Source organism: Bradyrhizobium sp. ORS 86 (assembly GCF_045571475.1).
GTDB lineage: Bacteria > Pseudomonadota > Alphaproteobacteria > Rhizobiales > Xanthobacteraceae > Bradyrhizobium.
Window position 1 is genome coordinate 339,917 of the sequence record NZ_CP120699.1, and the last position, 55,573, is coordinate 395,489.

Below are 55,573 nucleotides of genomic sequence, written 5' to 3' on the forward strand. Positions count from 1 at the left end.
GCAGGCGCTGACCTTGATGCGGATCTCGCCGGGGCCCGGTAGCGGGTCGGGCCGCTCCTGAAAGACGAGAGGCGCACCGCGCGCCGCAAGCACCATCGCATACATGGCAACCCATCCGAAATCGTAGCGGACACAGGGTGAGCAGGCGATCGTCGCGAGCCTTGATCTCGGTCAAGGCAGAGGTTTGAGGCCACCTCTCAAGGACATGGTCCGTGAGTTGGGTTCAGTCAGGAGAGAATAAATGAGCAAGGCTACGGTTCCCGTTCCCATCGTGAACGAGCGCGGCTTCGGCGTTGCCGTTCCGGCAACGCGACCAGGGTGATTCCGAAGAAGGCGCGGAGCGCTGGCCAGTCACCGATCGGATCGATCGATGGCTCACACTCCGTCACCTGCGACGGGTCAGATCTGTCGTTCGACCAGCTTGAACTTGAGCTCGGCGATCGCTTCCGACGGGTTGAGGCCCTTCGGGCACGCCTTGGCGCAGTTCATGATGGTGTGGCAGCGATAGAGGCGGAACGGATCCTCGAGGTTGTCGAGCCGTTCGCCGGTCGCTTCATCGCGCGAGTCGGTGACCCAACGGGTCGCCTGCAAGAGCGCGGCCGGACCGAGGAAGCGTTCGCTGTTCCACCAGTAGCTCGGGCAGGAGGTCGAGCAGCAGGCGCACAGGATGCATTCGTAGAGCCCGTCGAGCTTCTCGCGGTCCTCGTGACTCTGCCTCCACTCCTTCTGCGGCGTCGGCGTGGTGGTCTTCAGCCACGGCTCGATCGAGGCATACTGGGCGTAGAAATTGGTGAGGTCGGGAACGAGGTCCTTGACCACAGGCTGATGCGGCAGCGGATTGACCTTCACCGCGCCGCCGGCGGCCACGTCGTGCATCGACTTGGTGCAGGCGAGCGTGTTCTGGCCGTCGATGTTCATCGCGCAGGAGCCGCAGACGCCTTCGCGGCAGGAGCGGCGGAAGGTCAGGGTCGGATCGATGTGGTTCTTGATCCAGATCAGGCCGTCCAGCACCATCGGGCCGCAATCATTGACGTCGACATAATAGGTGTCGACGCTCGGATTCTTGCCGTCGTCCGGATTCCAGCGATACACCTTGAATTCGCGCGTCTCGGTGGCGCCGGCCGGCTTGGGCCAGGTCTTGCCGCCGGAAATCTTCGAATTCTTCGGAAGTGCGAATTCAACCATGCTTGCTCGCCTTCGTTCTCAGTAGACCCGCGCCTTCGGCGGGATGTACTGCACGTCGTTGGTCATCGTGTAATCGTGCACCGGGCGATACTCGATCGAGGTCTTGCCGCTCGAATCCAGCCACGCCAGGGTGTGCTTCATCCAGGTCTTGTCGTCGCGCTCGGGGAAATCCTCGCGAGCATGCGCGCCGCGGCTCTCGGTGCGGTTCGCCGCAGAGTCCATCGTCACGACCGCCTGGACGATCAGATTGTCGAATTCAAGCGTCTCGACCAGGTCGGAGTTCCAAACCAGCGAGCGGTCGGACACCGAGATGTCGCCGATGCCGCCATAGACCTTGTGGATCAGGTTCTGGCCTTCCTGCAGCACTTCGCCGGTGCGGAACACCGCGCAATTGTTCTGCATCACGTGCTGCATGCTGTCGCGCAGCTTGGCGGTCGGCGTGGAGCCGGAGGCGTGGCGGAAGTGATCGAGCCGGCCGAGCGCGCGGTCGGCGGAATCCTTCGGCAACTCGGCCTGCTTGGCGTTGGCCGTCAGCTTCTCGGCGCAGCGCAGCGCAGCGGCGCGGCCGAACACCACGAGGTCGATCAGCGAGTTGGAGCCGAGGCGGTTGGCACCGTGCACCGACACGCAGGCGGCCTCGCCGATCGCCATCAGGCCCGGCACCACCGAATTGTCGTCGCCGTTGCGCTTGGTCAGGACTTCGGCGTGATAGTTCGTTGCGATGCCGCCCATGTTGTAATGCACGGTCGGCACGATCGGGATCGGCTCGCGGGTGACGTCGACATTGGCGAAGATCTTCGCCGACTCGGAAATACCCGGCAGCCGCTCTTGCAACACCTTGGGATCGAGATGGTCGAGGTGCAGGAAGATGTGATCCTTCTTCTTGCCGACGCCGCGGCCTTCGCGGATCTCGATCGTCATCGCGCGCGACACGACGTCGCGCGAGGCGAGGTCCTTCGCCGACGGCGCATAGCGTTCCATGAAGCGCTCGCCCTCGGAATTGACGAGATAGCCGCCTTCGCCGCGCGCGCCCTCGGTGACGAGGCAGCCCGAGCCGTAGATGCCGGTTGGGTGGAACTGGACGAACTCCATGTCCTGCAGCGGAAGGCCGGCACGCAGCACCATGCCGCCGCCGTCGCCGGTGCAGGTGTGCGCCGAGGTGCAGGAAGCATAGGCGCGGCCGTAGCCGCCGGTGGCCAGGATCGTGGTCTGGGCGCGGAAGCGATGCAGCGTGCCGTCATCGAGCTTGAGCGCGATCACGCCGCGGCAGACGCCCTGGTCATCCATGATCAGGTCGATGGCGAAGAATTCGATGAAGAACTCGGCCGAGTGGCGCAGCGACTGGCCATACATCGTGTGCAGCATGGCGTGACCGGTGCGATCGGCGGCGGCGCAGGTGCGCTGCGCCTGGCCCTTGCCGTAGTCGATGGTCATGCCGCCGAACGGACGCTGGTAGATCCGGCCGTCCTCGGTGCGCGAGAACGGAACGCCCCAATGCTCGAGTTCGTAGACCGCCTCGGGCGCGTTGCGCACCATGTATTCGATCGCGTCCTGATCGCCGAGCCAGTCCGACCCCTTCACGGTGTCGTACATGTGCCAGCGCCAGTCGTCCTGATGCATGTTGCCGAGCGAGGCCGAGATGCCGCCCTGCGCCGCAACCGTGTGCGACCGGGTCGGGAACACCTTGGTGATGCAGGCCGTGCGCAGGCCCGCCTCCGAGCAGCCGACCACGGCGCGCAGGCCCGCGCCGCCGGCGCCGACCACGACGACGTCGTAGGTGTGGTCCTGAATCGGGTAAGCCTTGCCGTTCGTGGCCGGGCCACTGTTGGTGGCCTTGCCGTTTCCTTCACCGGCCATGGATTACACTCCCGACGACAATTTGAGGATTGCGTAGATCGAGGCCATCGCGACCACGAAGCAGAAGAAGTTGTTCGCCATCACGCTCGCGATCTTCAGCTTCTCGTTATGCACGTAGTCTTCGATCACCACCTGCATGCCGATCTTCATGTGCCAGACGCTGGCGATAATGAAGAGCAGCAGGATGACTGCGATCGGCAGCGAGCCGAGGATCTGTGCCGCGCCGGCCTGGTTGCGGCCGAGCAGCATGATCACGACGATGATCACAGGGATGATGAGTAACGTCATGGCGACCGCGGTGACGCGTTGGCGCCAGAAGTCGCCGGTGCCGCTATGCGAGGAGCCGAGGTTGCGGACGCGCGCCAGTGGCGTGCGCATCGAGGACGGGCTGCTCATCGACCACCTCCGACAGCATAGGCAATGATCCAGATGAGGACGGTGAGCGAGATGCCGCCGACCAGGGCGCCCCAGGTCAGCGCCTCGCGTTCATTCGCCTTGAACCCGTAGCCGAGATCCCAGACGAAATGCCGGATGCCGCTCAGCAGGTGATGCATCAGCGCCCAAGTGTAGCCGAACACGATCAGCTTGCCGATGACGCTGCCGGTGAAGGCCTGGACGTTGGCGTAGGCGGTCGGACCGGAAGCTGCCGCAATCAGCCACCAGGCGAGCAGCAGCGTTCCGAAATAGAGCGCAATGCCGGTGGCGCGGTGGACGATGGACAGCGCCATCGTCAGGGTCCAGCGATAGCTTTGGATATGGGGCGAAAGGGGTCGTTCGATCCTGGCGGTCATCGGCGGGCTTTATGTTGTGTGGGACCGCGGCCGGCCCAACGGGGAACGCGGTAGATGAATTCTATTTACGGAGTCGAACCACGCCGCGCAACGGCCAAATAGCCTTCGGTCGAACCGAAGTTCATTTCTAGCTTTGCCGAATTCTGGTTGAAGCGCAGTGTGGTATACCACATGCAAGGCCAGCGAACCAAAAAATGAATCGATATATCGCAGCGTCGATCGGGGCCGCTAGCTGCGTGCCATCGGGGCTCGAAAGGCGTCGATCCTGCCCCATTGTTCCACCAGATAATCGACAAATGCCCTGATCTTAGGCGATGCGAGGCGCGATGGCTGGAACGTCAGATGCAGCGGCGTTGGCGCGGGTTCGTGATCGATGAGCAGCCGTTTAAGGCGGCCATTCGCGAGGTCCGTCTGCACCTGCCACGATGGCGCGCGGACGATGCCGGCGCCATCCCGGGCCGCACCGACCAGCGCATCGAGGCTATTCATCCAGAGCCGACCGGATATGCGGACTTTGCGGCCCGACTTCGTGCCATTGCCGAAGCGCCATGCGGCACTGCCGGGCGAATCGGAGAACACTAGGCAGTCATGCGTCGCAAGATCGTTCGGCGTCCGCGGCGCGCCGTGCCGGGCCAGGTAATCGGGTGATGCGCACACGATCATCTGGAGGTCGGTGAGCCGTCGCGTGACGAGCTGCGAATCGCGCAACCGGCCGATGCGAATGGCCAGATGGATGTCCTCCTCGACCATGTCGACGGCGCGGTCGATCAGCAGGAGGTCGACGGCAAGCGCCGGATAGCGGCGGAGAAACCCGACCAGCAGCGGCGATATCACGAGCCGTCCAATCAGGCTCGGAGAGCTGACGCGAATTCGCCCCGATGGCTGATGCGGGTCGCGCGACAACGCCGCTTCGATTTCCTTGACCTCGCCGAGAATGGATTTCGCGCGTTCGTAGAGGATTCGTCCATCGTCCGTCAGCGCAAGCCGGCGGGTGGTGCGCAACAGCAGACGGGTGCCGAAATGCTGCTCGAGGGCGCTGATCTGGCGACTCACCGAGGTCAGCGAACTCGGCAGTGCGCGCGCCGCCGCCGATAGGCTGCCGCTTTCGACCGCGCGGACAAATGCCGCCATCGCTGCAAGCTGGTCCAAGCTCGATCCTTCCGCATTTCGCAAGAGAGCCTGCTCAACGGCATGGATACTCCCAATTCCTAAAACGGGCTATGGGTGTCGGCGAATCGTGACGCCGCCGAACCTGGTGCTTCGGCGAGACCGCCAACGCTGCGTGAAGGGCAAGATGGCCGGCCTGGACCCCAAGGAATTGTTGGAGCTTGCGCTGCTGCTGATCACGGTGGGAGCGCTGTCCGGCTTTCTCGCCGGCGTGTTCGGCATCGGCGGCGGCGCGATCCTGGTGCCGGTGTTCTACGAGTGCTTCCGCCTCGCCGGCGTGCCGCTGGAGGTGCGGATGCCGCTCTGCATCGGCACGTCGCTTGCGATCATCATTCCGACCTCGCTGAGTTCGTTCCGCGCCCATTATCGCCGCGGCGCGGTCGATCTGGAGATCCTCAGGCGATGGTGGCTGCCGATCGTGCTCGGCGTCTTGGCCGGCAGCGTCACGGCGCGGTTTGCGCCGGAGCGGCTGTTCAAGATCGTGTTCGTGATGGTGGCATGGTCGGCAGCAGCGCGCCTGCTGCTCGCGCGCGAGACCTGGAAGCTCGGCGATGATGTGCCGAAGGGTTTTCTGATGCGGGTCTATGGCTTCCTGGTCGGTCTGTTGTCGACCCTGATGGGGATCGGCGGCGGCCTGTTCGCGAACCTCCTGATGACCTTCTACGGCCGGCCGATCCATCAGGCGGTCGCGACGTCGTCGGCGCTCGCCGTGTTGATCTCGATCCCCGGCGCGCTCGGCTATGTCTATGCCGGCTGGCCCGCCGCGGCACGCTTTCCAGATGTCGCCGCGCTGCAACTGCCGTTCGCGCTCGGTTACGTCTCGCTGATCGGCACGCTGCTGGTGATGCCGACCACGCTCGTCACCGCGCCGCTCGGCGTGAAGGTCGCGCACGCGCTGTCAAAGCGCGCGCTGGAGTTGGCGTTCGGGACGTATCTCTTTATCGTGGGCGGACGGTTCGTGGTCAGCCTGTTGAATGGTGCATAGTTTCGTAGCCCGGATGGAGCGAAAGCGTAATCCGGGATCAGTCTACCCGCCCGCAAGAGTCCCGGATTGCGCTTCGCTCCATCCGGGCTACGGCGCTTTATCGTGGGCGCACGGTTCCTGGTCAGTCTCGTCGGCGGGCAATGGTCCCAATCAATCTTTCAACCGGACTTCGCTGTTGCCCCAGTACCGCAGATCGCCGACGGCCTCGATGCGATCCAAATCAGAGAGCACCTGCAATCGCGCCGCGGTCGCTTCATGACTAATGGTCCAACCAAGCTCCTTGAAGCGCTTTTCTGCATCGGTCACAAACGCTGCGACTTTCCGCCAGCGGGACTTCAGAAGCGAGATGATAACGTCGTCGAGCCGATCTTCCGTTACACCCGACGGAAGCTTCACCTCGCTCCATGTCAATTCGCTGCAAAGTAGGGGCGGTTTCTCTTCCTCTTCGGGCGGCAGCAAGTCCGGATACTGTTCGCAAATCGGAAGGAGCAGCTTGCCTTCCAGGTCGCTAAGAACCTCTTGAAGCAAGTCGTCGTATCGGATGCGTTCCTGCTTGCCGAGCCCTGCAATGGCCATTTCGGCCTTGTACATAGCCTCGACGGCATCGAGGAGATGACCGCCGATCCGCTCGGCATACTCGCGCTTCATTGCCCCTCCCTCGTGAAACTTCCAGTTTCCTCACGCCTTCGCGTAAATATCCTTATACCGATCGCGCAGAATGTTCTTCTGCACCTTGCCCATAGCGTTGCGCGGCAATTCGTCGACGACGAACACCCGCTTGGGCATCTTGAACTTTGCGAGCCGTCCGTCGAGCGCCTTCAGCACCGAGGCTTCGCTGACGTCGGCGCCCTTGTTGCAGACCAATACGGCGGTGACGCCTTCGCCGAAATCGGCATGCGGCACGCCGATTACGGCCGATTCGACCACGCCCGGCATCGCGTCGATCTCGCTCTCAATCTCCTTCGGGTAGACGTTGAAGCCGCCTGAGATCACCAGGTCCTTGCCGCGGCCGAGGATGTGGACATAGCCCTTGTCGTCGATCTTGCCGAGGTCGCCGGTGATGAAGAAGCCGTCGTCGCGGAATTCAGCCTTGGTCTTCTCCGGCATCCGCCAGTAGCCCTTGAAGACGTTCCGGCCCTTGACCTCGATCATGCCGATCGTCTCCGGCGGCAGCACCTTGCCGGTCTCGGGTTCGGTGACCCGCACCGACACGCCGGGCAGCGCGAAGCCGACGGCGCCGGGCACGCGGTCGCCGTCATAGGGGTTGGAAGTGTTCATGTTGGTCTCGGTCATGCCGTAGCGCTCGAGCACGGCATGTCCGGTGCGCGCGGACCATTCGCGATGCGTGTCGGCGAGCAGCGGCGCTGAGCCCGAGATGAACAGCCGCATGTGCTTGGTCGCATCCTTGTTCAGGCCCGGGTTCTGCAGCAGGCGGGTGTAGAAGGTCGGCACGCCCATTAGCACGGTGGCGCGCGCCATCAGCTTCAGGATCAGATCCGGATCGAACTTCGGCAGGAAAATCATCGAGGCCCGCGCGAACAGCGTGACGTTGCTCGCCACGAACAGGCCATGGGTATGATAGATCGGCAGCGCGTGGATCAACACGTCCTTATCGGTGAAGCGCCAATAGTCGACGAGGGAATACGAGTTCGATGCCAGATTGTCGTGGGACAGCATCGCGCCCTTGGAGCGGCCGGTGGTGCCCGACGTGTAGAGGATCGCGGCGAGGTCGTCGTTGCCACGCTGCACCGTGGCAAAATCCTTGGCCGCCTTGTCGGCGGCCTCGGTCAGCGAGCCCTTGCCGCTCGCGTCGAGCGTCTCGACTTTGGCGCCGACCTGGCCCGCGATGGCCTTGATCCCCTCCAGCTTGGAGGGATCGCAAACCACCACCGTCGGCTCTGCGTCGGTGATGAAGTATTCGAGCTCGTTCAGCGTATAGGCGGTGTTGAGCGGCAGATAGACGCCGCCGGCACGAACGGTGGCGAGATAGAGCACGAGGCCCGAGACCGACTTCTCGGTCTGTGCCGCGACGCGATCTCCCGGCTTGACGCCACGGCTGACCAGCACGTTCGCGATCTGGCCGGCGCGGGCGATCAGGTCGCCATAGGAGATGCGGCTGCCGTCGAGTTGCTCGATCGCGAGCCGGTTGGGATCGTCGAGGCCGTCGAACAGGCGGGAAAACAGGTTGGCGTTGGCGGTCGTGTTCATGCAACATCCCCGAGGGGCGAAAGGGCCGGTAAGTGCAGGTTGGATTAGCAAAAACGCCCTTCGGAAAGCAACGGAGACAGTTTGCATGACAAAAAACGAGAAACGCGTGGCCTGGGTGACCGGCGGTGGCACGGGGATCGGTGAATCCGGGGCGGAGTTCCTGGCCGCGGACGGCTGGACGGTGGTGATCTCCGGCCGCCGCAAGGAGGAGCTGGATCGCGTCGTCGCCACCGTTACGAAGAACGGCGGCAAGGCGGAGGCCATCCCGCTTGACGTCAGCAAAAAGGCCGACGTCAACAAGGTGGCCGAGACAATCGTTGCCAAGCACGGCCGGATCGACCTCCTGGTCAACAGCGCCGGCATCAACGTGCCGAAGCGAAGCTGGGCTGACATGGAGCTGGAGGGCTGGGACAAGCTGGTCGAGATTAACCTCAACGGCGTGCTCTATTGCATGCATGCGGTGTTGCCGACGATGCGCAAGCAGAAGGACGGCTGTATCATCAACGTCGCCTCCTGGGCCGGCCGCCATGTCTCGAAGATGCCGGGACCGGCGTACACCACGACCAAGCACGCGGTGCTGGCGCTGACGCACTCCTTCAACATGGACGAATGCGTCAACGGTCTGCGCGCCTGCTGCCTGTCGCCGGGCGAGGTCGCCACGCCCATCCTCAAGTTGCGGCCGGTGGTGCCGAGCGAGGCCGAGCAGGCCAAGATGCTGCAGCCCGAGGATCTCGGCCGCACCATCGCCTTCGTCGCCAGCATGCCGCCGCGCGTCTGCATGAACGAGATCCTGATCAGCCCGACGCACAACCGCGGCTTCATCCAGACGCCGGCAAATAGGGATTAGGCCTAGCCGGATTAAGCCCGACCTGTCTTCTCCTTCCCCCTGAAAGGGGGAAGGCCGGGATGGGGGTCAGCCGCAGGCGACGCTTGCATGTGGAGAGAGCAGATCCCCACCTGCTTTGCTCTGGCGAGCAAAGCGACCTCCCCTTTGCAAGGGGAGGTTCAAGCTTGCGTACCCCGGATGGAGCGAAGTGCAATCCAGGGCAGCGTCTCCGCGGAAGGATTGTCCCGGATTTCGCTGCGCTGCATCCGAGCTTCCATCTTCTCCTTCCCCCTGAAAGGGGGAAGGTCGGGATGGGGGTCAGCCGCAAGCGACGCTGCGTGTGGGGAGAGCAGATCCCCACCCGCTTTGCTCTGGCGAGCAAAGCGACCTCCCCTTTGCAAGGGGAGGTTCAAGCTGCGTAGCCCGGATGGAGCGAAGCGCAATCCGGGGCAGCTTCTCCGTGGAAGGATTGTCCCGGATTTCGCTGCGCTTCGTCCGGGCTACAATCGGGTGGGTCCCACGATCGCGCCTGACATTAGTTTCACGCATCACGATAAATTATCCGCCGAAACCGCCCGCAAAACCTCCCGTAGCTCGGGCCAACGACGACGCACTCAATCCTGTCGTCGTTGAGCCCTTCATCCCGGCGCAGCGCGCCGGTCATATCACTATCGGGAGAGTTTCCATGTCCAAGCCTATTGCACTGTTCTCGGCCGCAGCGTTCGCCGCACTCACCCTCACCGCAACCGTCGTCACACCGGTCGGCGCCGCGGAGAAGACCGTGATGGTCGGTGGGGCCGCGATGTTCCCCTCGAAGAACATCATCCAGAACGCCGTCAACTCGAAGGATCACACCACGCTGGTCTCCGCGGTGAAGGCCGCGGGCCTGGTCGGCACGCTGGAAGGCAAGGGCCCGTTCACGGTGTTCGCGCCGACCAATGCCGCGTTCGGCAAGCTGCCGGCCGGAACCGTCGACAATCTCGTGAAGCCCGAGAACAAGACGACGCTGACCAGGATCCTCACCTACCACGTGGTCCCTGGCAAGCTCGAGGCATCAGATCTCGCCGATGGCAAGATGCTGAAAACCGTCGAGGGCGAGGAGCTCACGGTGAAGAAGCAGGGCGGCAAGGTCTGGATCGTCGATGCCAAAGGCGGCTCCGCCATGGTGACGATCTCCAACGTCAACCAGTCGAACGGTGTCATCCACGTGATCGATACCGTCCTGATGCCGGCGACGTAACACCTGATCGCCCTGTTTAATCCCGACACGACGCGTGAAACGGCGAGCCGGGTGACCAGCGCCCGGCTCGCATTTTTGTGACCGCACTGGACGGTGTCCATCAAACTGATAACGCGCGTTTCCGTAACGGAATGGCAGTTCCCGTCGTATAAGCGGATAATGATCTTGAATAGAGAACATCCGATGCCGAGTCTTGCCGTCAGCGGCCACCATGCAGACAGTGCGACGCCCGCGAAGGTCATTCAGCCGGCGTGGGTGCGTGTGCTGCACTGGATCAATGCGCTCGCCATGATCATGATGATCATGTCGGGCTGGCAGATCTACAACGCCTCGCCCCTGTTCAACTTCACCTTTCCCCCGAGCATTACGCTGGGCGGCTGGCTCGCCGGCGGGTTGCTGTGGCACTTCGCTGCGATGTGGCTGTTGATGGTCAACGGCCTGGTCTATCTGATCCTCGGCTTCATCACCGGCCGGTTCCGTCGCAAGCTGTTGCCGATCACGCCGGGCGGCGTGATCTCCGACACCAAGGCGGCGCTCACCTTCAAGCTGTCGCATGACGATCTCAGCAAATACAATTACGTGCAGAAATTGCTCTATGCCGGCATCATCATTGTCGGCGTGGTCATCGTGCTGTCCGGGCTGTCGATGTGGAAGCCGGTGCAGTTGTACTGGCTGTCGGCGTTGTTCGGCGGCTACGACATCGCGCGCTACGTTCACTTCACCTGCATGGCGCTGATCGTCGCCTTCCTGGTGATCCATGTCGCGCTCGCGGTGCTGGTGCCGAAGAGCCTGCGCGCGATGATCAGCGGGCGTTGAGGAGGTTGTCATGGGCCGCATGCGCAAGCTTCTGATCCCCGGCGTCGACAAGAGACTGCTGGTCCGCGACGCCGTGAAAACCATGCCGGATCCGACCCGGCGCCGCTTTATCACGACCGGCGCGAGCCTCGGTGCGCTGACGCTGCTGACCGGCTGCGATGTGGTCGATTCGTCCTCGGCGGAGGAACTGCTGAAGAAGGTGTCGAAGTTCAACGACGCCGTGCAGGCCTGGATGTTCAATCCGGAAGCGCTTGCGCCGACCTTCCCTGAGAGCATGATCACCAAGCCGTTCCCGTACAATGCTTATTACGATCTCGACGATGCGCCCGATATTGACGGCAAGGATTGGAAGCTCGAGGTGCGCGGGCTGGTCGACAACAAGAAGTCCTGGACGCTGGACGAGCTTTATCAATTGCCGCAGGTCAAGCAGGTCACCCGGCACATCTGCGTCGAGGGCTGGAGCGCGATCGGGAGCTGGACCGGCACGCCGCTGCGCGATTTCCTCAAGCTGGTCGGCGCCGACACGCGCGCGAAATATGTCTGGTTCCAGTGCGCCGACAAGGACGGCTACAACTCGCCGCTGGACATGCGCAGCGCACTGCATCCGCAGACCCAGATGACGTTCAAGTTCGCCGACCAGATCCTGCCGCGCGCCTATGGCTATCCGATGAAGATCCGGGTGCCGACCAAGCTCGGCTTCAAGAATCCGAAATACGTGGTCTCGATGGAAGTCACCAACGACTACAAGGGTGGCTACTGGGAAGACCAGGGGTATAACTCGTTCAGCGGGAATTGAGAGGGCGAGTAGCGAATGGTAGGGCGTTCCTATTCGCCACCCGCTACTCACTATTCGCCGATTTCGGCCCCACCTTGCGTTGAAACGCCGCCAGCAGCGCTCCCAGCGCCAGCATCGCCGCCGAGACGTTCAGCGCGAATGACAGGCTGCCGACCGCGTCGGTGATGGCGCCGACCACGATCGGGCCGAGCGTCTGGCCGATGCCGAAGGCGATGGTCATGGCCGCGATCGCCGTGGGCCAGGCTTCCGGCGGGTAGTTGAGGCGGACGAAGGCGGTGGTCGAGCCGACCACCGCAAAGAAGGCGACGCCGAACACCAGCGCCGAGATGGCGAGCAATAGCGGCGAATGCCCGAAGATCGGCAGACTGGCGCCCAGCGCGTTTACGCCGAGGATGATCATGGTCGCGAGCCCGCCGCGGTCGAGTGCCAGCACGCGTCGCCAAACCCATGGCGTCACGAACGCGCTGACGCCGATCAGGCTCCAGAACGCGCTCTGCGCCGCCGCGCCGCCGCCGCCGTCGCGGACATAGGCGATCATGAAGGTCATGTAGGCGATGTAGCCGGCACCGAACAGGAAGTAGCTGGTGAGATAGATCAGGACCGGGGCGATCGCGAACTTCGTCCGTGCGATGCCACCGGCGGTGGGGTCGGCGTGGAACGGCGCGAACCACAGCGGCAGGATCATGGCGATTGAAAGCAGCGTCATCGCCCACCATACGATCCACCACGAGCCCGCGCCGAAGCCCTGCAGCACGAAGGGGGCGATCAGGCCGGAGGCCAGGATGCCGATGCCCGGTCCGGCGTAGAACAGGCTGATCAGGAAATTGGCGCGGTGCGGCCGCGATTGCGCGATGGTCGCCGCAAGCGTGCCGCCGCCGACAAAGCCGATCGCGGCCGCGAGGCCGAGCAAGAGGCGGGCGAAGCTCAACACGACGAAATTGCCCGAGACGGCCGACAGCGCCAGCGACAGCACGCAAGCGAGCGTCGACCAGCGCACCGATGTCGCAAGGCCGAAGCGCTGAATCAGGCGGGAGGCGAGCAGCGCGCCGACCAGATAGCCGGCGGCGTTGATCGTGTTCATGAAGCCGGCAGCAGAATAGGACCACGCCAGCGAGTCGCGCATGTCGGGCAGCACCAGCGAATAGGCAAAGCGGCCGATGCCGAGGCCTATGGTCGGTGCCAGCGACAGAATAAGGATCAGCCGCGCGGGATGCGCGTAGGATGGGTTGGGGGCTCTCACAAATCACTCCGGCAGTGCCGGCATTGTGGCAGGCCGCGCCGATCCTGCCCAGCGCCGCGCGCCGCAACGGTGTCTTGCGAAAAGGGCAATCAGGCGATCAGCACGAGGGCCACGCCGATCACGGTCAGCGCGGTCCCGGCGACAATCCGCATCGTGATCTCGATGTGCTTGAGCAGCATCGCACTCAGCGCCACCGTGACCAGGGGATAGACGGCGGCGAGCGGCGCCACCAGCGTGATCGGGCCGTTGCGGACCGCCGCGAACAGGCTAAGGGCGCTGAGCCCGTTGCTGATCCCGGTCATCGCGAACCAGAACCGGCCCTCGCGCGGGGCCTGTACCATGAAGCTGCCCTTTCGAATCCGCTGCACCGTCAGCACCACGAGCGAGGACATGACGTAGCCGACGAGGCACGCCCACAGCGGGCTTGGCCAGATCGCGAGCCCGAGCTTGGCGATCGGCGGCACGATGCCACGCACCAGCGCACTGGTGAGCGGCAGCAGCAGCGCCCAGCTCCGCCAATGGCCGAGGTCGCGCGGCCGGGTCACGGTGATGATCGCAGCCCCCGCAACCGCGACGACGAGACCGACGAGCTGCTGCGGTTCCAGCGGCTCATGCAGCAGGGCCACAGCGGCGGTGACCGCGAACAGCGGTGCGAGATTGCCCAGCGTCGAGGTGATGACAGGTCCGAGCGCCCGGTTCGACGCGAAGGTCAGGAACGTCAGCGACGCCGGAAAGAACAGGCCGACCGCCATGAAGATCGGCAGTCCCCGCCAGACCACCGGCTCGCCGTGCAGGATCAGCGGCGACAGCAGCACGAACAGCAGGGTGAAAGAAGGCACGCTGATGGCGGCGCCCGACAGCGGCTCGACAGTGCGCAGGCCGAGTTGCGCCAACACGACCCCGGCGCCGAGGAAAAGGGCCGAGGCAAAGGCGTAGAGGATGGCTGCGGTCATGAGGTCCGTCTTGTTGGCTTCTTGGGGCGCGGGTTGCTTCGTTCGGGGAGGCATTTTGGGCCTGGACAGGGCGCCTTGCCAATCCGCGCCCGGCGTTTTAGCACTCGCGCCGAATGATGGCGGGCATGCCCGATTGAGTGAGGTAACACCATGGCGACCCATAAACTGCTGCTTCTCCCCGGCGACGGCATCGGCCCCGAAGTGATGGCCGAGGTGCAGCGCCTGATCGACTGGCTGAACGCGCAGGGGATCGCGAAGTTCGAGACCGAGCAGGGGCTGGTCGGCGGCTCGGCTTACGACGCTCACAAGGTGTCGATCTCCGAGGGCGATATGGCGAAGGCGCTGGCCGCCGATGCCGTGATCTTCGGCGCGGTCGGCGGTCCCAAGTGGGACAGCGTGCCCTATGAGGTGCGCCCGGAGGCCGGCCTGCTACGGCTGCGCAAGGACCTCGGCCTGTTCGCCAACCTGCGCCCGGCGGTGTGCTACCCGGCGCTGGCGGAGGCCTCGAGCCTGAAGCGCGACGTCGTCGAGGGCCTCGACATCATGATCGTGCGCGAGCTCACCGGCGGCGTCTATTTCGGCGAGCCGAAGACCATCACCGATCTCGGCAACGGCCAGAAGCGCGCGATCGATACCCAGGTCTACGACACCTACGAGATCGAGCGCATCGGCCGCGTCGCCTTCGACCTCGCGCGCAAGCGCCGCAACAAGGTGACGTCGATGGAAAAGCGCAACGTCATGAAATCGGGCGTGCTCTGGAACGAGGTCATGACTCAGGTGCATGCGCGCGAATACAAGGACGTCACGCTGGAACATCAGCTCGCCGATTCCGGCGGCATGAACCTGGTGAAGGCGCCGAAGCAGTTCGACGTCATCGTCACGGACAATCTGTTCGGCGACATGCTGTCCGACATCGCAGCAATGCTGACCGGCTCGCTCGGCATGCTGCCGTCGGCCTCGCTCGGCGAGATCGACGCCAAGACCAGGAAGCGCCGCTCGCTGTTCGAGCCGGTGCACGGCTCGGCGCCCGACATCGCAGGCAAGGGCCTCGCGAACCCGATCGCGATGATCTCCTCGTTCGGCATGGCGCTGCGCTATTCCTTCGACATGGGCGATCTCGCCGACAAGGTCGATGCGGCGATCGCGGCTGTCCTAGCCAGCGGATTGCGCACCGCCGACATCAAGTCGGAAGGCACCACGCCCGCCAGCACGACGCAGATGGGCCAAGCGATCCTGAAGGAGTTGCAGAAGTTGCACGCGTGACGGCTGTGCGGCCACAACGGCGGTGTCGTCCCGGCGAAAGCCCATAGGCGTTAAGTTAGGCTTGCGGTGCGGGATGGTTCGTGATTCCAGCATGGCATGAGATATGAAGCACTGGCGAATCGCGACTGGGCGGGGATCGTAACCCGGCTTGGAGGGGCCGCAGCGCTCGATCGGACCGCACGGGAGACGAAGGCTTTCGTGCGTCCGCGCGAGATACGCAATGCCGTGGACTTGCTGCGGTTGATCCTGGCGTATTGCCTTGGTGAACGGGGATTTCGATTGACGGCGGCATGGGCGACGTCGGTCGGTCTTGTCGATGTTTCGAGCGTGGCTCTGTTGTACCGCTTGCGCCAGTGCGGGGATTGGCTGGCGCTCCTGATCGGGCAGGCACTCGCTGCCGCAGCTCCGAGGGCCGGCCGAGGTCGCCTGATCCGCATCATCGATGCCACGACGGTGCCGAAGAAGGGGTTGAATGGCAGGAAGAAGAACGAGGTGTGGCGCATTCACAGCGCGTTCGATCTTCCGCAAGAGCGTTTTGGCCACTTCGAACTGACCGATCAACAGGACGGCGAGAGGCTCGACCGGATTCCGGCGGTTGCGGGCGAGATCCGTCTTGCCGATCGGGCCTATTTGCAGCCGGAGCGCATGGCAACATTGATCCAGGCCGGCGCAGACTTCGTCATTCGAGCGGGTTGGAAGAGCGCACGCTGGCTCGATGGTAAGGGCTGTGCATTCAATCTGATCGCCGAACTGCGCAAGGCGGCGGAACGAGGCCTCCTCGATTGTCCGATCTGGATCAAACCCAAGCGCGGCACGCCGCTCGCCATGCGTCTGGTCGCCGTCAAGAAGCCGCAACAGGCCGCTGCCGAGGCGCGGCGCAAGGCGCGCCGGACCGCACAGAAGGGCGGCCATCAGCTCTCCAATAAAACGCTGCAGGCCGCCGATTGGGTCATCCTGGTGACCTCACTTGCGCCAGATGACTTCACCACGGATGACATTCTCGCCCTCTACCGCCTGCGCTGGCGGATCGAGCTGGGCTTCAAGCGGCTGAAGAGCCTGGTTGGTTTGAAGGGGCCGCCGGGAACTAACGAGCGATCCGCCAGATCGCATATCCTTGCTCATCTGCTGATGATTCTATTGCTCGAGCCGCTCGTCGACGAACTCGAGGACTCTCCCCGCTTGGCGGAAGCCGCCTGACCAGTCCTGGCGCCTGGCGATTGCTCCGTCAGCTCATCGTCTCACTCTTGCAGGCCGTCATTCCGCAACCCGCAATGGCTCGTCTCCGCCAATCTCTCCCCATTCTCCAGCGCCATCTTCGCGAGCCGCCGAGGAAAACCCGACGCTATCAAACCATGGTCCGCTTACCTTAACGCCTATGGGCGAAAGCCGGGACCCATACTCCGCGGCTTCTCGATTTGAAATGGTCGCCCGACGAGCTCCATAACGACCAGCGGTGGTTATGGGTCCGGCTTTCGCCGGGACGACGCAAGACGAGAGATATCAGTACAGTGGGAAGTTCCGCGGATAGCCGCCGAGATCGGCCGGTGGGCTGAGCGGCTGGCGATCGATCGGGCGGTTGTTGTTCTCGCGCCCGAACGACGGATAGCCGACATCCGGCGGGAAGGCGTAGTCGCTGAACTTGCGATCGCCCGGCAGCACCTCGGTGCCGGCGTCGAGCCAGGAGCGGGTGGTCACGTAAACGCGGGTGCGGGGGCCCTGCTGATAGACGCGGTTCGGACCCTGCGGGCCGTAATAGTGGCGGCCGTCGCGGTCGTAGCGCTGCTGCTGGCGCTTGCTCGGGGCCTGGGCGTCGGCCGGGCTCACGCTGAACGCGGTTGCGGTGACGGCAGCCGCAGCAAGCAACACCACGAGCTTGTTCGCGGCAGGGAATTTCACGGTCATCGCATCCTCGTCATTACGGCCCGAGAGGGGCTGGCGCGTCGCCAAATCGATTGGAACACATTGTAGCCGCGGTGGCTGGGCCGTCACTAGGTCAATTGCGCCACACCGGCCGACATAATGCCGACGGTGCGGCAAAAGTTTCATCAAAACCAGTGCCTTGCCTCGGTACCGCCATCAAAGCGCGCCGCGCAACCTCGGGTTTTCGTTGCCCATGACCGAGTCGGACGACGGGGCCAGCGGGCCGGAGGTAACGCAGTCAGCGCGGCTCGGCTCGGCGACCCGCTGAAGCGCGGCCTCGGCGCAGCGGGAAATGTCCTTGCGGCCGCCCTCAGGATGCCGGAAGACTTCGTAAGTCTCTGTTTTATTATGTGGATTGAGCCGGTCCGTGGCACGGGCCGGGGTCGAATGGCCGGCCAGACCCCAGCTCGCGTCGGCCGGCCCCGTCGCCGTTGCGTCCGGCAGTTGTTGCCATAGATAGACCGCGAGCCCGCCGAGCAGCGCGAGCGTCACGACATAGGCAAACAGCCGGGACAGCGTGGCGTAGACCTCGTCGACGAAGCTCGTCAGCGCTGATGGAATTCCCGTATGATAGGGAGCAGCGGGGTCGGCCCGAAACAAACGCATCAAAACGCTCAAACGTGACGCAAACGTTGTCTTGATGGGGTTTCTCGCATAGAAGCGCTGCCTCTTCCCTTTCCGCTTGTCGCGTGGGAACGGGCATTTTTCGTCGGAGAGTGAACGATGGGTTACAAAGTCGCGGTGGTCGGTGCGACCGGTAATGTCGGGCGGGAAATGCTCAACATTCTCGACGAGCGCAAATTCCCTGCCGACGAGGTCGTCGCGTTGGCGTCACGCCGCAGCGTCGGCGTCGAGGTCTCCTATGGCGACCGCACCCTGAAGGTCAAAGCCCTCGAGCACTATGATTTCTCCGACGTCGATATCTGCCTGATGTCGGCCGGCGGCTCGGTCTCCAAGGAATGGTCGCCGAAGATCGGCGCCGCCGGTGCGGTCGTGATCGACAATTCCTCGGCCTGGCGCATGGACCCGGATGTGCCGCTGGTCGTGCCCGAAGTGAATGCGGATGCCGCGGCCGGCTTCACCAGGAAGCACATCATCGCCAATCCGAACTGCTCGACCGCGCAGCTCGTCGTGGCGCTGAAGCCGCTGCACGACAAGGCCACCATCACGCGCGTTGTGGTCTCGACCTATCAATCGGTGTCGGGCGCCGGCAAGGATGCGATGGACGAGCTGTTCTCGCAGACCAAGGCCGTCTACACCAACGACGAGCTGATCAATAATAAGTTCCCGAAGCGCATCGCCTTCAACGTCATCCCCCACATCGACGTCTTCATGGAAGACGGCTACACCAAGGAAGAGTGGAAGATGATGGCGGAGACCAAGAAGATCCTTGATCCCAAGATCAAGCTGACCGCGACCTGCGTGCGCGTGCCGGTGTTCGTCGGCCACTCCGAGGCGGTCAATGTCGAGTTCGCCAATCCGATCACGCCGGACGAGGCGCGCAACATCCTGCGCAATGCGCCGGGCTGCCTCGTGATCGACAAGCAGGAGCCGGGCGGCTACGTCACGCCCTATGAAGCCGCCGGCGAGGATGCGACCTATATCAGCCGCATCCGCGAGGATGCGACGGTCGAGAACGGCCTGTCGTTCTGGTGCGTGTCGGACAATCTGCGCAAGGGTGCGGCGCTCAACGCCGTGCAGATCGCGGAAGTCCTGATCAACCGCAAGCTGATCACCGCGAAGAAGAAGGCCGCGTAAGGCGGATCAGCAGGGGGCCGGAACCATGTCGGAACAATCGGCTCCCGCCCCATCAAGCCCGACGACGCCGCGCATCATGCGCGGCTTCGAATATGTGCTGTTCAACAGCCGCTGGCTGATGGCGCCGTTCTATGTTGGTCTGGTTGTGGCGCTGGCAGTGCTGCTTTTGAAATTCGCGCGTATGCTCTGGGAGTTCGTTCAGCATGCGTCGGGCTACAAATCGTCCGAAGTCATCCTCGATGCCTTGTCGCTGATCGACGTTACTCTGGTCGCCAATCTCGTCCTGATCGTGGTCTTCTCCGGCTACGAGAACTTCGTCTCGCGCATTGACACGTCGGGCAATCCGAACTGGCCGATCTGGATCACCAAGATCGATTTTGCCGGTCTGAAGCAGAAGCTGCTGGCGTCGATCGTCGCGATCTCCGCGATCCATGTGCTGGAAGCATTCCTGAATATCGATGCGGCTTTCGACGCGACGCGGATGACCTGGCTCGTCGCCGTGCATCTGGTATTCGTGATCTCCGCACTCCTGCTCGCGATCTCCGATCGCTGGAGCGGCGATCACTGAGATGGGATAGCGAACCGACGCCGGTTCGCTACTCGCCGGCCTTCAGGGCGTCGGCCACGCTGATGAACTCCTTCGCGACCCGGTCGAGCACGAACAGCGAGCCTTCGGCGACGCCGAAATAGGCGCCGTGGAGCTGCATCTCGCCGCTCTCCACCCGTTCCCGCACGAACGGGAAGGTCATCAGGTTCTCCAGCGAGCGGAACACGGCGGCCTTCTCGATGCGGGTGACGAAGTCCTGCATGCTCTCATGGTCGCGCTGCTCGACCACCTCGCCCGGCTTGATGAACATCTGCATCCATTTGCCGATGAAGTCGCCCGGCGTGAGCGGCTTGATCTTGTCGACGAAGGCACGGATGCCGCCGCACTGGGCGTGCCCGAGCACCACGACATGCTTCACCTTCAGCACACTCACAGCATATTCCAGCGCGGCCGAGACGCCGTGGGCATTGCTGTCGGGCTGATAGACTGGAACCAGGTTGGCGATGTTGCGGACCACGAACAGCTCGCCGGGCCCGGCATCGAAGATCACCTCCGGCGAGACGCGGGAATCGCAGCAGCCGATCACCATGGTTTCGGGAAACTGGCCGCGTTCCGATAGTTCGCGGTATCGCGACTGCTCAGTCGGCAACCGCTGGGTCGCGAAGGTTCGGTAGCCGTCGATCAACCGCGTCGGAAAGAGTTTCATGACCCCTGGCTAACCACATGCCGATGACGGGAACAAGACTTTCGGTGCGCCGCCTGAGATGATACGGCAGCGTTGAAGTATGGTTCCGAGCCAAGGCCAAAACATTGGATGTTGGCGAAGCCCAAGCCGTCAGGAGATGCCGATGACCCGCCCGCGCCGCAGCCTGTTGTTCATGCCCGGATCGAATGCACGCGCGCTGGAGAAGGCTCGCGCGCTGCCGGCGGACGGCATCATTCTCGATCTGGAGGATTCGGTCGCGCCGGACGCCAAGGCCGTGGCCCGTGAACAGATCGCCAAGGCGGTCGCCGCCAAGGGGTTCGGCAAGCGCGAGGTCTTGATCCGCATCAACGCGCTCGACACGCCCTGGTGGGTCGACGACATCGGCATGGCCGGCAAGGCGCAGCCGGATGGCATCCTGGTTCCCAAGATCTCCACTGTCGACGATCTCAATGCCGTCGCCGATCGCCTCAGCGACGTCAACGCCCCTGCCTCGATCCGGGTCTGGGCCATGATCGAGACCGCGCGCGCGGTGCTCGACGCCGACAAGCTCGCGGCGGCCTCGAAGGATTCCGAGGTCCGGCTCGCGGGCTTCGTGTTCGGACCCAATGACATCGCGCGCGAGACCCGAATCCGGATGAAGCCGGGACGAGCGGCCATGATCCCGATGATCACGCATTGCATCCTGGCGACCCGCGCCCATGGCCTGGAAATCCTCGACGGGCCCTATAGCGACATCGGCAATATCGACGGCTTCGCCGAGGAGTGCGCGCAGGGACGCGATCTCGGCTTCGATGGCAAGACGCTGATCCATCCGAGCCACATCGACGCCTGCAACGCCATCTTCACGCCGCCCGAGGCCGAGGTCGCCGAGGCGCGCAAGATCATCGCGGCTTTCGAAAAGCCGGAGAATGCATCGCGCGGAGCGATCCAGCTCGACGGCCGCATGGTGGAGCGGCTGCACGCCGAGATGGCCAAGCGCACCATCGCGATCGCGGACGCGATCGCCGCGATGGGACATTAGCGCGATCGGTGATTTCCTTCTCCCCTTGTGGGAGAAGGTGTCGCGGACGTAGTTCGCGACGGATGAGGGGTCTCTATCCACTCGCGAGATTTTCCCGTGCGGAGAGAACCCCTCACCCGCACTCGCTTCGCGAGCGCACCCTCTCCCACAAGGGGAGAGGGTAAAGAAGCGCCAGCGTTACGCGCGAAACTTCTCCGTTGCCCATGCATACAGGCTGCCGGGACGCGGCGCTTGCTTGGCGCGTCCCTTGCCCGAGATGTGCAGGCCGATGATCTCCGGGTCGTTCACGTACTTGGAGAAATCCACCGGATCGAAGAACAGCTTCGGCTCGGCATGCACGGCATAGAACGATCGCTTCGGCAGCGCATGTTGCAGTTCGTTCTCGCGCCGCGCCAGCGCGGTGAGCGCGGCCGGGCCGTAGAGCGCAATGCGAATATCGGACACGCGTTTCGATTTGCCGATCAGCCGGTGCATCGCAAAGGTCAGGCGATGGCGCAGCGCCAGCCAGTCCGGCGTGAGCTCGTCCTGCGCCATCAGCGCTTCGAACGCACGCACGATCGGATCATCAGGCGGAAAATACAGCACGGAATTGCCGATCTGCCGCGGCCGCTCCCAGGCAAAATACGGTTTGGCCGGGTCGATCGCGACCGGCCTCAGCAACAGCACGTCGGCGTCGAGCCAGAGCCCGGCGCGCTGCGCCATCAACCTCATGCGGAAGAAGTCGCTGAATTGCAGGATGGTCCAGTCGCGCCAGGAGCCGTCGGGCTGCGGCGGGCGCAGCTTCTCGGAGAATGAATGCGGCAGCACGGCCTCGGCTTCGGCGTTACCGATGCCGTCGGGCAGGCCGGGAATCGGATCGAAGCTGTAGACCGTGACCTTGTGGCCGGCCGCGAGCTGCGAACGCAGGCAGGTCTGGCGCAACGCATCCATCGGGCCGTGCCAGAAAGTGACGACGTCAGGCAACATGTGCGGCAGCCATGGGAAGTTTTGCGTTGCAGACAAACCGGCAAAGAAAAACCCCGGCGCCTGATGGCACCGGGGGCATGATGAAAGGACTGCGCCTCAAGCCCAGGCGCGCTCCTTGAGTTTGGACTCGTAGGCGTCGATCGAGCTCTTCTTCTCCATCGTCAGCCCGATGTCATCGAGGCCGTTGATCAGACAATGCTTGCGGAACGGATCGATCTCGAACTTCACCTTGCCGCCGTCGGGACCGCGGATCTCCTGGTTGGGGAGGTCGATGGTCAGCGTCGCGTTGGCGCCGCGCTCGGCATCGTCGAACAGCTTGTCGAGGTCTTCCTGCGACACCCGGATCGGCAGGATGCCGTTCTTGAAGCAGTTGTTGTAGAAGATGTCGCCGAACGAGGTCGAGATCACGCAGCGGATGCCGAAGTCGAGCAGCGCCCAGGGCGCGTGCTCGCGGCTCGAGCCGCAGCCGAAATTGTCGCCGGCGACCAGCACCTTGGCGTTGCGATAGGCCGGCTGGTTGAGGACGAAGTCAGGGTTCTCGCTGCCGTCGTCCTTGTAGCGCTGCTCGGAGAAAAGCCCCTTGCCGAGGCCGGTGCGCTTGATGGTCTTGAGGTACTGCTTCGGAATGATCATGTCGGTGTCGACATTGATGATCTTCAGCGGCGCCGCGACGCCTTCCAGCGTGGTGAACTTGTCCATCGATGCACTTCCCGGTCAAAAAATGAGGGATACGGGCAGGATGTGTATCGCGAATGTGACAGCGGTAAAAGGGCCAATTCTGCAGGGCTGGAGCCCTCGTTCCGATGAGATCGGGACGAGGCTCCAGCTTCTTGTTTGGACGCGTTTTCTTCACGCGCCCCGGTGTCCATCCCCGATCAAGTCCGGGACAGGCTTTCGCTCGAAAGCACTCTAGGTGTCCGCAAGGGCCTCAATCGCTTCCATATCGGCGTCCGACAGGCCGAAATGGTGGCCGATTTCATGGATCAACACGTGGCGGACGATATGGCCGAGGGTCTCGTCGTGCTCCGCCCAGTAGTCCAGGATCGGCCGGCGGTAGAGCCAGATCAGGTTGGGCAGCCGCGCCACGTCGCCGAGGCTCTGCTGCGGCAGGCCGACGCCCTGGAACAGACCGAGCAGGTCGAACTCGCTCTCGGCCTGCATCTCGTCGAGCACCTCGTCGGTCGGGAAATCGTCGACGCGGATGATCAGGCCCTCGCAGAGGGTCCGGAACGTCTGCGGCAGGCGCCCGAAGATCTCGTGCGCCATCGCCTCCATGTCGGCGAGCGAGGGGGCTTTGGCTGTGGTCCACATGACACTCCTTTAGCGCGAGTGTCGCCGGCGGCGCCAGCGCAGTTGACCTTGGCGGCCCAATGGGAGACCGTGCGGCCCAATAACGGGGTGGCGTGATGAAACGGATCGTGGCGACGGCGCTGTTGGCGACATCAGTCGGAGTTTGGCTTCCGGGCGCGGCGGCGCAGGCGCAGACCGCCGAGACGGGCATGCGCGTGGCCCAGGCCGCGCCGTCCGCGGCCGGCAGCACCGTCATTGTCGGGCGCCGCCGGCTGCGACGCGTACCGATCTACCGGCCCGAGCATTGGGAACCCGATGTCATCCCGCGCTACAATCCCGGTCCGAACGCCGTGCGCGAATGCACCGCGACCTATGTGCAGGAATATCGGCCGAGCGGCACCGTGATCACACCACGCATGAACTGCTTCTGGCGCCCCGGCTAGCGCGTCCCGACGCGAGGCCGGGGACGCTTCGCTTGCAGCGTGCGCGCCACGACGCGTCCTATAGAGTTTCGCACCTCAATCGGTCTGAACCCGACGTGCTCCGCCTGCGCGGGCGCTCGCACGTCGCACCGGTCGATCCGGTAATAACAATCATCACGAGGTCCCTCGCGCGCGGCTGCCATCGTCACCTGCGTGGCTTGCCGTCGCGGCAAGCGCTGCGCGCATCAACGATGTCGCTTGCGTCGGATGGTATCATGACGATCTCACGCGACAGAAAACGCTTCACACATCTGCGTTGATGTCGTTCATCGACATGAATATTCCCACGTATGGGGAACCAGATCGCTCGCGCGGAATTCATCAGCGTGACGCGATCATTCATCCCGCATTCACGTCATTCGCACTTTGTTTGTGGTCTGCGTCGCGACAACGGCAATCGATTCTATCAACGAAGCGTCGTTGCAAGACGTGACATTCAGGAATCGAGGAGACAACGACTCATGAAGGTGACGAACGTTCTGGGGCTTGCGGCCGTCGGTGCCGCGCTGGTTTTGGCGGCACCGAGCGAGCGAGCGCAAGCGCTCACACTGGCGACGCCGGGTGCGGCCGCAACGGTTCAGGACGACTCGAACCAGATGACCACACAAGTGCACTGGCGCGGGCGCGGATGGCATCGCGGCTGGTATCGTGGACATCATCGTGGCTGGTACCACCGTGGTTGGCACGGTCGCCACTGGCGCCGCTGATCGCGCGGCGTATCAGCGCAGTTGAGACACAGGCCCGTGAGCCGCGGGCCTGTTGTCGTTCTCAGCCATCAATCCGGCAGATTCGAGCGCGCGATATGACGATTGTCGAAATCTGCAGGAGTTGATGAGATGGATCGGGGTTGCCGTTGCCGCAGGCGCGCTCGCGCTTAGCGCGCCGACATCAGCAACTGCCGCCGCGTCAGCCGAGTCGCAGCCGGCCACGCAACAGCGAGGTGTGGGCAAGGCGACCGATATCAGCGCGCAGCGCCACCATCACCACTACCACCGTCACCACTATCACGGCTATCGGCCCTATTATGGCCGGCCGTACTATCGTCCCTATTACCGGCCGTACCCTTACTATTACGGGCGGCCCTACTATTACCGGCCCTATCCGTATGCCGCGCCGGCCCCGTTCACCTTCGGCTTTGGGTTCGGCCCGTTCTGGTGATGCCGGCGGCGCAGCCTCGCACGTAGCCGAAGAAACAAAGCAAACGGGCGCCGTACGGCGCCCGTTTTGTCGCGTGTGATGCTGCGTTGACTTAGTCCCAGTTCTTCAACTTCCAGGACTTGATCTTCCACGGCGTCAGATTTTCCATCCGCCACTGTGTCCAGCGCTCCGGCGGCCAGTGGCTGAGGCGCGAGGTCTCCTTCACCTCGGGCAACGGATCGATGACGCGTGGCGCAGCGCGGCGGCGCTTCTGCCGCGTCGCCTCGCTGATCATGTCGACGAATTCACGTTTCTCGGCCACGTCTGGCTCCTCGCGAAGCTGATCTTCGCCAGGAGCCAGTGTGCGTGCGGCTCGTTAACGAGCCGTTTCCGAAACGGCTCGAGCTTGAGCTACCGCCAGTCGCGGACGTCGACGAAGTGTCCGGCGATCGCGGCGGCGGCGGCCATCGCGGGCGACACCAGGTGGGTGCGGCCCTTGAAGCCCTGGCGGCCCTCGAAGTTGCGGTTCGAGGTCGAAGCGCAACGCTCTTCCGGCTTCAGCTTGTCCGGGTTCATCGCGAGGCACATCGAGCAGCCCGGCTCACGCCATTCGAAGCCGGCCGCAATGAAGATCTTGTCGAGGCCTTCGGCTTCCGCCTGCTCCTTCACGATGCCCGAGCCCGGCACGATCATCGCGTTGACGTTGGCGTTGACGGTCTTGCCCTCGGCGATTTTGGCCGCGGCGCGCAGGTCTTCGATCCGGCCGTTGGTGCAGGAGCCGATGAAGACGCGGTCGAGCTTGATGTCGGTGATCTTCGTCCCCGCCGTCAGGCCCATATATTTCAGCGCGCGGTGCTTGGAGATGCGCTTGGCTTCGTCCTCGATCTTGTCCGGATCGGGCACGAAGCCCGTCACCGAGATCACGTCCTCAGGGCTCGTGCCCCATGTAACGATCGGCGGCAGCTTTGCCGCGTCGAGCCGGATCTCGTGGTCGAAATGCGCGCCCTCGTCGGAGCGCAGCGTCTCCCAGTAGCGCATCGCGGCGTCCCAGGCCGCGCCCTGTGGCGCCTTCGGACGGCCGCGCAGGAAGTCGAACGCCTTCTGGTCGGGCGCGACCAGGCCGGCGCGCGCGCCGCCTTCGATCGACATGTTGCAGACGGTCATGCGGCCTTCCATCGAGAGTGCACGGATCGCCTCGCCGGCATATTCCAGCACGTAGCCGGTCCCGCCGGCGGTGCCGATCTCGCCGATGATCGCGAGGATGATGTCCTTGCCCGTGACGCCGTCGGGCAATTTGCCGTCGACGATCGCGCGCATGTTCTTGGCCTTCTTCTGGATCAGCGTCTGCGTCGCCAGCACATGCTCGACCTCGGAGGTGCCGATGCCGTGCGCAAGCGCGCCGAATGCGCCATGCGTCGAGGTGTGGCTGTCACCGCAGACGATGGTGGTGCCGGGCAGCGTGAAACCCTGCTCCGGGCCGATGACGTGGACGATGCCCTGACGCTTGTCGAACTCGTTGTAGTACTCGATGCCGAATTCCTTGGCGTTCTCGGCGAGCGCCTTGATCTGCTCGATGCTCTCGGGGTCGGGGTTGGGCTTGGTGCGGTCGGTGGTCGGCACGTTGTGGTCGACGACGGCCAGCGTCTTCTCGGGCGCATGCACCTTGCGGCCGGAGACGCGCAGGCCTTCGAACGCCTGCGGCGAGGTTACCTCGTGCACCAGATGGCGGTCGATGTAGATGAGGCAGGTGCCGTCCTCGGCCTCGTGGACCAGATGGTCGTTCCAGATCTTGTCGTACAGCGTGGTCGGTTTGGACATGAGCGTCAGCTCCAGGGAAACTCGGTGTGAAATTCGGTGGTGGCGGCTTGAGCGCGATGACGCGCGAGCGGGCGAAAGCGTCCGGCAGCATTATGCTGCGGGCGTAAGCTCCGACGTTGCCGACGTCGCAAAGCGTCCGAAGAACCGGCCGGGCAGCCGCGAGCGATCGTCGATCACGACGCGCTGGCAGGGCTGGCAGGCTTGATCCGGAACCATTCTAAATTTCTAACACAGGGCAAAGCCCTGCGACAATCAATCGATGCGCGGGGCGCCTTTGTCGTCATTGCCGGGCTTGGCCCGGCAATCCAACAGATAGGTATGCCGCAACAAAAAAGCGCGGGGTGAACCCGCGCTTTTGGTCGTCCCGTTTGGGTCGATTACTCGTTGACGGCCGCCTGGCGGTCCTGCTTCTCGACGATGCGGGCCGACTTGCCGCGCAGGCTGCGCAGGTAATAGAGCTTGGCGCGCCGCACCTTGCCGCGACGAACCACCTTGATCGAGTCGATCATCGGCGACATCACCGGGAAAACGCGCTCGACGCCCTCACCGTAGGAGATCTTGCGCACGGTGAAGCTCTCGTTGAGGCCGTGGCCGGAGCGGCCGATGCAAACGCCCTCATAGGCCTGCACACGGGTGCGCTCGCCTTCGACCACCTTCACGTTGACGATGACGGTGTCGCCGGGGCCGAATTCCGGGATTTCCTTGGTGGCGGCGAGCTTGTCGAACTGCTCTTTTTCGAGCTGCTGAATAAGGTTCATTGAAATCTCCATCGGCGGCGCGCCCAGCCTTTGGCGGGCTGCGCAAACGTCCATCTATCCTGCGCGGGTGCGGATTTGGGCGCTCCTATAAGGCAAAGGACAGGGTTTGTCACCCGTCTGTCGTGTTTTTTGTCCGGCTCTTGGTGGCTTTTCTGGCCCAGAGATCGGGCCGCCGGGCCTGGGTCAGCGCCTCGGATTGGGCCAGGCGCCAGGCCGCGATCTTGGCGTGGTCGCCGGAAATGAGGATTTCCGGGATCGGCCGGCCCTCAAACTCCTGCGGACGGGTATATTGGGGGTATTCCAGTAGTCCTTCGGAGAAGCTTTCATCGGTTCCGGAGGCCTGCTTGCCCATCACCCCCGGCAGCAGCCGGACACAGGCGTCGATCAGGGCCATCGCGGCGATTTCGCCGCCCGACAGCACGTAATCGCCGATCGACACCTCCTCCAGCGCCCGTGCCTCGATCACGCGCTGGTCGATGCCCTCGAAGCGGCCGCAGACGATCAGCGGGCCGGGCCCTGCCGCAAGCTCAATAACCTGAGCTTGGGTCAATGGCCGACCGCGCGGGCTCATCAGCAGCCGCGGCCGGTGCGATGCGACAGCGGCCGCATCGATCGCGGCGGCCAGCACGTCGGCGCGCAACACCATGCCGGGGCCGCCGCCGGCCGGGGTGTCGTCGACGCTGCGGTGCTTGTCGGTGGCCGACGCCCGGATGTCGCGTGCCTCCAGCGACCAGAGTCCGCCGGCCAGCGCCCGCCCAGCCAGGCTCACGCCCAGCGGCCCCGGAAACATGTCCGGGAACAGGGTCAGCACGGTCGCCCGCCAGGGTGTCGGCTCGGATGTCATGGCCTCTGGTTACGGCACCACGGCCGTGAGGTCGAGGCTCTGCATCATCGCGGCGGCATCCACCGCGCGGCGGAAGTCGGCGAGCCTGAAGGTCGCAACGTTGATCTTGCGCAGATCCAGCAGGCCCTCGGCGGCGAGACCGGCAAGCTGGCCCGGCGCGGTGCGGTCGTACATGAACTGCCCGACCACTTCCCAGTCGTTGGCGAGCATCTCGCGGAAGGAGATTTCGAGCGGCACCTCAGCGCTGCCCATCAGCACCATCCGGCCGCCACGGCGCAGCGCGCGCAGGCTCGACACTGTGGTCGATGTGCTCTTGGCGGCGCCGAGCAGATCGAGCCCGACATCTGCGGTGCCGCCGGCGGCGCGGCGGATGATCGGCAGGTCGGCTGCCGCGTCGCCGCTGACGACGGCGGGAATGACGCGCGGTCCGAAGGCATCGCGCAATTGCTCGAGCGAGGCCTGCTTGCGTCCGACCGCCACGACGCGGCCCGCGCCCATCGCGACCGCGAGCATCACCGCGCCCGAGCCGAAATAGCCGGTGGCGCCGTTGATGATGATGGTGTGGCCGCCGCGCAGGCCGGAGCGCTGCAAGCCGCCGAACGGCACGATCAGCTTGGCAAGCCCGATCAGCTCCGGTGCCGGCTTGTCGTCGAGATTGGCGAGCGGCGTCACGCAGGCGGCCGGCCAGTGCGCCGTTTCCGCGAACACGCCGTCGCGCCAGCGCGCCTGCAACGCCAGCGCCTCCGGGGTCGTCACCGTCGCGGTGAGGCCGATCAGGATCTGCGGCGGATCGCGGTCCGGCACATCGCCACGCAGATGCGGGCTCAGGAAGACGCGGTCGCCGCTTTGCACATGCGTGACGTTCTCGCCGGTTGCGACGACGCGCCCGATCGCATTGGTGCCGGGCACGAACGGCATCGGCGGCAGGCTGTAGGGCAGGGCGCCCGACAGCAGCTTGTTGGTGTAGGACAGCACCATGCCGGCTTCGATGCTGACGACGACGCCATCAGGCGCGGGCTTCGGTGTCGGAACATCCTCGAAGCGGAGATCGTTGTGTGCGTGCAGCCGCCAGGCCTTGTGCGTGCTTGTCATTGGAATGCTCCGTGAGACCATTGCTTAGGTAGCCCGGATGGAGCGAAGCGCAATCCGGGAATCACATCTGCAATGAGGATTGGTCCCGGATTTCGCTGCGCTCCATCCGCGCTACGGCTCGCTCGCCAGGGCAAAGCGGGAGGGAATCGGCTCCGTCAGCTTGCAGCGTCGCTTGCGGTTGACCCCATCCCGACCTTCCTCCTTTCAGGAGAACACCAACAATCGCCCGGGCTTTGGAGCGTTACGCGTCACGCCGTCGCTGGACCGTCGGCGAGATGTCGCGCCAGCACGATCGCAAGCGGGCAGATCGCAAGCGCGGTGACGGCGGTCGCCGCGGTCGCGAGCGATGGACCGAGCGCATCGCCGAGCACGCCATAGAGCACCGGCGCGACCGCGCCCGATCCGATCGTTCCGGTATAGAAGACAGCGAAGGCGCGCTCGGTCCGATGCGGCGGCGTGAGCTCGGGCACCGTGCCATAGAGCACCGACGACGTGCCGTTGAGCATCACGCCGAGCAGCGGCAGCAGCACGATGGCGGGCACCAGCGGCAACGCCAGCACCGCAACGATCAGCGCAGCCGTGCCGCCTTCGGTGATGAGCACGGTGCGCAACGTGCCGACCCGTTCGCCGAGCCAGCCGCAGGTGAACTTGCCGGCCGCGCCGCCGATGAAGACGAGCGCGAGCGCGAAGCCGTTGGTCGGCAGCGACGCCCCCTTGTCGCGCAACAGGAACGGCAGGAAGGTGAGGAAGCCCATGCGAACGGCGGTGTCGAGGATCCCGATCGCAAGCAGCCAGGGAAATCCGCCGCCACCGGCTCCTTCACGGTGCGAAGCCGCGACCGTCTTGCCCGCGGCGCCGCGGCCGACGGCCGGCATCCACACGACGATGCAGGCCGCGACGAGCAGGCCTGCCAGGGCCAGCAGCAGCAACGTGTGCCGCCAGGTCATGATCACCAGCAGGATCGAGGTCAGCGCCGGGATCGCCGCCTTGCCGAGATCGCCGGTGAAATTGTAGATGCCGAGCGGCCCGCGCGCGGCCTTGCCATAGGCGCGCGACACTGCGGCCGACGCGATCGGATGCTGCGTGCTCGAACCCGCGCCGGAGAGCGCGAGCGCCAGGCCGAGCCCGACGATGCCGCCGGAGAATCCGGCAAAGAGATAGCCGAGTGCCGAGAGCGCCGTGCCCGCGATCAGGATGATCTTGCCGTCGACTCGCTCGGCGATGCGCCCAACCGGAATCTGCAGCCCGGCCATGGCGCCGGCATAGAGCCCGCGCAGCAAGGCGAGCAGCCCGTAGCTCAAGGCAAATTCGGTCTGCCAGACCGGCAGCAGCACGTAGATCACGTCGGTGTAGCCGTCGTGCAGGGCGTGGTTCAGGCCAGTCACGGTCAGCGTGCGCGTTGCCCGGGCGCGGTCGGAGCGAGGGAGCTCTGTCGCGGTGGTCACGGACTCCGTCATGATCGCAGTTCCGTCGCATCAAACGCAGAAAATCTAACGAGCAGGCTGTTATGCATCGGATCGGTCGGTTGAAAAACGAAGCTTGGCAAGCGCCTTGGTGTTACTATGCGCCTGCGATACTGCCTGTCACAAATCAGTAATAATCGGATCATGCGTTAGAAAATCTGGTTTCTGGATCATGTTCGTGCCACGTCGCAGCCTGCCGCCGCTCAACGCGGTCCGCGCCTTTGAAGCCGCCGCGCGCCTCGGCAGCTTCAAGGAAGCGGCCGCCGAACTCAGCGTGACCCACGGTGCGGTGAGCCAGCAGATCCGCCTGCTCGAGGAGTGGCTGGGCGCGCCGGCGTTGTTTCGGCGATCGGTCCGGCGCGTGGTGCTGACGCCGGCCGGTGCGGCGCTGCTGGCGGAGTTCGGTCCCGCGCTCGACCGGATCTCGGCCGCCGTCCAGCAGCATCGGGAGCGGCGCGGCGATGCTCCGACGGCCGTGCTCAGCGTCAACGCGCTCGCGACTTTCAGCCTGCGCTGGCTGTTGCCGCGCATGAGCCGGTTTCGTGCCGAGCATCCCGATATCGAGGTGCGCCTCACGACATCGAACGATCCGGTCGATGCGTTGCCCGAAACCTTCGACGTGGTGATCCGCGGCGGCCCGGACACCTTCCACGGCTTTTCATCGCGCGTCCTGCTGTCGGAGCGGCGGTTGCCGGTGTGCAGCCCGTCACTGCTGGCGCAGGTGCCGCTGACCGAGATCGGAGACCTGTCGCGGCACACATTGCTGCATGTCACGTCGATGCCGCGGCTGTGGCGCGACTGGCTGACGGAAGCCGGCATGTCTGCGCTGGAGCCGGCGGCGTCGCTGACCTTCGATCACTTCTATCTGACCATTCAGGCCGCGCTCGATGGCCTCGGCGTCGCGATGGGGCCGACCGCGCTGATCGCGGATGATCTCGCAGCCGGCCGCCTGGTGACGCCGTTTCCGGCCATCAGCCTGCCGGCCCGCAGCTACTTCGCCTATTTTCCGGCTGGCCGCAGCAATGATCCGCACAGCGCGGTGTTCTGCGACTGGCTTGAGCAGCAGGGCCGGATGACCGCCTGAAGTTCGGCTGAGTTGGAAGCGGTCAGGCCGCCGACGGATCGTCGCCGTCGATTTCCTGCGGCAGCTCGATCACGACGCGGCCGCCGGCGAGATCGACTGATGGCACCACGGCATTGGTGAAGGGCAGCAGCATCGTCGCGCCCTGCGGCGGGGCGATCTCGATGATGTCGCCGGCGCCGAAATTATGGATCGCGATCACCTTGCCGAGCGGTTGCTCGGCCGTCGTCACCGCGGCAAGCCCGATCAGGTCGGTGTGGTAGTATTCGCCGTCGTCGGTCTCGGGCAGCCGGTCGCGCGGGACATACAGCTCGAGGCCGTTGAGCCGCTCAGCCTCGTCACGTGTAGCGACGCCCTTCAGCGTCACCACCAGATGATCCTTGGCTTCACGCACATGCGTGACCTCGAACTGGCGCGTGCCGTCCTTGGTCAGCAGCGGGCCGTAATCTCTCACAGCCAGCGGGTCTTCGGTGAAGGTCCATAGCCGGACGGCGCCGCGCACGCCATGCGCAGCGCCGATGCGGGCGACACAGACCGGTGCAGCCACCGTATCAGCCGTTCAGCTTAGGCCTTGGCGGCGGCTTCGGCCTGCGCCTTGCGTTCCTTGCGCGGCACGGCCTTCTCGGGGTTGTTGCGCGCGGCGCGCTTCTTGACGCCGGCGGCATCGAGGAAGCGGCTGACGCGATCCGACGGCTGCGCGCCCTTGGCGAGCCAGGTCTTCACCTTGTCCATGTCGAGCTTCAGGCGCGCTTCGCTGTCCTTCGGCAGCAGCGGATTGAAGTGGCCGAGACGCTCGATGAAGCGGCCGTCGCGCGGAAAGCGCGAGTCGGCGACGACGACGTGATAGACCGGACGCTTCTTGGTGCCTGCGCGAGCCAGGCGGATAACAACGGACATTCAGTTCTCCTTCAAAATACGATGTGTTCGTTTGATTGGCATTCCGCGTCGCGCAGGCCGCATGCGAACCGTCGCGACGAATTCCTCATTTCTTCTTGCCCGGGAAGCCGCCGAGGCCGGGCAGCGTCGGCTTGCCGCTGAGGCCGGTCAGTCCCGGCAGGTTCGGCAGGCCGCCGCGCAGGCCGACGGGCATATCCTTCGGCAGGTTCGGCAGACCACCGGCGCCGCCCTGCATCTTCTCGGCGAGCGCCTTCATCTCGTCGGGCGAGGGCGGCTTCATGCCGCCGCCAAAGCCCATCGCCTGCGCGATGCCGGCGAGCGGGCCGCGCTTGCCGCTTCCCATGGCCTTCATCATGTCGGCCATGTTCCGGTGCATCTTCAGGAGCTTGTTGACGTGCTCGACGCTCTGGCCGGCGCCCGCCGCGATACGCTTCTTGCGGCTCGCTTTCAGGATGTCCGGGTTCTTGCGCTCCTGCCGCGTCATCGAATCGATGATTGCGACCTGGCGCTTGATGATCCTGTCGTCGATGCCGGCGGCGGCGATCTGGTTCTTCATCTTGGCGATGCCGGGCATCATGCCCATCAGGCCGCCGATGCCGCCCATATTCGCCATCTGCTGCAATTGCTCGCGCATGTCGTTGAGGTCGAACTGCCCCTTGCGCATGCGCTCGGCGGTGCGCGCGGCCTTTTCGGCGTCGATGTTGGCGGCGGCCTTCTCGACCAGCGAGACGACGTCGCCCATGCCGAGGATGCGGCCGGCGATCCGGCTCGGATGGAAGTCCTCCAGCGCATCGGTCTTTTCGCCGGTGCCGATCAGCTTGATCGGCTTGCCGGTGACCGCGCGCATCGACAGAGCGGCGCCGCCGCGGCCGTCGCCATCGACGCGGGTCAGCACGATGCCGGTGAGGCCGACGCGCTGGTCGAACGAGCGCGCGAGGTTGACCGCGTCCTGGCCGGTCAGGGCGTCCGCGACCAGCAGCACTTCGTGCGGGTTGGCGGCGGTTTTGATCTCGGCCGCCTCCTTCATCATCTCTTCGTCGAGCGTGGTGCGGCCGGCGGTGTCGAGCAGCACGACGTCGTAGCCGCCGAGCTTGCCGGCTTCGAGCGCGCGCCGCGCGATCTGCGGCGGCATCTGGCCGGCGACGATCGGCAGCGTCGGGATGTCGAGATCGCGGCCGAGCACGGCGAGCTGCTCCATCGCCGCGGGACGATAGACGTCGAGCGAGGCCATCAGCACCTTGCGCTTGTCGCGCTGGACCATGCGGCGGGCGAGCTTCGCGGTGGTGGTGGTCTTGCCGGAGCCCTGCAGGCCGACCATCATGATCGGAACCGGCGGCACCGTGTTGAGGTCGATAGTCTGGCCATCGGAGCCGAGCGTGGCGACGAGCTCGTCATGGACGATCTTCACCACCATCTGGCCTGGCGTCACCGACTTGACGACGGTGGCGCCGATTGCCTGCTCGCGCACCCTCTCGGTGAAACTGCGGACCACTTCGAGCGCGACGTCGGCTTCGAGCAGCGCACGGCGCACCTCGCGCATCGCGGCATCGACGTCCTTTTCGGTCAGCGCACCGCGCCCCGTCAGACGATCGAGAATGCCGCCAAGCCTTTCCGACAGATTGTCGAACAATGCCGTTGTCCTTCGTTGCGCCCGTGAGCGCGCCTCATTCGCTTCCCGTCATACCCCGCGAAGGCGGGGTATCCAGTACGCCGCGGCATCCCGGTTCAATCCGATGCGCCCTGGAATACTGGATCACCCGCTTTCGCGGGTGATGACGACATAGTCTGCCTTGGCATCGTGCCAAGACGATGGTCCAAACACTTTCGCGCCCGAGGGCGCATCGCGCTGTCGGGCGTTGACCTCCGGCCTCCAGGGCCGGTCGGCGGGTCGAAAAGACGGATCTTTCCGAGAAAGTGGCGGCGTTAAACGCTGCCGGGGCCGGAAAGTCAAGCAAAGTTTGCTTGCGTTCGCGCGAATGAAAATCCTAAGTCTCTGAAAGAGTTGTGTTTCTCACATTCCAGTTCCGGAAGGCGCGTGGGTCACCCATATAGACGAGGCTGCTCGACCAGCCATTTCGGAATCCCGCTTGCGTCTCACCCGTCACCGCCTTCTCGCTATCCTGACCGGAGCCGCCGCGGCGATCGGCGTTCCATCCACCTGGATCTCATCCATGAAAAGCTACGACGGCCCCATCTCCGATCATTTCGACGGCCTGCGCTTCTTCGATCCCGACGGCGCGCCGCCGAAATCGCTCGCCGCGGTGATGCGCTGGCAATTCGGCGGCGGCCGGCAGCGCTTCGCCTGGCCGGATTGGGTCCCGAGCCCCTATGCCGACACGCCGCCGCCCCGCGTCGACGGTGGCATGGCGCGGCTCTGCTTCGTCGGTCATGCAAGCTGGCTGATCCAGGCCGGCGGCCTCAACGTCCTCATCGATCCCGTGTGGTCGATGCGCGCGTCGCCGTTCCCCTTCGCAGGTCCCAAGCGGCACAATGATCCCGGCATCGCCTTCGAGAAGCTGCCCAGGATCGATGTCGTGCTGGTGTCGCACGGTCATTACGACCATCTCGACGTTGCGACACTGTCGAGGCTCACCAAGACGTTCGGCCCGCGCGTGGTGACGCCGCTCGGCAACGACATCACGATGCGCGAGGCCGATGCCGCGATCAAAGCCGAAGCGTTCGACTGGCATCAGCGCGTCGAGCTCGGAGGCGGGCTTGCCGTGACGCTGGTGCCGACGCGGCACTGGTCGGCGCGCGGCCTGTTCGATCGCAACCGGGCGCTGTGGGCGAGCTTCGTGCTGGAGACGCCGGCCGGCAAGCTCTACATCGTCTGCGATTCCGGCTATGGCGACGGACGGCATTTTCGCCGCGTCGCCGAGGCGCACGGCCCGTTTCGGCTCGCGATCCTGCCGATCGGCGCCTACGAGCCGCGCTGGTTCATGCGCGACCAGCACATGAACCCGGAAGACGCCGTGAAGGCGCTCGCCGATTGCGGCGCGCAACAGGCGCTGGCGCACCATCACGGCACGTTCCAGTTGACCGATGAGGCGATCGACGCCCCGGTGACCGCGCTCGGCGAGGCGCTCGATGCCGCAAGCGTGCCGCGCGAAAAATTCGCAGTGTTGAAGCCGGGACAGGTGTTCGAGATTTGAAGCAGGAGATTTGAAGGTTGTCGTCCCGGCGAAGGCCGGGACGACAATTGCTACTTCTCCTTGATCGACCAGGAGACGCTCACATTGACCGTGAGTGTTTCCTCGCCCTGGGCAACCGGCGTCGGTGCCGCGAATCCCGCCGTGGCCATCTTGGTGCGGAAGACCGGTCCCGGCGCCGAGCCGACTTCCGCAATATTCAGCGGCGCGCCGAGTGTGACGCCCGCGGCCTTGGCGTAGATCTCAGCCTTGCGGCGGGCGTCGGCGATCGCCTTTTCGCGGGCGTCGTCGAGCAGCTTCGAGGCCTGCGACACCGAGAAATTCAGCCCGCCGATATCGTTGGCGCCGGCGCCGACCAGCACATCGATGATGCCTGCGACCTTGCTCACGTCGTGCAGCTTGATGGTGATGCGGTTGCTTGCGTGATAGCCGACGATGCTGGGCGGTGTGGTCGGGGACGGCGCCGGACGGTTGGCGAATTGCGGCTGCAGCGACAGCCGTGACGTCTGATAGTCCTTCTCCGCAATGCCGGCGTCTTTCAGCGCGGCCAGCACCTTCCCCATCGTGACGTTATTGGCCTCGGCGGCTTCGCGCGCGGTCTTGGCGTCGGTGGTGACCCCGGCGTCGAGCTGCGCCTGGTCCGGCGCGGCGGAGACGGTCGCCTCGCCGGTGACCGAAATCGCCGGCGGAAAGTCGTTGTCGGCCAGCGCGGGCGCAGCCAGCAGCGTGGTCGCGATCAGAGTGGTAGCGAAGGGGAGGCCGAGGGGGAGGCGGTGGGTCATCTGGTTCACTTCAAGGGTACGTAGACGTTGATCACGAGCTTGTCTTCAGCGGTCTTCAGGGGATCTGTCATGTATTCTTCGATGAAGGTGTCCTTGGCTTCGAGCTTCTTGTCGTCGAGGTGATTGGTGATCGCCTCGTAGGTGTTGTCCATGTTGTCGTAGGAGCCGCGATGGACGAACTTCAGCGACTTGCCCTCGGGTGAATTGCCCATGCTCATGTTCTTGCCCAGGTTCTTCACGTCCTGATCGACCGGAATCTCGGCGATGAAGGTGAAGCCGGTATCGTCGGTCGAGGTGTAGACGATCATCGGATTGCCCGATGCCTGGACGCTCTGCTTGTCGAGCAGCGCAGTGAGGGTCTTGAAGGCATCGATCAGGGTATCGAAGGCCGAATCCCAGTTGGCGGTGCCCTTGAGCATGACAACCTTTTTCGGCTCCAGCGTGATCGGCTCGCCGAAGGGGTCGGCGGTCTGCACCGGCGCAGCCGGTGGCGCCGCGGGGGTTTGCGAGGCCGTGGGGCTGTCAGCGGGTGATTTGGTCTCGGCCGGTGGAGGCACAGGCGTTGCGGAGGGTGTGGGAGCAGGCGTCGGGCTCGGGCTCGCTGCGGGAGCGGGTGAGGCGGCCGGCGACTGGGCGGACGCCGGGCTTACCAGAGCGATCGCGGCCAAAGGCAGCAGCGCGACCAGGGCCGCGCGGAAGGTGCTGATACGGTTCATTCGGTATTCTCCATCCCATCCCCAGACGGCCGCTTGAGCTGTCCCGGCGCACGGTCCGCAAGGTGCGATATTCCTAACACGCAAGTTCCGCTTTCGTCCCATGACAGATGCGTCATAGGACTATCGATGCTGGCCTTTCAGCCACCACTCGCCATATAAGCGGGCAGAAATTGGGAAAATGCATGAGCGCGCTCGCCAACCACGCATTCGCCAAGATGAACGGCATCGGCAACGAAATCGTCGTCGTCGACCTGCGCGATTCCAAAGCGCAGGTCTCGGCGGCGGAGGCGCGCGCGGTGGCATCGCCCGCGGGCGGCGTGCCCTATGACCAGCTCATGGTGCTGCAGCCGCCGCGGCTGCAGGGCACCGAGGCGTTCATTGCGATCTTCAACAATGACGGCTCGGAGGCCGGCGCCTGCGGCAACGGCATGCGCTGCGTGGTGCGGCGCGTGTTCGAGTCAACTGGCCAGACCACGGCGACCTTCGAGACCCGCGCCGGCCTGCTCAATTGCTGGCAGGGCCCCGCGCCCGATCTCTACACCGTGGACATGGGCGCGCCGAAGTTCGGCTGGCAGGACATTCCGCTGGCGGAGGAATTCCGCGACACCCGCTACATCGAATTGCAGGTCGGGCCGATCGACAATCCGTTGCTGCACTCGCCGTCGGTGGTCAGCATGGGCAATCCGCACGCGATCTTCTGGGTCGAGGACGTCAACGCCTTCGACCTCGAGCGGTTCGGGCCGCTACTGGAAAATCATCCGATCTTCCCGGAGCGCGCCAACATCACGCTCGCCCATATCGTCGATCGCGACCACATCACGATCCGCACCTGGGAGCGTGGCGCGGGCCTCACCAAGGCGTGCGGCTCGGCGGCCTGCGCGACGGCGGTCGCTGCGGCGCGGCTGAAGCGCGCCAACCGCGTTGTCGAGATCACCCTGCCGGGCGGCAAGCTCGGCATCGAATGGCGCGAGCGCGACGATCACGTGCTGATGACCGGCACCGCCGAGTTCGAATATGAGGGCCGCTTCGATCCGGCGCTGTTCGCCGGTACGGCCTGACCATCATGGGCGTCGACGTTGTCACTTTCGGCTGCCGGCTCAACGCGTTCGAGTCCGAAGTGATTCGCCGCGAGGCAGAGCAGGCGGGTCTTGCCGACGCCATCGTCATCAATAGCTGTGCCGTCACCAACGAGGCGGTGGCGCAGGCCCGGCAGTCGATCCGCAAACTGAAGCGCGAGCGGCCGGCGGCACGCATCGTTGTTACCGGCTGCGCGGCGCAGACCCAGGCCGAGATGTTCGCAGGCATGGCCGAGGTCGATCGCGTCGTCGGCAATGACGAGAAAATGCGCGGCGAGGTCTGGCGCGCGACCCGCGCAGCGTTCGATATCGGCGCAAGCGAGAAGGTCGCCGTTGCCGACATTATGGCGGTGACGGAGATGGCGCCGCATCTGCTCGACGGCTTCGAGCGCGGCTTGCCGCGGGTGTTCGTGCAGGTGCAGAACGGCTGCGACCATCGCTGCACCTTCTGCATCATTCCCTATGGCCGCGGCAATTCGCGCTCGGTGCCGATGGGTGCGGTGGTCGATCAGGTCCGCACGCTGGTCGCGCGCGGCCACGCCGAGATCGTGCTGACCGGCGTCGATCTCACGAGCTACGGCGCCGACCTGCCGGGCGCGCCGAAGCTCGGCCAGTTGACCAGGCAGATCCTGCGGCATGTGCCCGAGCTGAAGCGGCTGCGCATCTCCTCGATCGATTCGATCGAGGCCGACCGCGATCTGCTCGACGTCATCGCCGATGATGCGCGGCTGATGCCGCATCTGCACTTGTCGCTGCAATCCGGCGACGACCTGATCCTCAAGCGGATGAAACGCCGGCATTCGCGAAAGGACGCGATCGACTTCTGCGCGCAGGTGCGGCGGCTGCGGCCGGACATCGCCTTCGGCGCCGACATCATCGCGGGCTTCCCGACCGAGACCGAGGAGATGTTCTCGCGATCGCTCGACCTGATCGAGGAATGCGATCTCACCTTCCTGCACGTGTTTCCCTATTCGCGGCGTCCGGGGACGCCGGCCGCGCGGATGCCGCAGGTCGCAGGCGGTGCGATCAAGGAGCGTGCCAAGCGATTACGTGCGGCGGGCGAAGCCGCGCTACAGCGGCGGCTGGCATCGGAGGTCGGCGCCACGCGCGAGGTGCTGATCGAAAGCAGCAAGCAGGGCCGCACCGAGCACTTCCTGCCTGTCGCGATCGATGGCGATGTGCCGGGCGCAGTGCGGCGGCTCATCGTGACCGGTCACGACGGCGCGCGCCTCGTTGGGTCGTGCGGCGACGCCAGCCAGGGTGTGTGCGCACATAACATAGCGACGTCCGCCTTGCCTTCGAAAGGCGACGTCGAGCCGACGTGAATCCATGTCAGCCATGGGGCCACAGGCGGAGTACTCCATTTGAGCAGGAGGACTTTCGTTTCGCGATTCTGTAACGATCCGAGGACGGCCTGCGTTGGGACAGGGTGCCTGTCGGATAACTTCGCTTGCTCTGATACAGCGTTGCACATTAGATATCCGGATAATCGTTGCTGCCGTGAAACCATCTAGTTCAACGATGCAGCGCTTCGAGCAATCAATTCTGCCCTGATCTTGCGTGAGGCAAATCTCTATTCGCGATAAGGACATTGATCGTCGGCTTCGGGTCCGCGGCGCGTAATACTTGCGGCAGCAAATCGCGTCGGACCTGCCTCCGAAACGAGCCCAAGAAAGGCCTGTTGCGTTCGTCGCGATGGACCGCAGCGAGATATGAGCGATCGTCATCGATGTCCGGTCGATCATCAATCTCGCTCAACGAGCTTGCAAGGTTCGCGCGCCGGCTCGGATATTTGAGCGAGGGCAGAGTGCGTGTTTGATCAGTCCGGGTCATTGCGTTCGCGCTTTGTGGACGGGGGTAAACCAAACCCTGGCGTCATCGAACGAGGCCCATAGTCGCCGATGGCCCGCAGTCGGATAGATCACCATGCCGGAGAAACAGCCAAGCGCGGATATGGAGGCTGCTCTCAAGCACTGGCTCGAAACCGTTGACCTCGGCCAGTACAGCGAGCTCTTTGTGCAGCATCGTATCGGTTTGGACGTCCTGCCCGATCTGACCGAGCAGGATCTGGCCGAACTTGGACTTCCGCTCGGAGATCGCAAGCGCTTGCGGCGCGCGGTCGCTTCCTTGACCCGTTCCGCAAAAAGTTTGGCCGGCGGCAGGAACGTTGCAGAAGGGCTGGTGGCGCGTGCCGAGCGGCGGCAGCTAACCGTGATGTTCTGTGACATGGTCGGATCGACCCCGCTGTCCGAACAGTTCGATCCCGAAGACGTCCGCGACGTCATCGCGAGCTTCAGGGAAAAGTGCGTCAGCGTGGTCAAGCGGTACGAAGGCTTCGCGGCCCGCTACCTTGGGGACGGCATTCTGGTCTATTTCGGCTATCCGAACGCGCATGAGGATGACGCCGAGCGGTCGGTGCGCGCTGCGCTCGAAATCGTACGAAGCCTGTCATCGGCGAGAGCGGGTGACGCCCGCGGAGTCACCGGTCATGGACCCAGTGTGCGCATCGGGATTGCGACTGGCCTTGTTGTCGTCGGAGATTTGGTTGGACAGGACACCGAGGAGCGCGATTCCGCAGTCGGCGAGACGCCAAATCTGGCTGCCCGGTTGCAGACTCTGGCGCCTCCGGACGGCGTCGTCATTGCGTCTTCGACGCAATCCCTGCTGAGAGGAAAGTTCGATTACCAGGACCTCGGATTTCACGCGCTGAAGGGGATATCCGCGAAGGCTCGGGCCTGGCTCGTGGTTCGGCCCTCCCGCGCGGAAACGCGATTTGCCGCAGCCATGGGCTCCAGATTGACGCCGCTGGTCAACCGCGCCGATGAGGTGGCGTTGCTGCTCACGCGCTGGCAGCACGCGAAAGCGCGTGAGGGCCAGGTTGTGCTGCTGACGGGGGAGCCGGGAATTGGAAAGTCCCGGATCGTCCAGGAGCTGCGCGAGCGGATCGCAAGCGATCAGCATGGACAGGTTTCGTTCCAGTGCTCTCCCTATTACAGCAGCACCGCTTTCCATCCCTTCATCGCGCAGCTCAAATTCGCGCTCGGCCTTGACGGCGAGAGCGCGTCTGCGCTGTGGCTAAACAGCCTTGAGGCTGGTGTCGCCGCCTCGAATGATGACGCGGCAACGGTGGTGCCGATCCTTGCGGCATTGCTTTCAATTCCCATCGGGGACCGCTACGCGGCCCTGGATCTCTCGCCGCAACAGCAGAAGGATGCAACCGTTGCCACGCTCGTCAACCGTCTGCTTGCGCAAGCGCGCGAGCAACCGCTCCTGATCGATTTTGAGGACGCGCATTGGATCGACCCGACCTCGCGGGACGTGCTCGATCTCCTGGTGGAGAACGTTCGCAACACGCCGATCCTCGTCGTGATCACCTGTCGTCCGGAGTTTCAGCCGGGCTGGAAGGCTCACGCACACACTATCACGGCGAGACTCAAGCGGCTCGGCCGAGAGGTCCGCACGCGATTGGTCGAATGTGTGGCGGGAGACAAGGAGCTTCCCAGAGAGGTGGTTGAGGACATCGTTGTCAAAACCGATGGCGTGCCGCTCTTCCTTGAAGAGCTGACCAAGGCCGTTCTCGAATCCGACGTCCTGACTGAACAACATGGACGCTACGTCTTGTCCGGTCCGTGGCATCAGCTCGCTATTCCCGCGACACTGAACGATTCCCTGATGGCCCGGCTCGACCGGATGGGATCGTTCAAGAAAATCGCGCAGATCGGCGCTACCATCGGCCGCGAGTTCTCTTATGAGGCTCTTCGCGAAGTTGCCGACGCGCCGGCGGACCAGCTCGAAGCAGCCCTGAACCATCTGGAGGCGGCCGGATTGATCGTCCGCTTCGGCTTCCTGCCGGAGGCGCTGTACTCGTTCAAGCACGTGATGATCCAGAATGCGGCGCGTGAAAGCCTGTTGCACAGCGAAAGAAGGACGCTGCATGCCAAGATCGCGCGTGTGCTGGCCGAAAAATATCCGGAAAAGACCGAGCGCGAACCGGAGCTTCTCGCCTACCATCTGACCGAATCAGGCCAAAGCGAACCGGCTGCGAGTTTCTGGCTCAAGGCCGGCAAGCAGGCCGCGATGAAGGGCGCGACTCTGGAGGCGATCGGTCATTTGCGTCGTGGGCTTGCCGTTCTGCAAGCCTCACCCGGCATGCAGGGCCGAAACGAGTCCGAGCTCGAGCTTCGCATCGCCCTGGGCACCGCGCTGATCGCGGCGAAGGGATACGCCGTGCAGGAAGTCGAGGAGAACTATGTTCGCGCGCTCGAACTCGGCCGGCATCTTGACGACGCGGCGAAGGTCTTTGCGGCAACGCGCGGGCTTTGGGTGTGCCACTTTATCCGTGGCGATCTCGCACGGGCGCATGAGCTGAGCGCGGAGCTCCTGAAGTTCGCAAGGCGCGAGGCACTGAACCGACGATCGCCCGCGACGCAACAGACTGGATATCTGATCGAGGCGCATCGGGCGATCGCGATGACCATGCTGTACCGCGGGCGATTTGTCGCCGCCGAGCATCATCTTCAGCGCTTCAGGAGCCTGTACAGTCCGGAGCTGCACGGCGCCCTGACGGCGACGCATGGCATCCACCCCGGCGTCGTCTCGCTGTCGTATCTTGGGTATCTATCGTGGTTTCTGGGCCGTCCCGACGCGGCGCGCCAGTATAGCCAGCAGGCCATTTCGGAGGCCGAAGACCTTCGCCACCCCTTCACGCTGTCGTTTGCTCTGACCTTTGGCGCTTACGTTTGCCAGCATCTTCGCGATGTCGAAGCGACCCGCGATTACGCCAACAGGGCGCTGGTCCTCGCATCGGAACACGGCTTCCTGCATTGGAAGTATCAGACAACCATCCTGCGAGGATGGGCGATGACCGAGCTTGGGAATGTCGATGAGGGCTTGAAGCAGATGCGAATAGGTATCGACGGCTACGAGGGCATGAGCGCCTGGCTCGCCAGTTGCTGGTTCAGGAGCCTGATCGCAAAGGCTTATGCAAAGGCCGGCTTGCCGGATGCTGCCCGGCACGAACTCGACAGCGCATCGGCGATCGGGAGAAGAACGGGAGAGCATTTTTACGAGGCCGAGATCTATCGTCTGCAGGGCGAGATGGCGCTGGATGATGGCAAATCAGTCTCCGTCGAATCCGCAGAGCGATTGTTCCTCGCCTCGATCGAGCTGGCGCGCAGGCAAAACGCGCGGTCCTTTGAATTGCGATCAGCCGTCAGTCTGGCGCGCCTATGGCGCCGTTCCGGCAAACACGCGCGAGCGGCTGAGCTGCTGCTGCCCGTCGTCCGAACCTTCACGGAAGGTCTGCTTACGTCCGACCTCAAGGAGGCGTTCGAGCTGGCGAATGAACTGAGAGCGGAAATGCGCGGAGATCATGAGTGGAGCGGGCGTGTCTGAGGATGTCGAGGCGCCCCCGGGGCCAAGCGCAATCGCGTATCGTAGTTCTCGCCTGCGGTGAGTCCGGAATGACCGTACAACGTGCGACAAATTAACCCGACGGGCAAAATTCCGCTTCGCGTTTGACCCAACTCAGAAGTCTAATGCACCCGTCTCACCCGCCTGAGGGGCGCTTCGCGATCGTCACGAGTGCCGGGTCGAGATGCGGTGGACGCCGCTTGCGCAACTGACGAGTGCGCATGAGGCGGACGGCGAAGTCGTGCAGGCCTGACGCCCTAGTGGCAGGTGTCCTGTTGCAAGATGCAATTGCGTCTTGCAACGGCGGTGACAACCAAGCCCAGTCTCGCCGGGGCGAGCACGTATAAGCCGTAACCCATCGCGCAGGGAAAGCCGGGCTTGCTCCGGTTACACCTGTGGTCCTACCCCCGGTGCTACTTTTATTGCACCGGGCCCATGGGTGCGATCGGCACCCGGCTTTCCCTGCGCCCTCTCTTCAAGGAGAGAGCGGAATGAATGGCAAGACTCGGACAGATCATGTCGCGAGAACGCAACGCCATATCCCAACGACTGTCATCGCGCGCGAAAGCGGGCGATCCAGTATTCCAGAGGCAGCAGTGATTGATCCTACAGGCCGCAGTGTACTGCATCCCCCGCATGCGCGGGGGATGACGGCGGAGGGGTCGATGATGGCGGCCCCGTCATTGCACAGCTCGGAATCTCGGTCGGTCAGATGTCCGAGATCACTCGCCGTTCCAGCCGCAGGCCTTGAGCCGCTCGTGCATATGCGCCGGCGCCGGCGCGATCACCTGCACGGGCTCCTTGTTCCTGGAGATCGGGATGCCGATCTCGCGGGAATGCAGGTGCAGGATCGGCTCACCGAAGCGCGGGCCGTTGCCGTAGATATTGTCGCCGATGATCGGCCAGCCGGCAGCGGCGGAATGCACCCGAAGCTGATGGGTGCGGCCGGTGACCGGCTCCATCGCAAGCCAGGTGAGGCCGTCGCCGCGTCCCAGCACCTTCCAGTTGGTGACTGCCTTCTGTCCGTCGGGGTCCGGCTTCTGCCACCAGCCGCGCTCGGCGTTGAGCCTGCCGAGCGGCAAGTCGATGGTGCCCTCGTCTTCAGCCGGGCCGCCCTCGACCACGGTCCAATAAGTCTTCGAGATCTTGCCGTGCTTGAACAGCAATCCGAGCGAAGCGGTCGCCTTGCGGTGGCGTCCCAGCACCAGGCAGCCGGAGGTGTCCTTGTCGAGCCGGTGCGCGAGAACCGGTGGCCGCGGCAGTCCGAACCGCAGCGCGTCGAACGACGCCTCCAGATTGGGCCCGCCCTTTGGGCCGCGATGCACCGGCAGCCCGGCTGGCTTGTCGATGACCAGCATCAACCCGTCGCGGTGGAGCACCCGAGCCAGGATTTCTTCCGCGGTCAGATAGGGAACATCGATCAATTGGTCGAGACTTTCGTTTGCGAGGCGAAACGGCTAACACACCTGCACCATGAACGATACCACTGCGGGAACTCCAAAACTGAGCTGGTGGCAGCGGCTGAAGGGCGGCCTGAAGCGGACCTCCGGTGCGCTCGGGACGGCGGTCGCCGATCTCGTCGTCAAACGCAAGCTCGATCGCGCCATGCTCGATGATATCGAGGATGTGCTGCTGCGCGCCGATCTTGGCACCGAGGTCGCCGTGCGCATCGCCGATGCCGTCGGCAAGGGGCGCTACGACAAGGCGATCTCCGCTGACGAGGTGAAGGAGGTGGTCGCGACCGAGGTCGAGAAGGTGCTGGCGCCGGTGGCGAAGCCGCTCGAGATCGACCCCTCGAAGCAGCCGTTCGTCATCCTCGTCGTCGGCGTCAACGGCTCCGGCAAGACCACAACGATCGGCAAGCTCGCCGCGAAATTCTCCGCCGAGGGCCGCAAGGTGATGCTCGCCGCCGGCGACACCTTCCGTGCCGCGGCGATCGAGCAGCTCAAGGTCTGGGGTGAGCGCACCAAATCGCCGGTCATCGCCGGGGCGCAAGGCTCGGATTCCGCGAGCCTCGCCTTCAGCGCGCTGACCGCGGCAAAGGAGCAGCAGCGCGACGTGCTGCTGATCGATACCGCCGGCCGCTTGCAGAACAAGTCCGAACTGATGAACGAGCTTGAAAAGGTCGTGCGCGTCATCAGGAAGGTCGATGCGACGGCGCCGCACGCGGTGCTGCTGGTGCTCGACGCCACGGTGGGACAAAATGCACTGTCGCAGGTCGAGGCGTTTCATCGCACCGCAGGGGTCACGGGTCTCGTGATGACCAAGCTTGATGGCACCGCGCGGGGCGGCATCCTGGTCGCGCTGTCGGAGAAGCACAAGCTGCCGGTGCATTTCATCGGCGTCGGCGAAGGCGTCGAGGATCTCGCGCCGTTCACGGCGAACGATTTTGCCAAGGCGATCGCCGGAATTGAAACTTAGGTTTTCGTCATGCCCCGCGAAAGGCGGGGCATCCAGTACGCCGCGCCGCTCACTGGAATCGAGACCTCTCGGAGTACTGGATCACCCGCCATCGCGGGTGATGACGGCAACAAAGGTTACGTAATGGACAAGACTCAGCCGCACCCGCTGTTCAAGCTCGCCACCGAACTCGGGCCGCTGCTCGTGTTCTTCATCGCCAACGCAAAGTACCATCTGTTCGTCGCGACCGGCGCGTTCATGGTCGCGATCGTCGCGGCGATGATCGCGTCCTATGTGGTGACCAAGCATGTGCCGATCATGGCGCTGGTCACCGGGGTGATCGTGCTGGTGTTCGGCACGCTGACGTTGGTGCTGCACGACGAGACTTTCATCAAGGTCAAACCGACCATCATCTACGGCCTGTTCGCGGCGGTGCTCGGCGGCGGATTGCTGTTCGGCCGCTCGTTCATCGCCGTCATGTTCGATCAGATGTTCAACTTGACGCCGAAGGGTTGGCGCATCCTCACGCTGCGCTGGGCGTTGTTTTTCGCCGGCATGGCGATCCTGAACGAGATCGTCTGGCGCACGCAGACCACGGATTTCTGGGTGAACTTCAAGGTGTTCGGCGTGACGCCGCTGACCATGATCTTCGCCATCGCCCAGATGCCGCTGACCAAGCGCTACCACCTCGAGCCGGTCTCGCTGGAGGCCAGCGAAGCCGAAGCGGGCGACGTGCGGCAGGGCTAGCTGCCGGCTGCCAGCGCCTTCTCGATCTCGGCCTTGAGCACGGTGTTGACGTTATCAGGGGTCACCGGGCCGACCAGCTTGTAGACGATCTTGCCCTCGCGGCCGACCACGAACGTCTCGGGCACGCCGTAGACGCCCCATTCGATCGAGGCGCGGCCGTTGCCGTCGACGCCGACGATGCCGAACGGATTGCCGTAGCGGCCGAGGAAGCGCCGGGCGTTGTCGGGCGCGTCCTTGTAGTTGATGCCGATGATCTGGAATCGCTTGTCCTTGCCGAGGTCGGTCAGCAGTGGCGCCTCGTCGTGGCAGGGCACGCACCAGGATGCCCAGACGTTGACGACGCTGACCTTGCCCTTGAACACGGTGGGATCGAGACCCGGAACCGGCACGCCGTCCTTCACCAGGCCGTCGAGCGCGGGCAGCGCCGTCTGCGGCGCCGGGCGGCCGATCAATGCCGACGGAATCTTCGAGGGATCGTCGCCATAGAGCCGCAGCAGGAACAGGCCGGCAAGCCCGAGGAAGATGATCAGCGGCAGCGCCACCAGCCAGCGCCGGCCCTGCGGCGGGGAATCGGTGGCCTGCTCGCTCATCGGATCTCTCTCGCGCTGCGCCCGGAGCGCCGCGTCACGCCGCTGGCCTCAATCTGTTTGAGGCGGGCCTGCTGCCGGCGATAGTCGGTGACGATCCAGAGGATCAGCAATAGCACCACGGCCGCGACCAGCAGGTAGGACGTCACGATGAAGGGCGCGTAGGGTCCGAGCGACATCGTCAGGCCGCCCCGATTTCGTTCGACGCGGTTCCTTCGCGCGAGCCGCTGCCGGTTTCGCTGGTAAACGCGATGCGGCTGGCTTGCATCATCTGCAGGCTGCGCACGCGGCGGCGCAGGATCTCGTTGCGCATCGCCGCCAGGTGCAGCGTGACGAACAAGAACGTGAACGCCAGCGCCATCACCAGCAGCGGCCACAGGAACGCCTTGTCGAGCGTCGAGCCGCCCATGCGGAACACGGAGGCCGGCTGATGCAGCGTGTTCCACCAATCGACCGAGAACTTGATGATCGGGATGTTGATCGCGCCGACCAAGGTGAGGACCGCCGCCGCCCTTGCCGCACGCGAGGGATCCTCCACCGCGCGCCACAGCGCCATCAGGCCGAGATACATCAGGAACAGGATCAGCACCGAGGTCAGCCGCGCATCCCACTCCCAATAGGTGCCCCACATCGGCCGGCCCCACAGCGAACCGGTGACCAGCGCAAGGAAGGTGAAGGCGGCACCGATCGGCGCCGCGGCCTTCGCCGCGACATCGGCCAGCGGATGGCGCCACACCAGTGTGCCGAGCGCGGCGACACTCATGACGCCCCAAACGAACATCGACAGCCAGGCGTTCGGCACGTGGATGAACATGATCTTCACCGTGGCGCCCTGCTGGTAATCATCGGGCGCCATGGCCGATTGATAGAGGCCGATCGCGAGTAGGATCGCGGTCGCGCCCGCCAGCCATGGCAGGATGCGTGCGGTCAGCGCCAGGAACCTGGTCGGGTTGGCAAGGTCGATCAGCGTCATAGCACCCTGATAGTCGTCTGATGTGTCGCAGGCAATCGGCCGAAGTGCTCTCGTCAAGAATTGATCGGGCGCAATGTCAGTCCAGCCCGTGCCGCAGGCTCGCGGCAGCGGCAAACGGGCCGATCACGAAGCTGACGAGAGAGAGCGCGCAGAGGATCGAGAACGGCGTTCCGAACGGCACCGGGCCGGATATCGCGGCCTGCGATGCCGCAACGCCGAAGATCAGCACGGGGATCGACAGCGGCAGCACCAGCACCGCCAGCAACAGCCCGCCCCGATGCAGCGTCACGGCCAGTGCCGCGCCGATCATGCCGGTGAAGGTCAGCGCCGGCGTTCCCGCGAGCAGCGTCAGTGCGACCGCCAGCGTCGCGCTGCCGTCGAGATTGAGCAGCAGGCCGAGCGCAGGCGTCGCCACGATCAGCGGCAGGCCCGCCGCGAGCCAGTGCGCCAGCGCCTTGGCCGCGCAGGCGAGTTCCAATGGCGTCCGGCTCATCACGAGGAGGTCGAGCGAGCCGTCGTCATGGTCGGCCATGAACAGGCGGTCGAGGGTGAGCAGGCTTGCCAGCAACGCGCCAAGCCAAAGGATCGCGGGGCCGAGCCGCGACAGCAGCGCGAGATCCGGCCCCACCGCAAACGGCATCAGCACCGTGACGGCCAGGAAGAACAGCACGCCGATCAGCGCGCCGCCGCCGACGCCGACGCGCAGCGCGATCCTGATGTCGCGACGGATCAATGCAGCGAGCGCGGTCATGCCGCGCCTCCCATCCGCAGGTCGCGCGATTCGAGTCCGAGCGGTAGGTGGGTCGCGGCGATGATGAGTCCGCCGCCCGCGAGATGATCGCGCATCAATCCGACGAACAACTCCTGGCCGGCAGCATCCAGCGCTGATGTCGGCTCGTCGAGCAGCCACACCGGCCGTCGCACCGACAGCAGGCGCGCGATCGACAGCCGGCGGCGCTGGCCGGCGGAGAGATACGCCGCCGGCAGATGCGCGGCGTGGTCCAGCGCCACGGCGGCGAGGCACTGTTCGGCGTCCTCCGCCTTGCCACCGAGGAATTCGCGCCAGAACGACAGATTCTCAAGCACGCTGAGCGCCGGCTTCAGCGCATCGCGGTGGCCGAGATAGTGTGCCTGTTCGGGCAGGCTCAGTTCGACATCGCCGCCGTCCAATGCGATCGCGCCCTCGACGGGAACCAGCAGCCCCGCAATGACGCGCAGGAGCGACGTCTTCCCCGAGCCGTTCGGGCCCGTGACAGCGACGATCTCGCCGGAGGAGGCCGAAAAATCCAGACCGGAAAACACCTCACGGCCGCCGCGCACGCATGTCAGATTTCGCCCCGAGAGCCGCATGTTTCTCCTTGTCACAGCCCTCTGAAATCTTTGGCTACCGCGTGAGAATTTTTGGGTCGCGCAATGCTGTCGCACGCTTGTCGGTGTGGCGGCGCTTCTAGAAAGATTCTATAAGCCCGGAACTTGATGCAGCACACAGTCGGCGGCCGCAAGTCACCTGGCCGATCCTCACGGCCGGCGCGGTCGACGGTGTTAAAATACCTCTCATGGGTATAACTGAGAATTGGGATTCCTCGCATGACCTCGCTCGACAGCTTCAAATGCCGCAAGACCATGAAGGTCGGTGGCAAGACCTACGTCTATTACAGCCTGCCCCAGGCAGAGAAGAACGGACTGAAGGGTATCTCGAAGCTGCCGTATTCGATGAAGGTTCTGCTGGAGAACCTGCTGCGCAATGAGGACGGCCGCACGGTCAAAAAGGACGACATCGTCGCGGTCTCGAAATGGCTGAAGAAGCGCCAGCTCGAGCATGAGATCGCCTTCCGTCCGGCGCGGGTGCTGATGCAGGACTTCACCGGCGTTCCGGCGGTGGTCGATCTCGCGGCGATGCGCAACGCGATGCAGAAGCTCGGCGGCGATGCCGAGAAGATCAATCCGCTGGTGCCGGTCGATCTCGTCATCGATCACTCGGTGATCGTCAACTTCTTCGGCGACAACAAGGCGTTCGCGAAGAACGTGGTCGAGGAATACAAGCAGAATCAGGAGCGCTACGAGTTCCTGAAGTGGGGCCAGAAGGCGTTCTCGAACTTCTCGGTGGTGCCGCCCGGCACCGGCATCTGCCACCAGGTTAATCTCGAATATCTCGCGCAGACAGTGTGGACCAAGAAAGAGAAGATGACGGTCGGCAAGAAGACCGGCACCTTCGAGGTCGCCTATCCCGACTCGCTGGTCGGCACCGATTCGCACACCACGATGGTCAACGGCCTCGCCGTGCTCGGCTGGGGCGTCGGCGGCATCGAGGCCGAAGCCTGCATGCTCGGCCAGCCGCTGTCGATGCTGCTGCCGGAAGTGGTCGGCTTCAAGCTCAAGGGTCAGCTCAAGGAAGGCGTCACCGCAACCGACCTCGTGCTGACGGTCACCCAGATGCTGCGCAAGCAGGGTGTGGTCGGCAAGTTCGTCGAGTTCTTCGGCCCGGGCCTTGACTATCTCTCGGTCGCAGACAAGGCGACCATCGGCAACATGGCGCCCGAATACGGCGCGACCTGCGGCTTCTTCCCGGTCGACGCTGCGACCATCGACTACCTGAAGACCTCGGGCCGCAAGGCTGATCGCGTCAAGCTGGTGCAGTCCTACGCCAAGGCGCAGGGTCTGTTCCGCACCGCCAAGTCGGCCGATCCGGTGTTCACCACCACGCTGACGCTGGACCTCGGCGACGTCGTGCCGTCGATGGCCGGGCCGAAGCGCCCCGAGGGCCGCATCGCATTGCCGTCGGTCGCCTCCGGCTTCGCCAGCGCACTGGCCAACGAGTACAAGAAGCCTGATGGTGAGGAAAAGCGCTACGCCGTCGAGGGCCGCGATTTCGATCTTGGCCATGGCGACGTCGTGATCGCCGCGATCACCTCCTGCACCAACACTTCGAACCCGAGCGTGTTGATCGGCGCCGGCCTCTTGGCGCGCAATGCGGCCGCCAAGGGCCTGAAGGCCAAGCCGTGGGTGAAGACCTCGCTCGCGCCGGGCAGCCAGGTGGTTGCGGAATATCTCGCCAATTCCGGCCTGCAGAAGGATCTCGACAAGGTCGGCTTCAACCTGGTCGGCTTCGGCTGCACCACCTGCATCGGCAATTCCGGCCCGCTGCCGGAGGAGATCTCGAAGTCGATCAACGACAACGGCATCGTCGCCGCCGCGGTGCTGTCGGGCAACCGCAACTTCGAAGGCCGCGTCTCGCCGGACGTGCAGGCGAACTACCTCGCCTCGCCGCCGCTCGTGGTCGCGCATGCGCTTGCCGGCACCGTGACCAAGGATCTCGCGGTCGAGCCGCTCGGCATCGGCAAGGACGGCAAGCCGGTGTTCCTGAAGGACATCTGGCCGACGGCGAAAGAGATCAACGCCTTCATGAAGAAGTATGTCACGGCGACGATCTTCAAGAAGAAGTACGCCGACGTGTTCAAGGGCGATACCAACTGGCGCAAGATCAAGACCAGCGAGAGCGAGACGTATCGCTGGAACATGAGCTCGACCTATGTGCAGAACCCGCCTTACTTCGAAGGCATGAAGAAGGAGCCCGAACCGATCGCCGACGTGGTCGATGCGCGGATCCTTGCGATGTTCGGCGACAAGATCACGACCGACCACATCTCGCCGGCCGGTTCGATCAAGCTCACCTCGCCCGCCGGCAAGTTCCTGAGCGAGCACCAGGTGCGTCCTGCCGACTTCAACCAGTACGGCACGCGCCGCGGCAACCATGAAGTGATGATGCGCGGCACCTTCGCCAACATCCGCATCAAGAACTTCATGCTGAAGGGCGCCGACGGGAATATTCCGGAAGGCGGATTGACCAAGCATTGGCCCGACGGCGAGCAGATGTCGATCTACGACGCGGCGATGAAGTACCAGCATGAGGGCGTGCCGCTGGTGGTGTTCGCCGGCGCCGAATACGGCAACGGCTCGTCGCGCGACTGGGCCGCAAAGGGCACCCGCCTGCTCGGCGTGCGCGCGGTGATCTGCCAGAGCTTCGAGCGCATCCATCGCTCCAACCTGGTCGGCATGGGTGTGCTTCCACTCACCTTCCAGGAAGGCACGTCATGGTCCTCGCTCGGTCTCAAGGGCGACGAGACGGTCACGATCCGCGGGCTCCAGGGTGACCTGAAGCCGCGTCAGACGTTGACTGCCGAGATCACGTCGAATGGCGGTGGCAAGAAGGAAGTCCCGCTGCTCTGCCGGATCGATACGCTCGACGAGCTCGATTACTATCGCAACGGTGGCATCCTGCACTATGTGCTGCGCAAACTCGCCGCCTAGGCCCTTTGTTTGAGCATGATCTCCGCGCAAACGCCTTGCGTTTGTCGCGGGGGAAAACCGCTTCACACTTTTCCGGATCATGCTCCAACGCGGATTTGTGATCAGTGCCTCACCGCTTAGTGAGTAGCGGCTAAAAAGAAGGCGGCCTAAGAAAAGGCCGCTTTCTCGCGTTTTGGGGCACGCGGTTCAGGGACAACTTCATGCTCCGTACAAATACGGATGGAAATCATCACGACTGGTTCGCAGTATGACAGCGATGATGGCCTATAATCGTATCTCGCGATGGTCCAGCGCGCTCGGTATCTGCGCAATCGTCGCCATCATCCGCCCTGCCCACGCCGACCCGCGTGCTGTCGTCGAACTCTTCACCTCACAGGGATGCTCGTCCTGTCCGCCAGCGGATAAGATCATCGGCGATCTTGCGAAAGATCCGAGCGTCATCGCGCTGAGCATGCCGATCGACTATTGGGACTATCTCGGCTGGAAGGATACGCTGGCCGATTCGCGCTTCAGTGCGCGTCAGAAAGCCTATTCGCATATGCGCGGCGATCGCGATGTCTACACGCCGCAGGCCGTGATCAACGGCTCGGCGCATGTGATCGGCAGCGATCGCGCTTCCATCGAGAGCGCCATCAAGGACACCGACAGGAGCGCGGGCGTGATGTCGGTGCCGGTGTCGATGACGCTGACAGGCAAGCAGATCAATGTTTCGGTGGCGGCGTCCAAGTCGCCGGCGGCAGCGCGTGGCGAAGTCTGGATCTGCTCGATCTCGAAATCGGTGCCGATCTCGATTGGACGCGGCGAGAATCGCGGCCGCGAAATCACCTACCACAATGTGGTCCGCAATCTGCTGAAGGTCGGCGACTGGAACGGTTCGTCCGGAAGCTGGACCGTGCCGCTGGAAAACATCACGCGCGAGGGCGTCGATGCCGCCGCGGTGTATGTCCAGGATGGCAGTCGGGACAGGCCGGGCCCCATGCTCGGCGCAGCATTCACGTCACTACACTAAGGTGCGCATGATTGCCTTTTGAGGCCGGCGTCACGCTTTGAGCGAACGCAGGCCTGAGGGCCGCGGGCCGTCTCTCCGAGACATCACCAATATCCGTCCCGAAATCTGTTGCGTTGAGGGTGGCCAGACTCCGCGCGTTTCGATCGGGCGTGAAGGTGGCCAAAAACAAAAAGGACCAACTTTCGTTGGCCCAGTGTTGGGGATCAACTCCCCCGCGTACAGGCCCGATCCCGACGGCCCCGGGGGGCTGGGGGCTGAGGAATCCGGAACCGAAAGGACCGGGCCAACGCAGGGTTTTCTTTTCGCAGAGCAGCGGGGCGGGCGGTGGGCGGAAGTTGGGCAGCAATATGATTCCGCTAACGTTCCCGTGACTCTTTTTTGGACAATCCGTCGCGCCCCTGACATGGTTTACGCCTGCTTTGCATTGTGAATGGCCCCTTGCGATGCCCCTCGCTTAGCGCGATCATGTCAGCCTCGTGACGATCCCGGAGAACGACACCGGCCTTCGGAACAAGGTCGTCACCGGGATGACAGGAGGCGCTCGATGAGTTTGATGTCGGAGGACACTGATCCGAGCGGGATGCGCGCCGTGGCGCGCCCCGCCGCCGCGGCCCAGCCCAACCGCGTGACCTTCAATCGACTTGAGCTCAATCGCATTCTCAATCTGTATGGCCGCATGGTCGCCGATGGCGAGTGGCGCGACTACGCGATCGACTTCCTGAAAGAGCGCGCCGTGTTCTCGGTGTTTCGCCGGGCCTCCGAAGTGCCGATCTACCGGATCGAGAAGGACCCGCGCCTCGCGCGCAAGCAGGGCATGTACAGCGTGATCTCGGCAACAGGCCTGATCCTGCGCCGCGGCCATGAGCTGGAGCGCGTGTTGCTCGTGATCGATCGCAAGCTGGCGTTGGTCTAGGTGGACCAATTCAACGCCGTAGCCCGGATGGAGCGTAGCGCAATCCGGGTTTGCGTCCGCGGATAAACCGGCCCCCGGATTTCGCTTGCGCTCCGTCCGGGCTACGGATCTTGGCTAATCCGTTGGCACCGTTCCGGCACCTTCGCCGAGCTCGCGCTGCATCATCACGGTATCGAGCCAGCGGCCGAACTTCAGGCCGACGCTCGGATGCGTCCCGATCATCTGGAACCCGCATTTGCGATGCATGCCGATCGAGCCGGCGTTGGCGGAATCACCGATCACGGCGATCATCTGCCGAAAGCCGCGGGCTCCACATTCGGCGATCAAGCGCTCCATCAGTTGCAGGCCGATGCCGCGGCGATGGAGCGCGGGATCCAGATAGACCGAGTTCTCG

At 64.2% G+C, this 55,573-nt stretch carries 57 protein-coding genes (2 of these 57 cut by a window edge); 23 read left to right on the forward strand and 34 right to left on the reverse strand.

Features of this window, described 5'->3' with window-relative positions; genetic code table 11:
- The 6 genes from P6U25_RS01585 to P6U25_RS01610 form a co-directional block, all read right to left on the reverse strand.
- Positions 1–105 carry the 5' end (the start) of a zinc-dependent alcohol dehydrogenase family protein gene (locus P6U25_RS01585; RefSeq protein WP_407149694.1) on the reverse strand. It extends 891 nt beyond the left edge of the window, so 105 of the gene's 996 nt are visible here — the first part of the coding sequence; the start codon lies at positions 103–105; the stop codon falls past the left edge of the window.
- A gap of 294 nt (positions 106–399) precedes the next feature.
- Positions 400–1,185 carry a succinate dehydrogenase iron-sulfur subunit gene (locus P6U25_RS01590; RefSeq protein ID WP_407149696.1) on the reverse strand — a complete coding sequence of 262 codons (786 nt, stop codon included), beginning with the start codon at positions 1,183–1,185 and terminating at the stop codon, positions 400–402.
- An 18-nt stretch (positions 1,186–1,203) separates the two neighbouring features.
- Complete coding sequence (sdhA, locus tag P6U25_RS01595) at positions 1,204–3,042, reverse strand: succinate dehydrogenase flavoprotein subunit (RefSeq protein WP_407149697.1); 1,839 nt, start codon at positions 3,040–3,042, stop codon at positions 1,204–1,206.
- 3 nt (positions 3,043–3,045) lie between these two features.
- Positions 3,046–3,420: a succinate dehydrogenase, hydrophobic membrane anchor protein gene (gene sdhD, locus P6U25_RS01600; RefSeq protein WP_407152728.1), complete on the reverse strand. Its 375-nt coding sequence runs from the start codon at positions 3,418–3,420 to the stop codon at positions 3,046–3,048.
- A gap of 14 nt (positions 3,421–3,434) precedes the next feature.
- Positions 3,435–3,833 carry a succinate dehydrogenase, cytochrome b556 subunit gene (gene sdhC, locus P6U25_RS01605; protein WP_407149698.1) on the reverse strand — a complete coding sequence of 133 codons (399 nt, stop codon included), beginning with the start codon at positions 3,831–3,833 and terminating at the stop codon, positions 3,435–3,437.
- A 228-nt stretch (positions 3,834–4,061) separates the two neighbouring features.
- Complete coding sequence (locus tag P6U25_RS01610; protein WP_407149699.1) at positions 4,062–4,982, reverse strand: LysR family transcriptional regulator; 921 nt, start codon at positions 4,980–4,982, stop codon at positions 4,062–4,064.
- Between the two features lie 145 nt (positions 4,983–5,127).
- On the opposite strand from P6U25_RS01610, the gene P6U25_RS01615 reads away from it, so the two are divergent.
- A complete protein-coding gene (locus P6U25_RS01615; RefSeq protein ID WP_407149700.1) occupies positions 5,128–5,985 on the forward strand; it encodes a sulfite exporter TauE/SafE family protein in 858 nt (285 codons plus the stop codon).
- A gap of 150 nt (positions 5,986–6,135) precedes the next feature.
- Here P6U25_RS01615 and P6U25_RS01620 read toward each other — a convergent pair whose 3' ends face one another.
- Positions 6,136–6,633, reverse strand: coding sequence for a hypothetical protein (locus tag P6U25_RS01620; protein WP_407149701.1), 498 nt, complete (start codon positions 6,631–6,633; stop codon positions 6,136–6,138).
- Between the two features lie 30 nt (positions 6,634–6,663).
- Complete coding sequence (locus P6U25_RS01625) at positions 6,664–8,193, reverse strand: malonate--CoA ligase (RefSeq protein ID WP_407149702.1); 1,530 nt, start codon at positions 8,191–8,193, stop codon at positions 6,664–6,666.
- An 85-nt stretch (positions 8,194–8,278) separates the two neighbouring features.
- Between P6U25_RS01625 and P6U25_RS01630 the strand changes: the two genes are divergently transcribed.
- From P6U25_RS01630 to P6U25_RS01645, 4 genes are all read left to right on the forward strand, one after another.
- Positions 8,279–9,040: an SDR family oxidoreductase gene (locus P6U25_RS01630; RefSeq protein WP_407149703.1), complete on the forward strand. Its 762-nt coding sequence runs from the start codon at positions 8,279–8,281 to the stop codon at positions 9,038–9,040.
- 664 nt (positions 9,041–9,704) lie between these two features.
- Positions 9,705–10,259 (forward strand): fasciclin domain-containing protein, encoded by a 555-nt coding sequence (locus tag P6U25_RS01635; RefSeq protein WP_407149704.1) that lies wholly within the window; start codon positions 9,705–9,707, stop codon positions 10,257–10,259.
- Positions 10,260–10,442: 183 nt separating this feature from the next.
- A complete protein-coding gene (locus P6U25_RS01640; protein ID WP_407149705.1) occupies positions 10,443–11,075 on the forward strand; it encodes a cytochrome b/b6 domain-containing protein in 633 nt (210 codons plus the stop codon).
- A gap of 10 nt (positions 11,076–11,085) precedes the next feature.
- Positions 11,086–11,871, forward strand: a complete 786-nt coding sequence (locus P6U25_RS01645; protein WP_407149706.1) for a molybdopterin-binding protein — start codon at positions 11,086–11,088, stop codon at positions 11,869–11,871.
- A gap of 43 nt (positions 11,872–11,914) precedes the next feature.
- On the opposite strand, the gene P6U25_RS01650 is transcribed toward P6U25_RS01645, so the two are convergent.
- Together P6U25_RS01650 and P6U25_RS01655 are read right to left on the reverse strand one after the other, a co-directional pair.
- Positions 11,915–13,111: a YbfB/YjiJ family MFS transporter gene (locus tag P6U25_RS01650; protein WP_407149707.1), complete on the reverse strand. Its 1,197-nt coding sequence runs from the start codon at positions 13,109–13,111 to the stop codon at positions 11,915–11,917.
- A gap of 89 nt (positions 13,112–13,200) precedes the next feature.
- Complete coding sequence (locus tag P6U25_RS01655; RefSeq protein WP_407149708.1) at positions 13,201–14,064, reverse strand: EamA family transporter; 864 nt, start codon at positions 14,062–14,064, stop codon at positions 13,201–13,203.
- 150 nt (positions 14,065–14,214) lie between these two features.
- Here P6U25_RS01655 and leuB point away from each other — a divergent pair, with 150 nt between their 5' ends.
- Both leuB and P6U25_RS01665 read left to right on the forward strand, forming a co-directional pair.
- Positions 14,215–15,327: a 3-isopropylmalate dehydrogenase gene (gene leuB, locus P6U25_RS01660; protein WP_407149709.1), complete on the forward strand. Its 1,113-nt coding sequence runs from the start codon at positions 14,215–14,217 to the stop codon at positions 15,325–15,327.
- 96 nt (positions 15,328–15,423) lie between these two features.
- A complete protein-coding gene (locus P6U25_RS01665; RefSeq protein ID WP_407148626.1) occupies positions 15,424–16,524 on the forward strand; it encodes an IS4 family transposase in 1,101 nt (366 codons plus the stop codon).
- 303 nt (positions 16,525–16,827) lie between these two features.
- Here the strand turns inward: P6U25_RS01665 and P6U25_RS01670 are convergent, their stop codons facing one another.
- Both P6U25_RS01670 and P6U25_RS01675 read right to left on the reverse strand, forming a co-directional pair.
- Positions 16,828–17,229, reverse strand: a complete 402-nt coding sequence (locus P6U25_RS01670; protein WP_407149710.1) for a hypothetical protein — start codon at positions 17,227–17,229, stop codon at positions 16,828–16,830.
- Between the two features lie 174 nt (positions 17,230–17,403).
- Positions 17,404–17,853, reverse strand: a complete 450-nt coding sequence (locus P6U25_RS01675) for a hypothetical protein (protein ID WP_407149711.1) — start codon at positions 17,851–17,853, stop codon at positions 17,404–17,406.
- A gap of 117 nt (positions 17,854–17,970) precedes the next feature.
- Here P6U25_RS01675 and P6U25_RS01680 point away from each other — a divergent pair, with 117 nt between their 5' ends.
- On the forward strand, positions 17,971–19,005 hold the full coding sequence (locus P6U25_RS01680) for an aspartate-semialdehyde dehydrogenase (protein WP_407149712.1): 1,035 nt from the start codon (positions 17,971–17,973) through the stop codon (positions 19,003–19,005).
- Between the two features lie 25 nt (positions 19,006–19,030).
- Entirely contained in the window at positions 19,031–19,573 is a 543-nt protein-coding gene (locus P6U25_RS01685; RefSeq protein WP_407149713.1) for a TIGR00645 family protein, read from the forward strand.
- A gap of 28 nt (positions 19,574–19,601) precedes the next feature.
- On the opposite strand, the gene P6U25_RS01690 is transcribed toward P6U25_RS01685, so the two are convergent.
- Positions 19,602–20,258: a carbonic anhydrase gene (locus P6U25_RS01690; protein WP_407149714.1), complete on the reverse strand. Its 657-nt coding sequence runs from the start codon at positions 20,256–20,258 to the stop codon at positions 19,602–19,604.
- Positions 20,259–20,400: 142 nt separating this feature from the next.
- On the opposite strand from P6U25_RS01690, the gene P6U25_RS01695 reads away from it, so the two are divergent.
- A complete protein-coding gene (locus P6U25_RS01695) occupies positions 20,401–21,279 on the forward strand; it encodes an HpcH/HpaI aldolase/citrate lyase family protein (RefSeq protein ID WP_407149715.1) in 879 nt (292 codons plus the stop codon).
- Positions 21,280–21,456: 177 nt separating this feature from the next.
- Here the strand turns inward: P6U25_RS01695 and P6U25_RS01700 are convergent, their stop codons facing one another.
- The 3 genes from P6U25_RS01700 to P6U25_RS01710 form a co-directional block, all read right to left on the reverse strand.
- Positions 21,457–22,245: a hypothetical protein gene (locus P6U25_RS01700; protein WP_407149716.1), complete on the reverse strand. Its 789-nt coding sequence runs from the start codon at positions 22,243–22,245 to the stop codon at positions 21,457–21,459.
- 96 nt (positions 22,246–22,341) lie between these two features.
- Positions 22,342–22,944 (reverse strand): 3-isopropylmalate dehydratase small subunit, encoded by a 603-nt coding sequence (leuD, locus tag P6U25_RS01705; RefSeq protein ID WP_280974950.1) that lies wholly within the window; start codon positions 22,942–22,944, stop codon positions 22,342–22,344.
- 210 nt (positions 22,945–23,154) lie between these two features.
- The gene (locus P6U25_RS01710) at positions 23,155–23,556 is read right to left on the reverse strand and encodes a metallopeptidase family protein (protein ID WP_407149717.1); all 402 of its coding nucleotides are present in this window, start codon (positions 23,554–23,556) and stop codon (positions 23,155–23,157) included.
- A 95-nt stretch (positions 23,557–23,651) separates the two neighbouring features.
- On the opposite strand from P6U25_RS01710, the gene P6U25_RS01715 reads away from it, so the two are divergent.
- The 3 genes from P6U25_RS01715 (at position 23,652) to P6U25_RS01725 (ending at position 25,175) form a co-directional block, all read left to right on the forward strand.
- Positions 23,652–23,978 (forward strand): hypothetical protein, encoded by a 327-nt coding sequence (locus P6U25_RS01715; RefSeq protein ID WP_407149718.1) that lies wholly within the window; start codon positions 23,652–23,654, stop codon positions 23,976–23,978.
- A gap of 500 nt (positions 23,979–24,478) precedes the next feature.
- Positions 24,479–24,724, forward strand: coding sequence for a hypothetical protein (locus tag P6U25_RS01720; RefSeq protein WP_407149719.1), 246 nt, complete (start codon positions 24,479–24,481; stop codon positions 24,722–24,724).
- 124 nt (positions 24,725–24,848) lie between these two features.
- Positions 24,849–25,175, forward strand: a complete 327-nt coding sequence (locus P6U25_RS01725) for a hypothetical protein (protein WP_407149720.1) — start codon at positions 24,849–24,851, stop codon at positions 25,173–25,175.
- A 91-nt stretch (positions 25,176–25,266) separates the two neighbouring features.
- On the opposite strand, the gene P6U25_RS01730 is transcribed toward P6U25_RS01725, so the two are convergent.
- The 6 genes from P6U25_RS01730 to P6U25_RS01755 form a co-directional block, all read right to left on the reverse strand.
- Complete coding sequence (locus P6U25_RS01730; RefSeq protein ID WP_407149721.1) at positions 25,267–25,476, reverse strand: hypothetical protein; 210 nt, start codon at positions 25,474–25,476, stop codon at positions 25,267–25,269.
- A gap of 89 nt (positions 25,477–25,565) precedes the next feature.
- On the reverse strand, positions 25,566–26,972 hold the full coding sequence (gene leuC, locus P6U25_RS01735; RefSeq protein ID WP_407149722.1) for a 3-isopropylmalate dehydratase large subunit: 1,407 nt from the start codon (positions 26,970–26,972) through the stop codon (positions 25,566–25,568).
- Between the two features lie 377 nt (positions 26,973–27,349).
- A complete protein-coding gene (gene rplS / locus P6U25_RS01740; RefSeq protein ID WP_407149723.1) occupies positions 27,350–27,730 on the reverse strand; it encodes a 50S ribosomal protein L19 in 381 nt (126 codons plus the stop codon).
- 109 nt (positions 27,731–27,839) lie between these two features.
- Complete coding sequence (trmD, locus tag P6U25_RS01745) at positions 27,840–28,574, reverse strand: tRNA (guanosine(37)-N1)-methyltransferase TrmD (RefSeq protein ID WP_407149724.1); 735 nt, start codon at positions 28,572–28,574, stop codon at positions 27,840–27,842.
- Positions 28,575–28,583: 9 nt separating this feature from the next.
- On the reverse strand, positions 28,584–29,666 hold the full coding sequence (locus P6U25_RS01750) for a zinc-binding dehydrogenase (protein WP_407149725.1): 1,083 nt from the start codon (positions 29,664–29,666) through the stop codon (positions 28,584–28,586).
- 248 nt (positions 29,667–29,914) lie between these two features.
- Positions 29,915–31,123 (reverse strand): MFS transporter, encoded by a 1,209-nt coding sequence (locus P6U25_RS01755; protein ID WP_407149726.1) that lies wholly within the window; start codon positions 31,121–31,123, stop codon positions 29,915–29,917.
- A gap of 178 nt (positions 31,124–31,301) precedes the next feature.
- On the opposite strand from P6U25_RS01755, the gene gcvA reads away from it, so the two are divergent.
- Positions 31,302–32,213 carry a transcriptional regulator GcvA gene (gene gcvA / locus P6U25_RS01760; RefSeq protein WP_407152729.1) on the forward strand — a complete coding sequence of 304 codons (912 nt, stop codon included), beginning with the start codon at positions 31,302–31,304 and terminating at the stop codon, positions 32,211–32,213.
- Between the two features lie 22 nt (positions 32,214–32,235).
- On the opposite strand, the gene rimM is transcribed toward gcvA, so the two are convergent.
- From rimM to ffh, 3 genes are all read right to left on the reverse strand, one after another.
- Positions 32,236–32,757, reverse strand: coding sequence for a ribosome maturation factor RimM (gene rimM, locus P6U25_RS01765; protein WP_407149727.1), 522 nt, complete (start codon positions 32,755–32,757; stop codon positions 32,236–32,238).
- Positions 32,758–32,774: 17 nt separating this feature from the next.
- Positions 32,775–33,107 carry a 30S ribosomal protein S16 gene (gene rpsP / locus P6U25_RS01770; protein WP_407149728.1) on the reverse strand — a complete coding sequence of 111 codons (333 nt, stop codon included), beginning with the start codon at positions 33,105–33,107 and terminating at the stop codon, positions 32,775–32,777.
- 85 nt (positions 33,108–33,192) lie between these two features.
- Entirely contained in the window at positions 33,193–34,737 is a 1,545-nt protein-coding gene (gene ffh / locus P6U25_RS01775; RefSeq protein ID WP_407149729.1) for a signal recognition particle protein, read from the reverse strand.
- Between the two features lie 457 nt (positions 34,738–35,194).
- On the opposite strand from ffh, the gene P6U25_RS01780 reads away from it, so the two are divergent.
- Positions 35,195–36,259: an MBL fold metallo-hydrolase gene (locus tag P6U25_RS01780; protein WP_407149730.1), complete on the forward strand. Its 1,065-nt coding sequence runs from the start codon at positions 35,195–35,197 to the stop codon at positions 36,257–36,259.
- A 50-nt stretch (positions 36,260–36,309) separates the two neighbouring features.
- On the opposite strand, the gene P6U25_RS01785 is transcribed toward P6U25_RS01780, so the two are convergent.
- Together P6U25_RS01785 and P6U25_RS01790 are read right to left on the reverse strand one after the other, a co-directional pair.
- Positions 36,310–37,038, reverse strand: coding sequence for an SIMPL domain-containing protein (locus P6U25_RS01785; RefSeq protein WP_407149731.1), 729 nt, complete (start codon positions 37,036–37,038; stop codon positions 36,310–36,312).
- Positions 37,039–37,043: 5 nt separating this feature from the next.
- Positions 37,044–37,754: a GyrI-like domain-containing protein gene (locus P6U25_RS01790; RefSeq protein WP_407149733.1), complete on the reverse strand. Its 711-nt coding sequence runs from the start codon at positions 37,752–37,754 to the stop codon at positions 37,044–37,046.
- A gap of 182 nt (positions 37,755–37,936) precedes the next feature.
- On the opposite strand from P6U25_RS01790, the gene dapF reads away from it, so the two are divergent.
- The 3 genes from dapF (at position 37,937) to P6U25_RS01805 (ending at position 44,224) form a co-directional block, all read left to right on the forward strand.
- Positions 37,937–38,812 (forward strand): diaminopimelate epimerase, encoded by an 876-nt coding sequence (gene dapF / locus P6U25_RS01795; RefSeq protein ID WP_407149734.1) that lies wholly within the window; start codon positions 37,937–37,939, stop codon positions 38,810–38,812.
- A gap of 5 nt (positions 38,813–38,817) precedes the next feature.
- Positions 38,818–40,155 carry a tRNA (N(6)-L-threonylcarbamoyladenosine(37)-C(2))-methylthiotransferase MtaB gene (mtaB, locus tag P6U25_RS01800; protein WP_407149735.1) on the forward strand — a complete coding sequence of 446 codons (1,338 nt, stop codon included), beginning with the start codon at positions 38,818–38,820 and terminating at the stop codon, positions 40,153–40,155.
- 601 nt (positions 40,156–40,756) lie between these two features.
- A complete protein-coding gene (locus P6U25_RS01805; protein WP_407149736.1) occupies positions 40,757–44,224 on the forward strand; it encodes an ATP-binding protein in 3,468 nt (1,155 codons plus the stop codon).
- Between the two features lie 740 nt (positions 44,225–44,964).
- On the opposite strand, the gene P6U25_RS01810 is transcribed toward P6U25_RS01805, so the two are convergent.
- Positions 44,965–45,666: an RluA family pseudouridine synthase gene (locus P6U25_RS01810; protein ID WP_407149737.1), complete on the reverse strand. Its 702-nt coding sequence runs from the start codon at positions 45,664–45,666 to the stop codon at positions 44,965–44,967.
- A 49-nt stretch (positions 45,667–45,715) separates the two neighbouring features.
- Here P6U25_RS01810 and ftsY point away from each other — a divergent pair, with 49 nt between their 5' ends.
- Positions 45,716–46,663 (forward strand): signal recognition particle-docking protein FtsY, encoded by a 948-nt coding sequence (ftsY, locus tag P6U25_RS01815; protein ID WP_407149738.1) that lies wholly within the window; start codon positions 45,716–45,718, stop codon positions 46,661–46,663.
- A 123-nt stretch (positions 46,664–46,786) separates the two neighbouring features.
- Positions 46,787–47,389 (forward strand): septation protein A, encoded by a 603-nt coding sequence (locus P6U25_RS01820; RefSeq protein ID WP_407149739.1) that lies wholly within the window; start codon positions 46,787–46,789, stop codon positions 47,387–47,389.
- Here P6U25_RS01820 and P6U25_RS01825 read toward each other — a convergent pair.
- The 5 genes from P6U25_RS01825 to ccmA form a co-directional block, all read right to left on the reverse strand.
- Positions 47,386–47,979, reverse strand: a complete 594-nt coding sequence (locus tag P6U25_RS01825; protein ID WP_407149740.1) for a DsbE family thiol:disulfide interchange protein — start codon at positions 47,977–47,979, stop codon at positions 47,386–47,388. The two genes, P6U25_RS01820 and P6U25_RS01825, sit on opposite strands and share 4 nt — an antisense overlap.
- Positions 47,976–48,155, reverse strand: a complete 180-nt coding sequence (gene ccmD, locus P6U25_RS01830; RefSeq protein ID WP_407149741.1) for a heme exporter protein CcmD — start codon at positions 48,153–48,155, stop codon at positions 47,976–47,978. The genes P6U25_RS01825 and ccmD overlap by 4 nt, the downstream gene beginning before the upstream one ends.
- A 2-nt stretch (positions 48,156–48,157) precedes the next feature.
- A complete protein-coding gene (locus P6U25_RS01835; protein WP_407152730.1) occupies positions 48,158–48,949 on the reverse strand; it encodes a heme ABC transporter permease in 792 nt (263 codons plus the stop codon).
- A 76-nt stretch (positions 48,950–49,025) separates the two neighbouring features.
- The gene (gene ccmB, locus P6U25_RS01840) at positions 49,026–49,700 is read right to left on the reverse strand and encodes a heme exporter protein CcmB (protein WP_407149742.1); all 675 of its coding nucleotides are present in this window, start codon (positions 49,698–49,700) and stop codon (positions 49,026–49,028) included.
- On the reverse strand, positions 49,697–50,299 hold the full coding sequence (ccmA, locus tag P6U25_RS01845) for a heme ABC exporter ATP-binding protein CcmA (RefSeq protein WP_407149743.1): 603 nt from the start codon (positions 50,297–50,299) through the stop codon (positions 49,697–49,699). The genes ccmB and ccmA overlap by 4 nt, the downstream gene beginning before the upstream one ends.
- A 237-nt stretch (positions 50,300–50,536) precedes the next feature.
- Between ccmA and acnA the strand changes: the two genes are divergently transcribed.
- From acnA to P6U25_RS01860, 3 genes are all read left to right on the forward strand, one after another.
- Entirely contained in the window at positions 50,537–53,257 is a 2,721-nt protein-coding gene (acnA, locus tag P6U25_RS01850) for an aconitate hydratase AcnA (RefSeq protein ID WP_407149745.1), read from the forward strand.
- Between the two features lie 247 nt (positions 53,258–53,504).
- Entirely contained in the window at positions 53,505–54,266 is a 762-nt protein-coding gene (locus tag P6U25_RS01855) for a DUF1223 domain-containing protein (RefSeq protein WP_407149746.1), read from the forward strand.
- A 544-nt stretch (positions 54,267–54,810) separates the two neighbouring features.
- Positions 54,811–55,179: a DUF2794 domain-containing protein gene (locus P6U25_RS01860; protein ID WP_407149747.1), complete on the forward strand. Its 369-nt coding sequence runs from the start codon at positions 54,811–54,813 to the stop codon at positions 55,177–55,179.
- 114 nt (positions 55,180–55,293) lie between these two features.
- Here the strand turns inward: P6U25_RS01860 and P6U25_RS01865 are convergent, their stop codons facing one another.
- Positions 55,294–55,573: the 3' portion of a GNAT family N-acetyltransferase gene (locus P6U25_RS01865; RefSeq protein WP_407149748.1), read on the reverse strand. Its footprint extends 251 nt past the window's final position; the window shows 280 of its 531 coding nt (coding positions 252–531); its start codon lies beyond the right edge, outside the window; it ends in the stop codon at positions 55,294–55,296.

Bases quoted from the DNA above. Each gene is read 5' to 3' on its own strand.
- P6U25_RS01835 (WP_407152730.1), bottom strand. From the start codon at position 48,949: ATGACGCTGATCGACCTTGCCAACCCGACCAGGTTCCTGGCGCTGACC.
- P6U25_RS01785 (WP_407149731.1), bottom strand. From the start codon at position 37,038: ATGACCCACCGCCTCCCCCTCGGCCTCCCCTTCGCTACCACTCTGATC.
- leuB (WP_407149709.1), top strand. From the start codon at position 14,215: ATGGCGACCCATAAACTGCTGCTTCTCCCCGGCGACGGCATCGGCCCC.
- acnA (WP_407149745.1), top strand. From the start codon at position 50,537: ATGACCTCGCTCGACAGCTTCAAATGCCGCAAGACCATGAAGGTCGGT.
- sdhC (WP_407149698.1), bottom strand. From the start codon at position 3,833: ATGACCGCCAGGATCGAACGACCCCTTTCGCCCCATATCCAAAGCTAT.
- P6U25_RS01685 (WP_407149713.1), top strand. From the start codon at position 19,031: ATGTCGGAACAATCGGCTCCCGCCCCATCAAGCCCGACGACGCCGCGC.
- P6U25_RS01855 (WP_407149746.1), top strand. From the start codon at position 53,505: ATGACAGCGATGATGGCCTATAATCGTATCTCGCGATGGTCCAGCGCG.
- P6U25_RS01625 (WP_407149702.1), bottom strand. From the start codon at position 8,193: ATGAACACGACCGCCAACGCCAACCTGTTTTCCCGCCTGTTCGACGGC.
- leuD (WP_280974950.1), bottom strand. From the start codon at position 22,944: ATGGACAAGTTCACCACGCTGGAAGGCGTCGCGGCGCCGCTGAAGATC.
- trmD (WP_407149724.1), bottom strand. From the start codon at position 28,574: ATGACATCCGAGCCGACACCCTGGCGGGCGACCGTGCTGACCCTGTTC.
- P6U25_RS01645 (WP_407149706.1), top strand. From the start codon at position 11,086: ATGGGCCGCATGCGCAAGCTTCTGATCCCCGGCGTCGACAAGAGACTG.
- P6U25_RS01620 (WP_407149701.1), bottom strand. From the start codon at position 6,633: ATGAAGCGCGAGTATGCCGAGCGGATCGGCGGTCATCTCCTCGATGCC.
- ccmB (WP_407149742.1), bottom strand. From the start codon at position 49,700: ATGACCGCGCTCGCTGCATTGATCCGTCGCGACATCAGGATCGCGCTG.
- sdhD (WP_407152728.1), bottom strand. From the start codon at position 3,420: ATGCGCACGCCACTGGCGCGCGTCCGCAACCTCGGCTCCTCGCATAGC.
- P6U25_RS01590 (WP_407149696.1), bottom strand. From the start codon at position 1,185: ATGGTTGAATTCGCACTTCCGAAGAATTCGAAGATTTCCGGCGGCAAG.
- P6U25_RS01630 (WP_407149703.1), top strand. From the start codon at position 8,279: ATGACAAAAAACGAGAAACGCGTGGCCTGGGTGACCGGCGGTGGCACG.
- gcvA (WP_407152729.1), top strand. From the start codon at position 31,302: ATGTTCGTGCCACGTCGCAGCCTGCCGCCGCTCAACGCGGTCCGCGCC.
- rpsP (WP_407149728.1), bottom strand. From the start codon at position 33,107: ATGTCCGTTGTTATCCGCCTGGCTCGCGCAGGCACCAAGAAGCGTCCG.
- mtaB (WP_407149735.1), top strand. From the start codon at position 38,818: ATGGGCGTCGACGTTGTCACTTTCGGCTGCCGGCTCAACGCGTTCGAG.
- leuC (WP_407149722.1), bottom strand. From the start codon at position 26,972: ATGTCCAAACCGACCACGCTGTACGACAAGATCTGGAACGACCATCTG.
- P6U25_RS01750 (WP_407149725.1), bottom strand. From the start codon at position 29,666: ATGACAAGCACGCACAAGGCCTGGCGGCTGCACGCACACAACGATCTC.
- ccmD (WP_407149741.1), bottom strand. From the start codon at position 48,155: ATGTCGCTCGGACCCTACGCGCCCTTCATCGTGACGTCCTACCTGCTG.
- P6U25_RS01635 (WP_407149704.1), top strand. From the start codon at position 9,705: ATGTCCAAGCCTATTGCACTGTTCTCGGCCGCAGCGTTCGCCGCACTC.
- P6U25_RS01655 (WP_407149708.1), bottom strand. From the start codon at position 14,064: ATGACCGCAGCCATCCTCTACGCCTTTGCCTCGGCCCTTTTCCTCGGC.
- rplS (WP_407149723.1), bottom strand. From the start codon at position 27,730: ATGAACCTTATTCAGCAGCTCGAAAAAGAGCAGTTCGACAAGCTCGCC.
- P6U25_RS01825 (WP_407149740.1), bottom strand. From the start codon at position 47,979: ATGAGCGAGCAGGCCACCGATTCCCCGCCGCAGGGCCGGCGCTGGCTG.
- P6U25_RS01665 (WP_407148626.1), top strand. From the start codon at position 15,424: ATGAGATATGAAGCACTGGCGAATCGCGACTGGGCGGGGATCGTAACC.
- sdhA (WP_407149697.1), bottom strand. From the start codon at position 3,042: ATGGCCGGTGAAGGAAACGGCAAGGCCACCAACAGTGGCCCGGCCACG.
- P6U25_RS01675 (WP_407149711.1), bottom strand. From the start codon at position 17,853: ATGCGTTTGTTTCGGGCCGACCCCGCTGCTCCCTATCATACGGGAATT.
- P6U25_RS01690 (WP_407149714.1), bottom strand. From the start codon at position 20,258: ATGAAACTCTTTCCGACGCGGTTGATCGACGGCTACCGAACCTTCGCG.
- P6U25_RS01640 (WP_407149705.1), top strand. From the start codon at position 10,443: ATGCCGAGTCTTGCCGTCAGCGGCCACCATGCAGACAGTGCGACGCCC.
- P6U25_RS01615 (WP_407149700.1), top strand. From the start codon at position 5,128: ATGGCCGGCCTGGACCCCAAGGAATTGTTGGAGCTTGCGCTGCTGCTG.
- ccmA (WP_407149743.1), bottom strand. From the start codon at position 50,299: ATGCGGCTCTCGGGGCGAAATCTGACATGCGTGCGCGGCGGCCGTGAG.
- P6U25_RS01710 (WP_407149717.1), bottom strand. From the start codon at position 23,556: ATGTGGACCACAGCCAAAGCCCCCTCGCTCGCCGACATGGAGGCGATG.
- P6U25_RS01860 (WP_407149747.1), top strand. From the start codon at position 54,811: ATGAGTTTGATGTCGGAGGACACTGATCCGAGCGGGATGCGCGCCGTG.
- P6U25_RS01720 (WP_407149719.1), top strand. From the start codon at position 24,479: ATGAAGGTGACGAACGTTCTGGGGCTTGCGGCCGTCGGTGCCGCGCTG.
- P6U25_RS01670 (WP_407149710.1), bottom strand. From the start codon at position 17,229: ATGACCGTGAAATTCCCTGCCGCGAACAAGCTCGTGGTGTTGCTTGCT.
- P6U25_RS01715 (WP_407149718.1), top strand. From the start codon at position 23,652: ATGAAACGGATCGTGGCGACGGCGCTGTTGGCGACATCAGTCGGAGTT.
- P6U25_RS01755 (WP_407149726.1), bottom strand. From the start codon at position 31,123: ATGACGGAGTCCGTGACCACCGCGACAGAGCTCCCTCGCTCCGACCGC.
- P6U25_RS01820 (WP_407149739.1), top strand. From the start codon at position 46,787: ATGGACAAGACTCAGCCGCACCCGCTGTTCAAGCTCGCCACCGAACTC.
- P6U25_RS01805 (WP_407149736.1), top strand. From the start codon at position 40,757: ATGCCGGAGAAACAGCCAAGCGCGGATATGGAGGCTGCTCTCAAGCAC.
- P6U25_RS01790 (WP_407149733.1), bottom strand. From the start codon at position 37,754: ATGAACCGTATCAGCACCTTCCGCGCGGCCCTGGTCGCGCTGCTGCCT.
- P6U25_RS01700 (WP_407149716.1), bottom strand. From the start codon at position 22,245: ATGTTGCCTGACGTCGTCACTTTCTGGCACGGCCCGATGGATGCGTTG.
- P6U25_RS01680 (WP_407149712.1), top strand. From the start codon at position 17,971: ATGGGTTACAAAGTCGCGGTGGTCGGTGCGACCGGTAATGTCGGGCGG.
- P6U25_RS01725 (WP_407149720.1), top strand. From the start codon at position 24,849: ATGAGATGGATCGGGGTTGCCGTTGCCGCAGGCGCGCTCGCGCTTAGC.
- dapF (WP_407149734.1), top strand. From the start codon at position 37,937: ATGAGCGCGCTCGCCAACCACGCATTCGCCAAGATGAACGGCATCGGC.
- P6U25_RS01695 (WP_407149715.1), top strand. From the start codon at position 20,401: ATGACCCGCCCGCGCCGCAGCCTGTTGTTCATGCCCGGATCGAATGCA.
- ftsY (WP_407149738.1), top strand. From the start codon at position 45,716: ATGAACGATACCACTGCGGGAACTCCAAAACTGAGCTGGTGGCAGCGG.